The following is a 57,671-nucleotide window of genomic DNA, read 5'->3' as shown; positions in this document are numbered from 1 at the left end:
CATCATCCATGACCGCAATCGATCGCCGTAGCCTGCTCGCCGGAGCCGCCGCCACCGGAGCGCTGGCCGCTTCGGCCAAGGCCGCCGAACCTCTCGCCACAACGCTGCCCGATCTCAAGGGCAAGGCGATCCTGATCACCGGCAGCTCGTCGGGCTTCGGCCGCGCGGGCGCCGAACACTTCGCCCGCGCAGGAGCCAAGGTGTTCGCCACCATGCGCAATGTTCCGCGCGCGGAAGCCGAAGAGCTCGGCAAGCTCGCCCGCGATGAGAAGCTCGACCTCACAGTGCTGGAGCTGGACGTCACGGACGAGGACATGGTCAACCGCGCGGTGGCCGAGGCTGAGCGCTTGACCGGACGCGGACTCGATGTGCTGGTCAACAACGCCGGTGTCGGCATCACCGGGCCGGTGGAGGTGCAGGACATGGCGGCCACCCGACTCGCGTTCGACACCAATGTGTTCGGCTATCACCGGCTCGCGCGCGCCGTGCTGCCCGGCATGCGCGCCCGCAAGAGCGGTCAGATCTTTGCCATTTCGAGTCAGCTCGGGCGAGTGATCGCGCCGTTCGCCGGCCATTACTCCGCCACCAAGTTCGCCGTCGAGGCGATGTTCGAGCAGCTCGCCTATGAAGTCGCGCCGCACGGGATCGAGGTGACGATCATCCAGCCGGGCGGCTACCCGACCAAGGTGTGGGTCAACCGCAACGCCTATTCGGCCGCGCTCAAGGAGCGCACCCCTGCCCGTTACGCCGATGGCTACCCGCAGGTTGTCTCGCGGATGGGCACCGAAGACGGGTCGGGCCGCAGCGCAGACGTGATGGACGTGCCGCGCGCGATCGCGGCCATCATCGCGATGCCCGCCGGGACGCGCCCCTTGCGCAAGCCCGTCAGCCACGGCGCCATCCCCCAGACCGCCATCAACGAAGCGTCGGCCGCGGCGCAGCGGTCAATGCTCGGCCGTTCGCCGATGGCGGCCATCGTGGAGGGCGTACTCGACTAGGCTCCGGGCAAATAGCCGCCGTTCGCACGGTTCCCAATTGCCCGGCCACCCGCTAAGGGCCGCGCCTTCACCTCCCACCTTCCGGAGTTACCGATGGGTTTCCGTTGCGGAATCGTCGGCCTGCCCAATGTCGGCAAGTCCACGCTGTTCAATGCTCTCACCGAAACGCAGGCCGCTCAGGCCGCGAATTACCCGTTCTGCACGATCGAGCCGAATGTCGGCCAGGTCGCGGTGCCGGACGAACGGCTTGATCAGCTGGCGGCGATCGCCGGCAGCGCCAAGGTGATCCCGACGCAGCTCGGCTTCGTCGACATCGCCGGACTGGTGAAAGGCGCCAGCAAGGGTGAAGGCCTGGGCAACCAGTTTCTCGGCAACATCCGCGAAGTGGACGCAATCGTCCATGTCCTGCGCTGCTTTGAAGATGATGATATCCAGCACGTCGCGAACAAGGTCGATCCCATCGCGGATGCCGAAGTGGTCGAGACCGAACTGATGCTGTCCGACCTCGAAAGCCTGGAGAAGCGGGTGCCAGCGGCGCAGAAAAAGGCGACCGGAGGCGACAAGGAAGCCAAGATCATGGCGAGCGTACTGGGTCAGGCGCTCGAACTGCTGCGCGAAGGCAAGCCCGCCCGGCTGACGCAGCCCAATGGCGACGACGAGGAGCGCGTGTTCGCGCAGGCCCAGCTGCTCACCGCCAAACCGGTGCTCTACGTCTGCAACGTCGCGGAGGAAGACGCGGCAGAGGGCAACGACCTGTCCGCGCAAGTGTTCGCCAAGGCCGCGGCCGAGGGCGCGCAGGCGGTGGTGGTGTCCGCGGCGATCGAGAGCGAGCTGGTCGCGATGCCCGCCGAAGAGCGGGCCGAGTACCTGGAATCGCTCGGGCTCACCGAAAGCGGCCTCAGCCGCGTGATCCGCGCAGGCTACCGGCTGCTCGGCCTCAACACGTTCTTCACCGCCGGACCCAAGGAAGCGCGCGCGTGGACCTTTCCCGCCGGTGCCAAGGCACCTCAGGCCGCGGGCGAGATCCACTCCGACTTCGAGCGCGGCTTCATCCGCGCAGAAACGATCGCGTTTGACGACTACGTTTCACTGAACGGAGAAGCCGGGGCCCGCGAGGCGGGCAAGCTGCGCCAGGAAGGCAAGGAGTACCTGGTGCAGGACGGCGACGTCCTGTTGTTCAAATTCAACGTCTGAGGCACTAACCAGCCGCTCGTCCGTTGCAGCGCAGAACCAAGGGGAGAGCGCTGCAGTGGTCGATAAATCGGAAAAGTTCAGCTGGCTGGTGCGCCTCGGTTATGCGGCGCGCGGCGTCGTGTACCTGCTGCTCGGCTACCTCGCGCTGTCTACTGCCGGCAAGGCGCAAGACGGGCAGAGCGCGGTCTTCGATCTGATCCAGGACGTGCCGCTGGGCACCCCGATGCTGTATCTCGTGGCGATTGGATTGCTCGCCTATGCGGCGTTCAAGCTGATCGACGCGGCGACCGATGTCGAGCGCCACGGCGACGATACGAAGGGCAAGGCGAAGCGGGTCGGCTCGGCGGCCAGCGGCATCGCTCACCTGGTGCTCGCATACACCGCCTTCCAGTTCGCCAGTGGCGACAAGCAGCAGTCGGCGCAGGGCGGCGGCGGCAGCCAGGACACGGCGAGCAGCCTGCTGACCTGGGACATGGGGCCGTTCCTCCTCGGCCTGGTTGGGCTGGGCTTTCTGATCGGCGCGGCGATGCAGGCAAAGTCAGCCTACACCGCCGGCTTCATGAAGCACATCGGCGGCGGCGCGCCGCACTACGTGAAACCGATCGGCCAGGCCGGCCATGCGGCCCGCGCGGTGGTGTTCGCGCTGATCGGCTGGTCATTAATGAAAGCTGCCTGGTTCTCGCAGTCGAGCGAGGTCAAGGGGCTCGGCGAAGCGATCACCGCGCTGAGCGACAACGGGATCGTCTATCCGCTGGTGGCGCTCGGCCTGCTGCTGTTTGGCGTATTCAGCCTGATTACCGCGCGGTACCGGATCATTCCGGACATTCATCAGGGCGACTTGAAGCCCAAGCTTTAATCGAACGCAGCGAGGATCGGGCACGGCCCTGCCCGATCCATCGCGCAGTCCTTGGCCAGCTTGGCCAGCGAGCGGCGCGCCTCTTCCAACCGGGCGATCTCGGCATCCAGCGCGGCAATCCGTTCCTGCGCCATCGCGCGTGCGCGCGGACGGTCGTCGGTGTCATCGAGGGCGATCAGTTCGGCGATCTCGACGAGCGTGAAACCCGCAGCCTGTGCCCGGCGAATGTACCGTAGCCGTTTGACGTCATCTTTGCCGTAATGCCTCCCTGCCGCTGCGCTTGCGGAAGGAGCATCCAGCAGGCCCTTGCGCTGATAGAAGCGCACGGTCTCCACACCGACGCCGCCCGCCCGGGCGAGATCTGAAATCCGCAGCGCAGACATCGCTTGACTCCGTACTATGGTACGGAAGCTATAGGGGGGCGCATGACACCCGACAACCCTGCCCGGATCGCGCATCTGACCCGCATGGTCATGCCCGATCACACCTGCCCTTTCGGCACGAAATCGAAGTGGTTGCTGGAAAAAAACGGCTATCACGTGGAGGACCGGTGGCTCACCACCCGCGAGGAGGTTGACGCCTTCAAGCGCGAGCAGTCGGTGGAGACGACGCCCCAGACCGTCATCAATGGCAAGCGCATCGGCGGCTACAGTGACCTGCGCGCATTCTTCGGAAAGCCGCTCCCGGCGGTGGGAGCGACCAGCTACACCCCGGTCCTGGTGGTGTTCGCGGTGTGCGCGCTGCTGGCGATGGCGGTCAGCTTCCACTCCTTCGGCAGCGCGTTGACGGTGCAGGCCGGCGAGTGGTTCGTTGCGTTCGCGATGGTTATCCTGGCCATGCTCAAGCTGCAGGACATCGAGAAGTTCTCGAGCATGTTCCTGGGCTACGACCTCCTCGCGCAGAGATGGGTGCCGTACGCGTATGCTTATCCATTTCTGGAGGCCGGTGCAGGCGTCCTGATGGCTGCCCACGCGTTGGACTGGCTATCGATCCCGGTGGCGCTGTTCATCGGCACGATCGGTGCCGTCAGCGTGTTCTACGCTGTCTATGTGCAGAAACGCGAACTCAAGTGCGCTTGCGTCGGCGGGTCCAGCAATGTGCCGCTGGGCTTCGTCTCCCTTACCGAGAACCTGGCCATGATCGGCATGGCCGGGTGGATGCTGTTCAGACTTTAATGGAAAAGACCTTGTGATGACCTATCGACTTTTCGCAGGCGCGGCCCTCCTCGCCATCGCGGCGCCGGTGGCGGCGCAGCAACACGATCACGCGGATGCCGCTGGCACGTCTCACGCCGGTCAGCCTGCCCCCGCCCCCGCGGCCAATCCACCCGCCGATCACTCGAAGATGAATCACGGCGCCCCTGTTCAGGATGCGGATCCCGCCACCCCGCCCGGTCATCCGGTCGATCATTCGGCGATGGACCATTCCAGCATGGATCACTCGGCCATGGATCACTCCGGCATGGCGCACGGACCGGCGGAGATGAACCACGACATGGGCGGCGAGGGTTCCGGCACGGCCCGCCTGCCGCGTAACGAGACGATGAACCACGGCGCCATGGTGCCGCTGGGCGGCGATGCGAGCCTGATGCTCCACGGCTATCTTTGGCCGGTCTACACCAACCAGTCCGGGCCGCGGGGCGATGCCAAGTTCTATGTCCAGTCGATGGCCATGGCGACCGTCACCGGCTCCTTCGCCGGGGGCCGCTACATGGCGCGCACGATGCTGAGCGCGGAGCCGGCGATGCGGCATGATGGCTACCCCAACCTCTTCGCCACCGGCGAGGTCGCCTATGGCGAGCCACTGGTCGACCGCCAGCATCCGCACGATCTGGTGATGGAACTTGCCGGACGCATCGATCTGGACGTGGGCGAGGACACCAGCGCGTTCCTGTATGGCGGTCCCGTCGGCGAACCTGCGCTGGGTCCCAGCGCCTTCATGCACCGGGCCAGCGCTCGCTATAATCCCGAAGCACCGATCACGCATCACTGGTTCGATTCGACGCATATCGTCTATGGCGTCGTCACTGCGGGCTTTGCCGCGCCCGCATGGCAGGTCGAAGCCAGCGCGTTCCGGGGGCGTGAGCCTGACGAGTTTCGCTGGAACATCGAAACGCCCAAGCTCGATTCGTGGAGCGTGCGGGCGAGTTTCTCCCCTTCGCCCGCATGGTTGATCCAGGCAAGCTATGGTCAGATCGAGGAACCCGAGGCGCAACATCCGGGTGAAAACGAACACCGCACCACTGCATCCGCGCATTTCAACAATGGCAGCGGTCTATCGGCCATGGCCGCGTTTAGCGCCAAGGACCGGGTGCCCGGAAACACGCTGACCGCGTGGCTGGGCGAAGTGAACTGGGACATCGACCGCCACCACACGCTGTTCGGGCGTGTCGAGAACGTCGCGAACGACGAGCTTTTCCCCGACCACTCCGATCCGCTGCACGACCAGGCATTCCGAGTGACCAAGTTCCAGGCGGGTTACGCCTATCGCCTGCCGCTTGGGCCGGTGAACCTGGCGCTGGGCGGCACGGTCTCCGCTTTCGCCAAGCCCGACGTGCTCGATTCCGCTTACGGATCGAATCCGATGGGCTACACGGTGTTCGCCAGGTTCAGCTTCGGAGACTAGCGCAGCATGGATTATTTTGAGGACATCGAGCTGGGTCGTCGCGCCAGCTTCGGCTGCTACGAGGTTACGCGCGAAGAGGTGATGGAGTTCGCCTCCAAGTATGACCCCCAGCCCTTCCATCTCGATGACGACGCTGCGGCCAAGACCCACTTCGGGCGCCTGTCGGCCAGCGGCTGGCACACTTGCGCGATGATGATGTCGATGCTGGTGGAGAACATGAAGACGCACCGGCAGGCCGGGCTTGGCTCACCCGGAATGGACAGCCTGCGCTGGGTGAAGCCGGTCTATCCGGGCGACACCTTGCGGGTGGAAAGCGAAGTGATCTCCAAGCGGCGCAGCGCCTCGCGCCCGGAGATGGGACTGTTCAAATCAAACGTGCGCGTCCTCAATCAGAATGACGAGCCGGTGCTGGAGATGGTGTCCAACGGGCTGATCCAGGTGCGCGATCCGTCCGCGCCGATCGAGGGTTAACCTAGCTGCCGCACTGGGCGGTGCCATCGGCCTGATACACCACCTGGTCGCGGTCGTTGCGCAGCACCAGCCGCGCGGGGAAGTTGACCGTCTCGTATCCCGATTGGGTGCCCTCCTCGCTCGCGAGGTCGAGCACGAACGAGTACGCGCCGCCGGTGTACTTCCCCTTCGCGCCCAGCGGCAGGTCTCCGCTGCCGGCATCGGGCGCGAAGCGGACCACGCCGCCATCGATCTTCATGAACCCGCGCTCCGGCTGAAGCAGCGCGACGGCGGCGATTCCCTTGCCGGGCGCGAAGCTGCAACCGGCGCCGAACATGTCGTATTTTTCAATGTCCGGCATGCCGATCGTTTCCGGCTCGATCGGCACCGGGGGCGGCACCTGCGCCGCGTTCACCGCCGCAACATCGGCTTCGTCCTGTCGCGCCTGCTCTATAGGCGACAGTTCTTCCTTGCCGCAGGACGCTGCCAACAGCGCCGCGCAGATTACCAGGCCAGCGCGCATCAATGCCTCCCCAACAGCTTTCGACATCCAGAACGAACCGTCTGGTCCGGCGTTTCCGGCCTCAGGTCAACGTCTGGTTTTTCGGCCATGCAGAAGGAGGGGGCGGATCCATCCATGCGGCGGACCAAAAGTTCACGACTGTAGGAAACCACGCTACTTCCGTAGCCGTATCTGATCGTCCCGCTTTCAAAAAAGGCCCGACCCTCCGGAATGACCGATCCAGAAGTGGAATCCCTGCAAGACCTGCTCGATCAAATCGCTGCCTGCCGCGTCTGCGGCGACGCGCTTCCGCTGGGTCCGAGGCCGGTTCTTCAGCTTTCGTCCACGGCGCGCATTCTCGTGGCCAGCCAGGCGCCCGGGACCCGGGTGCACGAAAGCGGGGTACCGTTTGCCGACGCATCGGGGGACCGGCTGCGCGCGTGGATGGGTGTAACGAAGGACGAGTTCTATGACGCCGGCCGGATTGCGATTGTGCCGCTGGGTCTCTGCTATCCGGGCCGCGGCGCGGGCGGCGACGCTCCGCCGAGGCCCGAATGCGCGCCCTTGTGGAGAAACCGGATCATGGCGCAGTTGCGCGGGCTAAGGCTAACCCTGCTCGTCGGCGGACACGCTCAGGTCGATCGGCTCGGCCGGGCCCCGATGACCGAGCGCGTGCGCGCCTTTCGCGCCTATCTGCCGGACGTCGTGCCGTTGCCCCACCCATCGTGGCGCTCGCAGATGTGGATGGCGCGCAACCCGTGGTTCGAGGCTGATGTCCTGCCGGTTTTGCGAGCAGCGGTTCGCGATGCACTGGCATGACGCGGACCGGCCTTGATACGGTCGCAACGTTCGGACAATAAACCTGCACCCGCCAGGAATTCAGCCGAGAGCCAGTCCCCTGCCAATAGGGACGCCTGTAGTTTCGGTCGGCTTTGCCTCGTCCCGGAGAATTCGATGCGTACTGCTCTTTTGTTGATCGCCGCCACGTGGAGCCTGCCAGCGCTGGCCCAACCCGCTCCGGGTCCAACCGCGCCCTCGGGCCGCCCGCCAGTGAACGAAGGGTGGTCCGTCACGGTGGGCGCGGCGCCCGTGGTCAGCCCCGCATGGCAGGGATCGAAGGACTACGTCCTCTCGATCTACCCGGATCTGCGGATCAACTATGGCGAATTCTTCTTCGCCTCGATCCCGGATGGTGTCGGCGTCAATGCCGTCAACGCCAACGGGTGGCGCGCGGGTCCGATCGCCAAGGTGCGCTTCGGCCGGGACGAGGATGGCAGCGGCTCACCATTCGCGATCACCGGCGGCAGCGATGCGCTGATCGGCCTGGGCGATGTCGGTGCGACGGCCGAGGTTGGCGCGTTCATCGAAAAGCGCTTCGGGAACCGCGGGCAATGGCGCGGGCGGGTGGAAGCACGGCGAGGGTTCGGCGGGCACGAAGGTGCGATCGGCGATCTGTCGCTGTCCTACCAGGCTCGCGCAGGGCGCACGATCATCAACGTGGGCCCTCGGGCGACGGTGGCGACCAGGGATTTCACCCAGACCTTTTTCGGTATCGATGCGGCGCAGTCCCTTGCCTCCGGCCTTGCGCCCTACAGGCCAAAGGGTGGCCTGGTATCGTACGGGGTCGGCGGGTCGTTGATCCATCCGCTCGACCGGCACAGCGCGATCACCGCCTTCTCCAGCCTGGAACGTTTGGGAGGGGTCGCGAAGGATTCGCCGCTTGTCGTGGAGCGGGGTCGGCCCACGCAGTTCACCGCCGGGATCGGTTACGGCTACCGGTTCTAACTATGGGAGGCCCCCGTCCAGGTACCTGACGGCGCGCGCTTGAACCCGGCTATCGCACCGATCACAACCAGAATCGCAGACAATGCCGCGGCCCACGCGACTGCGTCAGCCTTCTGGCCGCCTGCTGCGTAGATCGCCGACAGGGCCCACAGGAACACGAGCGCGTATGGCGGATTGCCGCGCCCGCGCGCCAACGCGAGCGCGGCGACGACACCGCCGACGATGACGACCGCCGCACTGACCAGCGGGGCAGCATCGCCGGCCTCCACTCCGTGGAAGCGAAGCGACGCCGCGATGTTGACGATCGTCGCTGCCGTCAGCCACGCCGCCAGTGCGCTGAGCGGGAGCACGACCAGCCATCGCTGGCCGGTGGTGAAGCCTTCTTCCCGGTTCGCAAAGATCCGGTAGCAACGAAGCAGGCACACCAGCGTGAAAATGATGATCAGGGCCGAGATCGCCGACAGCCCGAACGACTGGGTGTAAAGCGCCCAGACCGCGTTGCCCATGAAAGCGCCGGTTGCAGGCCAGCGTAACTTGTCGAGAAGGTGATCGCCTGCATGGCGTGGCAGGAACTGATAAGCCGCGAACACGAACGCGCCGGTATACAACGGCCCCCATATCGCAAACGCCCAGCCCGCCGGGGTGACGAGCGTTCGCACATCGTCCGATTGCGACCCGATAGGTTCGCCAAACCCTAGGCTGGGAAGAACAGGCACCAGAACCTGCAAAATCGCGGTAGCGACCACCAGCCAGCGCACTGATCGGAATCGCGAGTCTTCGATGTTGGTTGCTGGCATGATCTTCGAACGGGCAGACGGACGTTTCGTGCCGACGAGGCATAGTCTGCCAGCATCGATTACGCGTCCGCCGGTCTGCAGAGCCAGCCCCCCGCCCCTCCGGCAAAATACTTAGGGGAGGTGCGGTAGGGACATCATCCAAATTCATCAGCCAGCCCTCGGGGCGTACACCCGGCAGACGATCTGGCGATCGCGCAGATTGGCAATGAAGGGGATCTGACATGCGCTACACACGGGATTTCGCCGCCGATGTGCGGGTTGTAACAACCGAAGAACTGGCCGCACTGGCATCACCCGGCCCCGCGCTGCCGGAACATTCCGATTTTGAATTCCCGCGCTGGATCTGGGCGATCATGCTGGGCGGCTATGCGACCTTCCTGGGTGGCCTGTTCGCCGCGACCGCGGGTGAAGCACGTGCCGCACTGGCAGTCATCGTCAGCTCGCTCTACGTCGCGATGTTCTTTGGCACGGCGCGTATCCTGGCAAACGTGGATGGCCGCCGCATCGGCGCATTCACCCGCACCGGCGGCAAGCTCAACACGTGGACGGGCCCGATGGACATCGGCGCGGTCGCCGGACAAGTGCTGGTCCTTCCCGTGCTGCTCGGCTTTTTCGGGGTGTCGATCGCGGTGATCAGCGCCATTGTGTTCTGACGTCAGTGAGCGACTGATACGATCGTCGCCATGCGCACGAGTTCCGACAAGGTCTTGGCGTGCATCTTCATCATCAGGTTGGCGCGGTAGACTTCCACCGTCCGCGCACTGATGTCGAGATCGAAGGCGATTGCCTTGTTGGCCTTTCCGGCGACGAGGCCTTCCATCACCTCTCGCTCGCGGTTGCTCAGGCTGGCGATGCGGTCGAGCACGATCTGGCGTTCGGCCGCCGCGCCCTGATCGCCGGCCTGTCGCGCAAGCGCCGCCCGGATCGCGGACAGCATCATTTCGTCATCAAAAGGCTTTTCGATGAAATCAGCGACGCCCGCTTTCATCGCCTGAATGGCCAGCGGGACATCCGCATGACCGGTGATGACGATGACTGGCGCCGGCGAGCCGCGCCGCTTCAGTTCCTCTGCCAGTTCGATCCCGTTGGTCCCCGGCATGCGCACGTCAGTGACCACGCAGGCGCCCGAAAGCGGCGGCGCGGCCTTGAGAAAGGCATCGGCCGACGCGAAGGAGCGCACTCTGACGCCCGCGACGTCGAGCAGGAATTCTAGGCTGTGGCGCGCGCTCTCATCGTCGTCGATCACATAGACGATCCCGTCGCTCGTTTCGGCCCCGACGTCCTCACTCGCCATCGTACAGTTCCTCTTTGCCAATGGCTTCCAGGGTAAAGCCGAACTCCGCCCCGCCGCCTTCGTTTGGCTTGCCCCAGATTCGTCCGCCGTGCGCCTCCACGATCGTGCGGCATATCGACAGGCCCACGCCCATACCCGCGCGCTTGGTGGTTATGAAGGGCTGGAACAGGCGATCGGCGACTTCGGGATCGATGCCTGGCCCCGTGTCGGTGACGCGCACACTCGCCATGTCATCCGGGTGTGGCTCGATGGCGATTACGAGTTCGCGCCGCGCAAGGGTGCCTTCGGCCATCGCATCCACGGCGTTGCGGACCAGGTTCAGCACCACCTGCTGGATCTGGACCTTGTCGGCGAGCACCAGGTCGATGTCCGGATTGAATGCGTATTGGACGCGAATCCCGTGCTCCTTGGCCCCCACCAGCGCGAGCGCGCTCGTTTCCTCGACCAGCTTGGGCAAGCTTTCGATCTTTCGTTCGCTTTCCCCGCGTGCGACGAAATCGCGGAGCCGGCGAATGATCTCTCCTGCACGCAATGCCTCGCCGGCGGCGCGGTCGACCGCGTCCGCGACCCGCTCGTGCGGGACCTCGTCCCGGGACAGCAGGATGCGGCTCCCCTTCAGGTAATTGGCGATCGCCGACAGCGGCTGGTTCAACTCATGCGCCAGCGCGGAGGCCATCTCGCCCAACGCGGTCAGGCGCGAGACGTGCACGAGCTCGCTCTGCAGCTCCTGCAGGCGCGCTTCGGCTTGCTGCCGTTCCGTCAGATCGCGAACGAAACCCGTGAAATATCGCTGCCCGTCGGCCCACATCTCACCCACCGCGAGTTCGAGCGGGAATGTCGAGCCGTCGCGCCGTTCTCCGACGACAACCCGGCCCTTGCCAATGATGCGCTGCTCGCCGGTGCGATAGTAGCGTTCGAGGTAGCCGTCGTGCGCACTGCGGTACGGGTCAGGCATCAGCATGCTGACGTTTCGGCCCGCTACATCATCGGCGCTCCACCCAAAGGTCCGCTCTGCCGCCGGGCTGAAGTCGCGGATCAATCCCGCCGCGTCGATCACCACGATCGCGTCGGGCACGGTATCGAGGATGGACCGCCAGTGAGCTTCGCGGCGCGCCAGCCCGGCCGCGGCAGCCTCGGTCTCGATCCGCGCGCGCTGAAACCATTCACCGCCGACCGCGACGGCCAGCCCAATCGCAGAGAACGCAGCCGCCGCGATAACGCTGCCGGCCTCCAGTCTGAGCCCCGACCAGTCGCACCACAGTCCGATGCCGGCCCCGGCGATCGTGGCCAGAGCGCCCGCTCGCAATCCGGACAGCGCGCTCGCCAGCACCACCCCCGGGATCAGGAACAGGAAGGTGACCCGGCTCCCAAGCTCCGCATCGAAGGCCAGCCGGATCGCCGCACCGGCACCGATCACCACCAGCGCGATCGCCACCGCCAGCGGCACCGACAGGCGCGGAAGGAAGCGGCTCGCGAAGGCGGCACGGCTCGCCTCCGTTAAAGCCCTTAGGGGCGGTGCAGTAGGGACATCATCCAAATTTCGCGGCCTCCCCCAGGCGGTTAATCGGCTTCATCAACGGCGCACAAGCAATTCCGCGCCGGCAATGGAGAACTTCAATGACCGCACCGTTTATCGATCTTAGCGTCCACCACCAGCCCAAGGGCGTTTCGGACCGGATCGCCTACGGTTTCACCAAAGTCCTGCGCTGGACCGCCGACACTTTCTTTGCCGAACGCTATGGTCACCGCGCCGTGGTGCTCGAAACCGTCGCGGCGGTGCCCGGGATGGTCGGCGCGACGATCAACCACCTCAGCGCGTTGCGCCGCATGTGTGACGACAAGGGCTGGATCAAGACCTTGATGGACGAGGCCGAGAACGAGCGGATGCACCTCATGACGTTCGTCGAAATCTCCAAGCCCACCTTGTTCGAACGCGCGGTGATCATCAGTGTGCAGTGGGTGTTCTACCTGTTCTTCTTCGCGCTCTACCTGATCAGCAGCAAGACCGCACACCGGGTCGTCGGCTACTTCGAAGAAGAGGCCGTGATCAGCTACACGCACTATCTCGCTGAGATCGACGAGGGCCGGAGCGAGAACGTCCCCGCCCCCGCCATCGCGAAGCGGTACTGGGGTCTGCCCGAGGATGCGACGTTGCGCGACGTGGTGCTGGTGGTGCGGGCCGACGAAGCGCACCACCGCGACGTCAATCACGGCTTCGCTAACGAACTTGCCGGATTGCCGGTCGGTCCCGTCGCGGATTGCGTGCCTCACGTGGAGCTCGCACCCAACTGGAAGAAAGCGGCCTGAGCGCAGGCTGCGGGAGAGGAGGACAGGACGTGCACGCCCCCATCGCATTGCTGGTGAGCGACCATGCGGTCCTGTCCTCGCTCCAGTTCGCCCTGTCGGTCGAGGGTTTCGCACTGGCGGCGGCCGGGGGTGACCTGGCCGCCGCTGGTGCGGTGGTGATCGATCAGGGCTATCGCGGCGATGGCCTTGCAGCGCTCGTGGCGCTCCGAAGCCGCGGTAATGCCGTTCCGGCGATCCTGCTGGCGACCAACCCCACGCCGTCCTATCGCGCCCGCGCGGCGGACGCAGGCGCCGTCGTGATTGAAAAGCCACTCCTGGGCGACGAGCTAAGCAGCGCCATCTCGCACGTCATCGAGCCAAGGAAGGCCGCCTGAGAATGACCGAAATCCCGATTACCGAGGAAGATATCGCCCGGCTCGTGCCGCGATTCTACGCCCGGGTGCGCCGTGACGCCGTGCTCGGTCCCATCTTCGACAACGCGATCGACGATTGGCCTCACCATCTTGGCAAGCTGCAAGCGTTCTGGTCCTCGGTCATGCTGACCAGCGGGCGGTACAAGGGCCAGCCGATGGTCGCGCACCTGAAACACGCCGGCCACATGACTCGGGAGAATTTCGACCGATGGCTGACGCTATGGACCGAAGTCACCGAAGAGGAGCTTGGGCCGCAAGCTGCCGCCGCGTTCCAGGAAAAGGCCGGTCGGATCGCCGAAAGCCTGCAACTCGGCGTCGAATTTCACCGAGTGCGCGAGGTCGCTGCATGACCGCCCGGCTCCCCGACGGTGTCCGGTCATACAAGCGCACCCCAACCTTCACCGAAGGAACGGTGCCTGCCGGTTTGATCGGCGAGCATTCGACCAAGGAAGGCACCTGGGGCCTGATCAAAGTCGAGGAAGGCGAGTTGCGCTACGTCGTCACCGATCCGCGCCGGCAGGGCACCAGCGCCGTTCTGTCTCCGGCCACCGACCCGGGCGTGGTCGAGCCAACGATTGTCCATCGCGTCGAAGTGGTCGGGCCGGTCCGCTTCCATGTCGAATTCTTCCGCCCGGGCTAACGAGCTCACTCTGGCGTAGGATCTGGAAAGCCAGCGCAACCGGTGCTACCCGGTTCTTCTGCTCTACTTCCGGCCGAAAAGGGCTTCGACGTTTTTCAGTGAGAGTTTCACCCACGTGGGCCGACCGTGGTTGCACTGGCCCGAACGCGGGGTGCGTTCCATTTCGCGCAGCAGGGCATTCATCTCGACCACCGACAGCGTGCGCCCGGCCCTGACGGACCCGTGGCAGGCCATGGTCGCCAAAACCAGGTCGAGTTTCTCCCCCAGCAACAGCGCTTCACCGTGATGTGCGATGTCGTCGGCAATATCGGCCAGCAGCTTGTGCGGATCGGCCTTGGCCAGCGCGTGGGGCAGGCTACGCACCAGCATAGCCGATGGCCCGAACCGCTCGATCGCCAAACCCATCTCGCCCAGCTTGCTTGCTGCCGATTCCAGCCGGTCGCAGTCGGTTTCATCGAGCTCGACCACTTCGGGGATCAGCAAGGCTTGAGGGCGTGCGGTCGCCTCCCCCGCGCCCGCGGCGCGCAGCCGCTCAAGCACCAGCCGCTCGTGCGCTGCATGGTGATCGACCAGGACCAAACCGTCGGCTGCTTCTGCAACGATATAGGTCCCCGCCACCTGGCCCCGCGCGACCCCAAGCGGGTACTGCGCGCTTTCTGGCGAGATCGGCGCGGCCTCTTCCGCCCTCCCGACCGGCGCGGGCATCACTTCGTCTTCATAGCTCCGCCACTCCCGCGAAGCTTCGCGGACAGAGGTAGAGGGCGCGCTCCAGTCGCGGTTGGCAAAGATCGAAGCCAGCGCCGGGGCGGGCTCGGCAGTCCACCGGCCCATCGCGGCAGCGTCGGGCGCCTGTGCACTACGGCGATCAGCGGAACCCAGTGACTGGCGCAGGCCTGAAACGATGAACCCGCGGACCGCTTGCGGATCGCGGAAGCGGACCTCGGTCTTGGCCGGGTGCACATTCACGTCCACCTCCTCAGGCGGCAGATCGAGGAACAGCGCCAGCACCGCGTGTCGGTCGCGGGCCAGCATGTCGGCATAGGCCCCTCGCACCGCGCCAACCAGCAGCCGGTCCTTCACCGGTCGCCCGTTCACGAACAGATACTGGTGATCGGCCACGCCTCGGTTGTACGTGGGCAGCCCGGCAATGCCGGACAGGCGCATCGGCCCCCGACGCAAGTCGATCTCGACGCCGTTGTCCTTGAGCTCACGCGCGACGATCTGCGCGACCCGCTCGGCCAGCTCCTGCTCGGGCTGCACGGCAAATACGCGCCGGTCTCCGTGGTCGAGCGTGAAACCGACGTCGGGACGCGCCATCGCCAGCCGCCTGACCACGTCGAGGCACGCGGCATATTCACCGCGGGCGGAGCGGAGGAATTTGCGCCGGGCGGGCACCTTGGCGAACAGTTGCTCCACCCGCACGCGCGTGCCGGGCGGCAGCGCCGCGGGAGTTTCCTCCAAGACTTCGCCATGATCCACCGTTCGCCGCCAGCCTTGTGCGGCACCTCGTGGCCGGCTTTCGAGAGTGAAGCGCGCCACGCTGGCGATCGATGGCAACGCCTCTCCGCGAAAGCCCAGAGTGGCTACCAGTTCGATGCTTTCGTCGGGCAGCTTTGAGGTCGCATGCCGTTCCAGCGCCAGCGCCATCTCGTCAGGCGCCATGCCGCAGCCGTCGTCAGTCACCTCAATCCGGTCCAGGCCCCCTTCCCCAAGCGCGACGGCGATCCGGGTGGCCCCGGCATCGATGGCGTTTTCGACCAGTTCCTTCAGCGCGGCGGCCGGCCGCTCGACCACTTCACCGGCGGCGATGCGGTTAACCAGGCTCTCGGGCAGGCGGCGAATTTCGGCCATCGGCCTCGCCTAGCGACCAAGCGCGAGAAATTCGAGGCGGCCCGAGAACTTTGCGGGGGACGGGGCCGCAATTTTTTTGGCCTTTTCCACCGCCTTTCGGTAAGGCGCCGGCATCCCCGTCACCCCCGGGTCAAAGTTGCCGCAGCATTGTGCGGCATAGGCCTGAATTGTATATGGAAACGCGCTCAACATGGGCTTCTTTTCGAATCTCCTGAAGTTCGGGTCGCAGAACATGGCGATCGACCTCGGAACCGCGAACACGCTGGTCTATGTCGAAGGTCAGGGCATCATCCTCAACGAGCCGTCTGTGGTGGCGATCGAAACGCTCAACGGGATCAAGCGCGTCAAGGCCGTGGGTGAAGACGCGAAGATGATGATGGGCAAGACGCCCGACAGCATCGAAGCGATCCGCCCGCTGCGTGACGGGGTCATCGCCGACATTGAAATCGCGGAAGAGATGATCAAGCACTTCATCCGCAAGGTGCACGGCAAGAAGAGCCTGCTGCGCTATCCTGAAATCGTGATTTGCGTGCCGTCGGGCTCCACCAGCGTCGAACGCCGCGCGATCCGCGATGCCGCCTCCAACGCCGGCGCCAGCCAGGTGTACCTGATCCTTGAACCCATGGCCGCTGCGATCGGCGCCGACATGCCGGTGACCGAACCGGTCGGCTCGATGGTGGTCGACATCGGCGGCGGGACCACCGAGGTCGCGGTGCTGAGCTTGCGTGGCCTTGCCTATACCACCAGCGTCCGCACCGGGGGCGACAAGATGGACGAGGCGATCGTGTCCTACGTCCGCCGACACCACAATCTGCTGATCGGTGAAGCCACGGCCGAGCGGATCAAGAAGGACTATGGCATCGCTCGCCCGCCCGAAGACGGGATTGGTGAGATCATCACCATCAAGGGCCGCGATCTGGTCAACGGCGTGCCCAAGGAAATCACCATCAACCAGGGCCACATCGCCGAGGCGCTGGCCGAACCGATTGGCGCCATCGTTGAAGGCGTGCGCATCGCGCTGGAAAACACCGCTCCTGAACTCGCCGCCGATATCGTCGACCAGGGCATCGTGCTCACCGGCGGCGGGGCGCTGATCAGCGGTCTCGACGATCACCTGCGTGAAGAAACCGGCCTGCCGGTTTCGATCGCGGAGGATCCGCTCAGCTGCGTCGCGATCGGCACCGGCCGGGCGATGGAAGATCCGATCTATCGCGGCGTGTTGATGACCGCCTGAGGAACTGAATTAGCATGGCGCCGACCTCCCAACGGCGCTCCGGGCATTCGCGCAGGGCGCAATTTGGACTTTTCACTGGCTACGTCCTCGCCACCATCGGCGCGGCCGTTGGCGCGGTGCTGCTCGGCATATCGCTGTGGCGGCCGAGCTCGTTCAATGGTTTCCGCACGGCGGCGAACGACACCGTCGCGCCGGCGGGCGAGGTCGCTGCTAAAGGCCGCGCCGAGGGACAGGGCCTGTTCGACAGCATCTCGGGGTATCTCGCCGCCGGCAGCCAGAACGCGGCGCTGAAGCAGGAAGTCGAACTTGCCCGCATCCGGCTCAAGGAAGCGCAGGCGGTGCGCACTGAGAACGCGCGCCTCAAGACGCTGCTCGGGTTCAGTGAAAGCGAGATCAAACCGGTCGCGATCACTCGGCTGGTCGGCTCCAGCGCCGCCAGCACCCGCCGTTTCGCCTACCTGGGTGCCGGCCGCAATCAGGGCGTTGGGATCGGCATGCCCGTGCGCAGCCCGCGCGGCGTAGTCGGGCGGGTGCTGGAAGTGGGCACCGACAGTTCGCGCGTGCTTCTTCTCGGCGATAGCGAAAGCGTCATCCCGGTGCGGCGGTCGCGGGACGAGGTCGTCGCATTTGCGGAAGGTCGCGGTGACGGACGCCTGCGTATCCGGCTGATCAATCTTGGCATCAATCCGCTGAAGAAGGGCGATGTGTTCGTCACCAGCGGCGCCGGCGGTTATTACCGACCCGGGATCGCGGTCGCTATCCTGCAGGAGGTGACCAACGACGGCGGGATAGCCGCGGTGATCAGCGACCCGGCCGCGACCGACTTTGTCGCGGTGGAGCCAATCTGGCAGGCGAACGCGGTAAGAGCGGCAGCACAGTGGTCTGCTCCCGACAAGGCCCCGCCGGAATGATCAGCGAATTATCACCCCGCGCGCGGCGCGACCGGTATGGCAGCAAGATCAACCGCACCCACTCGCCCGCGCTCGCCTATGCCGTGCCGTGGACTTCGGTGATGATCGGATCCCTGCTTCCGCAGCTGCTGATCGCCAGTGCCGTGCCGTTGCTCCCCCCGCTCGGCTTCGTGCTCCTGTTATCCTGGCGCCTCGTTCGCCCCGGCCTGTTTCCCGTGTGGGCGGGCTTCCCGCTGGGCATGTTCGACGATCTGTTCAGCGGCCAGCCATTCGGCAGCGCGGTATTGCTGTGGTCACTGACCATGCTCGGAATCGAGCTGCTGGAAACCCGCTTCCCCTGGCGAGGCTTTGTGCAAAACTGGATCGCAGCGAGCGTGATCGTGATCGCATATCTCTTCTTGGCCGCGCTCGCATCGGGCGCGGCGATCAGCGGGACGACGCTGCTCGCGCTTGTGCCGCAGCTTGTCGTCACGCTGGTGCTGATTCCGCTCATCTCGCGGTCGGTCGCCGCGCTCGACCGCTTCCGCCTGACGCGGGTCAGGATCCTGGGGTGAAGCTGCGCCGTCGGCGCCGCCGCGCCCGTCCCATCGTCAGCCCCGCCACGCTGTCGCACACGTTCGAGCGGCGCAGTTTCGTCATCGGCGCAGTTCAGGGCGGCCTCGGCGTGCTGCTGGCCAGCCGGTTGGCGTACCTGTCCATTTTCGAGAATGAGAAGTATCAGACGGAAGCGGAAAGCAACCGCGTCAATCTGTCCCTGATACCGCCACGGCGTGGATGGATCCTCGATCGCAACGGCGCCCCGTTGGCATCCAACAAGGCCGACTTCCGCGTCGACATCATTCCGGAACGGATGCGCAATCCCAACGCGACGCTGGCGACGCTGGCGCCGCTCCTGGGGCTGGATTCCGACAAACTGCGCGACTTGCGCGACAAGATTTCCGAGACCCGCGGGTTCGCGCCGATCGAGGTGGCGAGCGGCCTGAATTACGAACAGTTTGCCGCGGTCAGCGTGCGCCTGCCCGACCTGCCGGGAGTTGTGCCGCAACGCGGGTTCTCACGGTCCTACCCAACCGGTCCCGCCGTCGGTCACCTGATCGGGTACGTCGGCCCCGCCAGCGCCGAAGAGTACGAGAAGGACCGCAACCCGATCCTGATCACCCCCGGCTACAAGATCGGCAAGGACGGGATAGAAAAGCAGTTCGAGCAACGCTTGCGCGGCATCCCGGGGGCAAGGCGGGTCGAGGTCACCGCATCAGGACGCCTCGTGCGCGATCTGGAGACGCGCGAAGATATCCAGGGCAAGCCGATCCAGCTGACCATCGATGGACCGCTGCAGGACTATGCTGCCCGCCGCATCGGGCAGGAGTCCGGCTCGGTGGTGGTGATGGACTGCCAGTCGGGCGATCTGCTGTGCATGGCGTCGATGCCCAGCTTCGATCCCAACAGCTTTTCCGACGGCATCGGGCGCATCGAATATGCGATGCTCAGCCAGGACGAGCGCGTGCCGCTGCGCAACAAGGTTCTCAAGGGGCTGTATCCCCCCGGCTCCACTGTCAAGCCGATGGTCGCCATGGCCTTCCTCGAAGCCGGGCTCGATCCCAACGCAAGCGTCGGATGCAGCGGCGGCCTGCGGGTCGGCAACCGGGTGTTCCATTGCTGGCAGCGGCGCGGGCACGGCACGGTCGACATGGCCAAGGCGATCTACCAGTCGTGCGATGTCTATTTCTATCACTTCGCACAGAAGCTTGGGATGGACGTGATCGCGCCGATGGCCAGGCGCTGCGGCATGGGACAGGAGTTTCCGCTGCCGGTGGCCAGCCAGTTCTTCGGCACCGTGCCCGACCCGGCGTGGAAGCTCAAAAAGTACAAGCAGCCGTGGCAACCCTACGACACCGTGAACGCCACCATCGGACAAGGCTATATGCTGGCGAGCCCCCTGCAGCTGGCGGTTATGGCTGGGCGGCTGGCGACCGGCAGCAAGCTGATGCCGCGAATGATCCTTGATCCGAAGCAACCGCGCCCTGCTTCGATGAACTTCCACGGCGATCATGTGGAGGTAATTCAGAAGGCCATGAGCGACGTGGTCAACGGACCCGGCACGGCCGGTCGCGCCAAACTGCCGATCGACAACATTCTGTTGGCGGGGAAGACCGGCACCGCGCAGGTGGTCGGGTTGAACGTGTCCAGCGGCAAAGGCGGCCTCTGGAAGCATCGTGACCACGGGCTGTTCATCTTCTTCGCGCCGTTCGACAAACCCCGGTATGCAGGCGCGGTGGTCATCGAACACGGCGGAGGATCGGGCGCGGCCTATCCCATTGCGCGCGACGTCATGACTTTTCTGTTCGATCCGACCAAGGGCATGGAGGCGCTCCATGCGCTCGAGGCCCAATGGGGCGGCACCGCGCAGCAGCGGCTGGAGGCCAAGTATAACGCCTATGCCGCAGCCGCCGGTCAGGGCGTGGGCCGTGCGCCGCGGCGAGACGAGGATGTCTTCGCTCGCGTTGACGCAGAAGCGCGCGCCCGGGCCGCCCGGCCGCAACCGCTGGAAACCGGCGCCGTGACCCCGCCGCCCGAACCCGACGGCGTCGCCGCTCGAACCGAGCCCGAACCGCGATGAGTTCGATCGTTCCATCCGCAATCGCACGCCAGCCATGGGCAATGCTGCTCCCGCTGATCCTACTGGTGCTATTCGGGGCTGCGGTGCTGGATTCGGCCGCCGCCGGTAACTTCCAGACCTTTTCCCTGTCGCACCTGATCCGTTTCGGGGTGTTCATGACGATGGCGGCAGTCATGTCGCTGTTCGGCAAGGACTTTGTGCGGTTTGTCGCCTATCCCGCATACGGCGTAATCCTGCTGCTGCTGCTGGCCGTGGAAATCATTGGCTTTGCCGGCGGCGGCAGCCAGCGGTGGATCGATCTCGGCATCATCGTGCTGCAGCCGTCAGAACTGATGAAGCCCGCGATCGTGCTGGTTCTTGCGCGGTTCTATGCCGATCTACCCTCAGGCATGGTGCCCACGTGGCGCTCGCTGGTACCGGCCTGCGTGCTGATCGGCATGCCGGTGTTGCTGGTGTTGCTGCAGCCTGACCTGGGCACGGGCCTGGCGATCACGTTCGGCGGAGTGGTCGTCATGTTTCTGGCGGGTCTGCCGCTGCGCTGGTTCCTGATGGCCGGAGGGGCGGCGGCAGTGACCGCCCCGCTGGCGTTTTTTACCCTGCTGCACGATTACCAGCGCAACCGCGTCTTCACCTTCCTCGACCCGGAAAGCGACCCCCTGGGCACCGGGTATCACATCACCCAGTCGAAGATCGCGATCGGATCGGGCGGGTTGACCGGCAAGGGTTTTGGCAACGGGTCGCAAAGCCACCTCAACTATCTTCCAGAGCCCCACACCGATTTCGTGTTTTCGACGATGGCGGAGGAGTGGGGTTTGATCGGCGGGCTGTTCGTGCTCGGCGTGTTCTTCCTAGTGCTGCGCTGGGGCTGGCGCGTGGCGCTGGCGGCGGACGATCGGTTCTCCCGTCTTCTCGCCGGAGGCATGGTCGCCACTGTCTTCTTTTATGTGGCGATCAACCTTTCGATGGTGATGGGCCTGGCGCCCGTGGTCGGCATCCCGCTTCCGTTCATGAGCCATGGCGGCAGTTCCATGATGACCAACATGATCGCGCTGGGCACGCTGATGATGATCAACCGGTGGAACCGCAGCAGCGGCCGCCGATCGCTTTCGTAGAAACTTCGAGCCCACCCCTTGGCATCGGCGCGAGGGCCGCTATATGCGGCGCTCCCGGCGATTCGGGGCTGCCGGAAACGGCACGGCCTGACACGGTATGGACGCTTAGCTCAGTTGGTAGAGCAGCTGACTCTTAATCAGCGGGTCGTTGGTTCGAACCCAACAGCGTCCACCATTTAAACTAGTAAAAACATAGTGTTACGTTATCCTAGACGCTAGTCTACGCCGCGGACGCTCCTCAGGTAAGCACCCCGCACGCACGACTTCACAGCCCTCGCGAGCGGCCTCGTAAGCTATCTTGGGGTCCTAGATTGGGGCCATTGTTAGGGTGTTTTGGTTTTCGCCACCCAAGGGCGATTCCCACGACAGAACGGTCTCCGGAAAAAAACGCCAGGTCGATGCCGAGCGGTTAAGCTAAAGCGATTTGAAACAGGCATGAGCTGCCAGTTGCAGCGGACGTAAGCATTCAGCCAGCACCTAAATCGTCGCTTTTCAATGGCTAACGTTGAAGACTTGCTCGACGGATTCTCAGAGAATGCAGAGGTTCGAAAAACAAACTCAGCAATGACGCGCCTGATTGCGCTAGTGCGGACTAACCTTGGACAAAGAACGTGCCCTGACAGGTTCTTCTCGCAAGGCATTGGTCGTAGCTGCGCACAACAGCTAGCATCGGCGCCTTGCTTTGATCGTGGGCATCGGCGCGTGGCCCAGGTGCAACCCCTCAGATCAGACGGATGGCGCAAGTGGCTTGACCTGGACAGCGAGCTCATGATTTCACTTGCCGCACTAAAACACACCCACAGGGAAGAGGATCGCGGGATGAAGTGCAACTTGCTGGCAGCAGTGGCTGCCCTGGGGCTTGTCGCCTCTCCCGCGGCCGCCGATCCGCTTCGCGACGCGGTGTCAAAGGACATGCCGTCGTTGCTGGCCCTCTACCGCGACCTTCATGCTTCACCTGAGCTCAGCATGCAGGAAGTGAAGACCGCGGCAAAGCTGGCAGCCGAAGCGAAGAAGCTCGGCTTTGACGTCACTACCGGAGTCGGAAAAACCGGCGTCGTGGCGGTGATGAAGAATGGACCAGGCGCTGTCGTCCTGCTTCGCGCGGACATGGATGGCCTGCCGGTGGTTGAGCAGACGGCGCTTCCGTATGCGAGCAAGGTCTGGGTCACCAGCGCGAGCGGCGTGGAAACTGGAGCCATGCACGCGTGTGGGCATGACACCCACATGGCGGCTTGGGTTGGAACTGCGCGCCGCTTGGTCGCGATGAAGGATCAATGGTCCGGCACCCTGGTGATGATCCTTCAGCCCGGCGAGGAGACCGGCGAAGGCGCCAAGGCGATGCTGGACGACGGTCTATACACGCGTTTTCCGAAGCCGACTCATGCCCTCGCCTTCCACGACAGCGCGGGGCTTCCGGCCGGCACGATCGGCTACTCCAACGGCTACGCACTAGCGAACGTTGACAGCGTGGACATCGAGATCAAAGGGGTCGGCGGCCATGGTGCCTACCCGCACACCACTAAGGATCCGATCGTTCTGGGAAGCCGCATCGTCGGCACGCTCCAGACACTGGTCAGCCGCGAGAATGATCCGCAGAGTCCTGCTGTGGTCACGGTCGGAAGCTTCCATTCCGGCGCCAAGCACAACATCATTTCAGACGAAGCGACGCTGCTGCTGACAGTGCGCAGCTACAGCGACGAAACGCGGCGCCTCCTGCTGGACGGGATCAAGCGTATCGTGCGCGGAGAGGCAATCGCGGCCGGAATGCCGGAGGATCGTATGCCGGTGGTTACTGTGCGCGAAGGCGAAGGCACTCCGGCCACTTTCAACACGCCGAAGTTCACCAGCGAGACTGCAGCTCTACTGAATGAGCGGTTCGGTGCGGAGCGAGTGAAGGCCACGCCTCCTGTGATGGGTGGCGAAGACTTCGGCCGCTTCCACCTCGCGGACGAGTCGATCGAGAGCCTGATCTTCTGGGTCGGCGGGGTGCCTCACGCAAAGTGGGAGGCCGCAAGCGGCGATCCTCTCAAGCTTCCGTCGCTGCACAGCCCGTTCTGGGCGCCAGACCCCGAGCCGACGATCGCGACCGCCACGGAGGCGATGACTGCGGCTGCGTTACAGGTGCTGAAGAAGGCCTAAGGGAGGCCCGATGCGGTCGAGGATTTTTTCGCCGGCTGCCTTCTCAAGCAACCTGTGGATGCGCTCCCTGATCGCCTAGAAGGTGCGGACGGCCGCCGTGTCACCTTGTTCGAGCAGCTCGTCGCATCGCATCGCCGCCAACACCGGGGCGTCTTCCTGGAATCGTGCGACGTAGGAGTTGGCGCAGGCCCAGAGCTCCCAGTCGGTGATCATCATTTAAACTCAGGTCGGCGGGTCGCGCTTAGCCGGCATTACCGCAGCCAAGGCCCCCTGCACATCCGCATAGGTCATTGTCGCGGTGCTCCAATTTTCTGCTCCGTCGAAGGTCGAGCCTTCTGGCCAGGGCTGATGATTGGCTCCGTCTATCGCGACGATATGATCGCCGTCCTTGATCTCGATCCTGTAGTTCGGCGCCACACCAGTCCCCGTGGTGCCAATGCGCAGGACGATGTTGCCGTGCTCCCTGAGCTTACTCATCACACCCAACGTGCGACGCAGAAACCGCTCGGCTTCCGCCTTGGGCAGTTTCAAGTCGTTGAGTGTTGCGTCCTTCGGCAGTGAGACTGGCACCATCCATCTCCAAGCGTGTGAGATCGATAAGCTTTAGCGCACATAGCGTGCCGGTAGCCAGCCGCCCGTGCCGGGGCCTCGCAGTAGAACATGGCCTGCGACCGTGTCTGAGCGTAAGGTAAGGCGGGAGCGGTTAAGGGGAGTCGCCAAAGGGGTATGTCCCAGGAGCCACAGGAAAGAGACGGGGAAGAACTTGCGCGCCTCATGATCCGAACCAATGACACAACCTTGGCGTCTGCGCTGATAGGCTGCGAGTTCTATAAGGACGATCCGGAAGCGCTTTTTCGCATAACCCAGTGCGATCCAAGTAGCGGTGTACTTACAGTGACGGACTCTGGCCGTCCTCGGAAGATGAGTCTGTCTTCTGGCTACGTAACTTGCAGTGGCAACTTGCTCGATATCGCCATTAAGAAGGCGCTTAGGCCCCGTGATCGTCTAGTGATCCAGGCGCGCACAACAGCAGCCACTTACGGCCTTCAGAGGTTCATATCGGAAGACGATCTGCTCCTCTTTCATGAGCTTGTAACGCGCCAAACGGCTGGAGAGATGCCCCGGGAGAGCGAGAGGCGCACCATACTTGAGATTATGCAGCGGCACGCCCGGTCCGAACGGCAGGTACTTAAGGTGACTTCGTCATGGTTGGAGTCTTGCGAAGGCCACGTCCCAGCTGATGTTCTCATCGCTCACGCTACCTTGTTACGCGCGCTAGGCGACCTCGAGGCAGTTGTAGTCCAAACGAACTGCCTGACTGCAAGGCACAGCTACTCGAGGTCTCAGGAGGCAACGCTCCTCACCATTCGCGCTGCATCGATGGCTGACCTGTTTGAGCGTCATCAGCTGCAGGTCTATCTAGATAGGGCATTCGCCGGAGCCAAAAGAGCTTGGGGCTTCACGGGCGGCGGCAATGAGCATCTCAAAGCCCTTTTCGGCAGGCTCCGCAGCCTTGAGCGGCAGGGCATCAGTGAAGAGGAGGCAACTCAAAGGCTTCGCCATGAGGCTCGTCTCAAACAAGCTGAGGATGAGTATTGCAGAGAACTGTGAGAACGGTGTCTCAACCAACTTGCTTCCGACCCGCATTTCAGCATCGAAGAGTTTTTTCGCAAATACGACAAGGCGATCGCATCCACGCCAAATAATGTAACTCACATCGCTGCTGTGGTGGCTTCCCAGAGAACCGGTCCGATGCAGACGCAGGCGATAGCTATCTTTCGTCCGACGTTTTTGCCGGCCGCGCCGCAGAACATAGCTTCCTCTCAACGCCGCTCTTGCAGATCAGCTCGCTCTAAGGGTACCCTGCTTGAAAGAGTAGGGGAGCATGATGGCTGCGGAACGCGAGACAAAACTTTCGCGCACCGATGCAACTCGTCAGCGCCTGAAAGCGACGGAAAAAATGGCCCGTCTTGCTGTGTGGGCGTGCGCAGGAGCGGCGCTATTCGTTTCTTGGATGAAACTTACGGGTGGTCCCCCCGAAACCGGCCGAGATGTTGATGTCTATTTGGCTTTAGCCTGGCTGGCGCTGATCGGTGCAAGTGCCTTTTTGCGCTTCGCCACTATCCAATCGGTCTGCTTCCGGGACGTGGAGCAGGAGCTAGCGGGGGCACTTCGCCTTCCAACGTCAATTGGATTAGACAAGGCGATCACCGACCTAGAAGCGCGAACGCAAGGCAGCATCCAACTGCGGGCGGTCCTAGAGGATTCACTAGGGCAAATCATGCTTCGCCGCGTCTCATTGTTGGACGCCGAAAGTAGGCGCGACCACGAAGCCCGAGTGACACGGCTCTGCCGAGATGCTGATCAGCTAGTCAAAGCCTCCCTTCAGCGTCGCCATGAGGCGCAGCCTGAAGTGCAGGCTCGCTTGCAACTAGAGGAGGCCATCCCGCGCCTTCGCCACTTGGTGTCGGAAGCTGATCGACAGTTTGAGAAAGCCTTGGATACGAAGCTGCTAAAGTGGTGGAGAAGATGGACGCGAGATCGCGGGCCGATTAATGAAATCGAAAAGCAAATCGCCGCCCTGGAAACGGCGTTGGAGAGGCTGCGCGCTTCTCCCTCTCTAATCGCAACCGAAAATGATTTCTCCGCATTGCAGCGCCTGGTGGACCAGCGCCTAGAAGAGTCTCGGCAGGCTGCTTTAAATGCGATCCCGAGAAGTCATCTGGACACTTACGACCCACAGCATGCGCTGAGCGTCGGCATGATGGCCGCGGCCGTTTCCGTCCCTGTTTCTGTGGCGAGTGACCTTGATCGAGCTGGAGAGGTTTACGACGCGCTCCGAGAGGTGAACAGCAACTTCGCTGATCTGAGCGACTTCGAGATTTGGCAGGAAAGTCTGTCCATGCCTGCCGAGTCGCTCGTTGGCCTCGCCTCACTGACCAAAGGATCCTATTTCGAGAGATTGGTTGAAGACAGTTTTGGCGGTGAACGCTTCGCCAATTTCAATCACCCAGACACGGATATCGTGATCGATGGAGTGGCCTATCAGATCAAGGCCACTGACAGCGTGTCCTACGTAGAGAGTGTTGCCGTCCACATCCCTGTCATTGCGACCTCAGAGGTTGCCCCTCTGACGGGCGTTATTAATGGCGGCGTTTCCGATGCAGAGTTGTCGGAAGCGGTTGAGTTGGCCCTCGGCGGAGCAATTATTGATTTTGGCGATACCGTACTGGACGGACTTTCGATCGGCTTCGGAGGCGTCGGAATTGTCGCCATCCTACACGGAGCCCGCAGCGCGTGGGCAGCGTACAAAGCGAACGGCAATGCTGTCACAGCTTTAGGCGCCGGGATCGAAAGCACAGCCATTAGCGTCGTGCGGTCCATGGTGAACCTTACAGAAGCTGGTTATCGTGGGGCTGAAGCGCTCATCAATTCCAAAGCATTTAAGCGACTGGTCGGGTGGGTTTCCTCCATAGTAGCCCCATCCCGAGAAACCGCCTCTACAGGTCAGGAGGCTGCCCAACGCGGCCCTTTCCCAGCCCACAATCGCGCGCCAGTTGACACCCCTTCTCCCAACGTTTTTCAGCTACCGGCTAGGAGCTAGTTCAATCCGTCTGGCTCGCTACTCTGTGTTCGAAACCCCAAATTGCGTCCCGATCTGATGGTCATGCTTCCGCTTCCTGACCAGCCGCGAACCATGCGTGACCCTGCTGTCCGGGCGCAAAGGATTGCAGCAATTAACGACCCCCACGTCGCGCCTCTGACAGAACTGTCCACGCGTTCCGAGCGAGGGACGACAACCAGTACCCCTACTTCGAACCTGCCGACGGCGGCGTTAACGCAACAATCCTCTTCCTACTGGAGAAGCCGGGGCCGATGACGGTTCCGACCGGTAAGGGCCTGAGGCAGGGCTCGGGCTTCATCAGCCGTGACAACGACGACCCCACCGCTGAGGCGTCCTTCCGCTTCTACCGGGAGGCGGGCGTGGAGCGGGGGCAGCCTGTGGTTTGGAACGTGATCCCCGGCTGGAACGGCACTATCAAGGTCACTTCGGCCGAGTTGAGGACTGGCGTCGAAGACCTCGCCGAGCTTCTCGCCGTTCTGCCTCGGCTGCAGACGATCGTGCTTGTCGGCAGGAGGGCCGCGCGGGCTGAGCCTCTTATCCGCAGGTTGGGCGACCACGCGGTGTTCCACTCAGCCCACCCTTCGGGGCAGGTTCGCGCGGGGAACCCTCATGTCCGGGCAGACATACCGATGATCTGGAAAGCCGCTTGGGAGGAGACCCGCCGCCGGCTCGCGACAGGTTGGCTATAGGCGGACGATATATGCGCCATACCCGCAACAGGCGGCTTGCCAAGAGGCTAGCCCCTTTGACAAAACTTCGTCGGGGGGCTTGGATATGGGCTGACCCCCGCGTCGTGGGGCTGAAGTCGCAACTCAGGGGTGCTGCGATGCTATCAAATTTAGGTTCCGTCGCCCTCTTAATCATCGGCCTAGTGACAGTCTTTTTAGGCTGGATGACAGTGATGCAATTTAGGGTCGAGCCCGAGCATACGACAAAGGCTTCAGCGCGAGGCGGATGGGTTTGGATAATCGCAGGGTTGGCTCTTATGGGATGGCGCGTGTTTCGCTTTTTCTGACCGCGAGGCTATCGTGCAAAGCCAAGTTTCAGACCGAACAGACGCTCATAAAGTCAGCTTATTTGCAAGCGGGATAGCGTACGCAAGCTGGATTTCTACAGGCGAAAGGGGGCTCGCGTTTGCCCGGGATTGCTCAACGGGAGGTAAGAGGTGACTGCACAAACTCCGGAGCGTTTAGTTTTCGAAGGCCGGGAACACCCAATGTTCTCTGAGCCATTGAGCGATTTCCTTCGAAGCGGCAGTGGCCGTCCCGAGTTCCAGATGCAAAGCACCGCCTGCTGGAGAGGTTATATTGGCACCTGGGAGGTTATTGGCCGACGGCTCTACCTCGTAAAACTGGAAGGTCGGTTAAAAAGCGGAGAAAAGGCAAATCTTGCGGCAGTATTTCCGAGCTCCGAGGAACGGGTATTCGCTAGGTGGTTCAGCGGTATAATACAACTCCCGCAAGGTGATGAGATCGAATATTTGCACATTGGCTTCGCGAGTATTTACGAACGCGATCTTCTCCTTCGCTTCGAAGACGGTGAGTTAGTTGATCGAAGACTAAGAGTGAATGGGGAGACAGGTTCAGACGCGCCCGGTGACTGTGCACTGCTTCCTCGCCGCGAAGATGCAAAGTTAGCGGCGGGACCAGGGCATCAATTATGGGAACAGATAGAGCGTGCCGCTGAAGAGCTCTCAACGCAACCTAAGACGTTTGCCGCACTCGCCCTGAGAGAATTTTATTACACAGAGGGATCTGTCAGGATTGCCAGAAAAATACGTGCTCTCGCCTGCCCATCTGAACAGCTGAAAAAACTCCAGAGGAGCATACTGACATCTATCCTCGACGTCGCGGCCCCTCACAAACAGGCCACTGCTTTCTTCAGAGGGTGTAGTATAATCCAGAACGCGAGACAGCATCATAATAAGCATTATATGTTTAAGACCGATATTAGGTCATTCTTTGGATCTATAACGACCGAGGATATCACGACTACGCTTCGAAGGTTTATTCCGAACCTGTCTCAAAAGAATTTGGAAGCGCTGACAAAGGTGCTTTCATGCGATGGCACACTGCCACAGGGGGCGCCAACGAGTCCTCATGTCTCTAATCTTCATATGCGCGATTTCGATGAGCTAGTATCGTCCCAAGCAAAGAAACACAAATGTTCATATACACGGTACGCGGATGACATCGCTGTTTCATCGGATAACAAATTCGCAGTCCACCAAATGTCCGAAATAGTCGGAGATGCTCTTGGGAATGCAAGGTTTACTCAGAATACGAGAAAGACGCATCTGTTAGGCAAATTCGATCGCAAGATCGTCACGGGTCTGGATGTCTCCGGTGATCATATCCGACCAACGAAAAAGTTTCGCAAGACAACTAAGGCAATGGTCAGAGTGTTCATTGTTCATGATCGAAAGGCAATGCTGCCTAACATACAATCGCGACTTGCTTTTTGGCGTAGCATTCGACCTGACGATCCCGAAATGCTTCAGCTTCGCAAGAGCATAGCCAGCGCGTGATAATCGGCGATCCACGGGTCCTCCGCGATTAGTTCGGAGATGCTCTGTGGGTGGGGACGACTCCAACACAAGAGGCCGAAGGCCAAGAGAACCATTCGTACGCTGGCCGGTGAACCAGCATCGCTTGGAGCCGTCCCTCGTGTCACGCCTAGGAAAATAAGCTCTCCGGATCAACTGCCGGATGAGTAACCTGCTTCCTGACAGTTCGTACTGCTGCGATGTCCGCTTGCCACCCAACTTCGAATATTGAGGGCATTCGAAGGTTCGCCTGAAAGCCGACGGGCAAAGGCCATAACCCCTGGGCAAAGGAGGCTGGCCTGTCTTAGGTGGGTCTGACGTGGGCACGGGGCATTTCATTGGCAAACCGCCCCAAAAAGGACCCAAGCGGCCGACCCAGGCGAACGGCCTTTCCGCTCAACCTGCTGGACTTCCCTGCTGAAAGGCTGGCGCCGCCTACGGGTCGCCAAACTGGATATTGCCCTCGGTGGGGGGGGCTTTTGGCACTTAAAGGCCTGAATCGTCCTCGTCGTCGCTGCTGATGGGCAATTTGCCGGGGGCCTCGGGCTCGGTAGTTCGGCGAGTTGCCCAAGCCTTTCGCGCACCTGCCGATCGCTTGCGGGTCGCCGCCGCCCTCGCCCCGGCGTCTTTCATCCTCGCCGTGTGTGACGGGACTCCTTTGGTCATTTGCCAATGGGCTCGCAGCAGTCGGATCGCTTCCACTGGGTAGAGACAGGCGTCGAACATCCAGTGATGCGTGTGGCACAAGAAGACGAGGTTGTCGGGATCGTTGTTCCCCGGCTGGTGATCGAGGTGGGCCACCGTCAGTACCGCCCGCAGTTCCAACCCGCAGACCACGCAACACACATGTGGGTAGGCGGCCGCCGCCGCGAGGCGAGCCTTGCCTTGCTTGCGAACCAGCAGATCGGTCTTAACCTCAGCCGGTGTTATTTCCCAAACCCCTGTCGAATAGCCTGCTCCAACCTCACAGGCACCCACGCACGACCGACACCCCACCTTCATCTGTCGCCCCGTTCCGCAGCTCGGCCTGCGACCCGGCGTTCGACGGGAAGAAATCCCACCTCACTGCGGTCTTGATGCCGTCGCGCCGGGTCAGCGACCACGCCGGCCCTGCCTGCTCGAGCTTGAAGTCTGCCAGCGCCGCCGCTGCGCACCGGGCAACCTCGTCAGCGGACTTGGCGCTGTCGAACCGCGCAGCGACGTTCGGGTCGGTGATCTGGTGCTTCACGACGGTGCACCCGGGCAGCGCAATCGCCGCCAGCATCAATATCATTCGCATGCCAACTCCCCTCCATCGCGGACGGTCACCCGCGCAGATCAGAAAGTAGACCCGGCACGAGCCCCTAGCAACCGCGCAATCTCGGCGGGCCCTACGATGACGATAGGCTAGCGACCCAAAGATCTGCCGACGGCAATGGCTCGTCCGAATGTCCGCTCACCACCCAAGCTCGCACCTTGAGGGACTGGTCAGATTTACCTGAAAGCTGGCGGTCAAAGGTCAATTTAAGTGAAGCCGCTGAGCACATTTCAACTGGGTCTGACGCGGGCCGGAAGCAGTTTCCTACCCAGTGCGCCCCAAACAGGACCCAAGCGAGGATCCAGCCGAAAGGCCGTTCGCTCAACCCCGTGAATTTGCCTGCTGAAAGACTGGTGCCGCTTACAGGACTCACGTTTGCGCCGTAACTACTTGAAACAGAATGTAATTATTTCGAGCGCCTCGAATATGGCCCCCAATCTGGCCCCCGGCACGAATTTTATTTCCGTTCCGCCTTTGTCGGATGGCTACGGCTTGTCCCGGTCAGTGGTGGGCATCTTAAACCAGCAAGGCCCCCAAGGACCGGTGGCTTACTTAGGAATCTTTCGTTCAAACGGCGTCCACGGCTATCACAGTATCGTAGCCTCCAAGCTGAGTTAGCCCCTCATGGCTATCGATCCCAGTATAAGCGAGCGACGCGTTCTCGTAGCGACGGAAAGCGAAGACCGCAGCGTTCATGCGCTCTGTGTTGAAGACCTTCAGTCGCACCAACAGGTGAAAATCATCGACAGTTAAGCCGGTCACGGTGAGGAATAAGTCCGGCTCAAGTTTGGTGATCACGTCTTGAAGGGTGTTTTCCCGGAAATCGGTGAGATACATAAACGCAGGAATGCGCGTCGCAAATTTGATCAGCTTTTCCTGGACGAGCTTGCGCTTCGATTTGTATTCCTTCTCCTCGTCGCTTAGCTCTTTTTTCTCAGCGGTTGAGAGAGGGCGGTCCTTGCCCTTGTTCTTGATGTCCTTAACTTTCTCGCTCTTGTTGATGATCGTTTCGATCACGTTGTCGCCAAGAGTGCGCCATCCTTCGATCCTACCTACCGCCGCCATGGCCTCGTCGTTGTCGAGCACACGCCGAAGCGTGTCGTTATCGACATTGACCAAGAGTGCCGATTCCCATTTGCGCGCCAATAGCGTCGCCGATGTTCCAGCCATAGCAATGTCCAAGATACCGCCCGCATCGATCTGGGTCATGTTGGCGCCGTCATAGGCAAGCACCGGAAGGAACGAGACAAGGTCGCGGACGGCGTTTTCCGGATTTGGTTCGCCTGGCGACAGGCCGATCCCATACTCGGATAGTTGCCGCAAAGCTCGGGTCGGGGCGAAGTCAAAGACGAAGCAAACCGGTTTCAACACCTGCTCTGCATTAGGATCGTCACCTTCAGGGTTCTTGATCGACCACGGCGATTGCACGCGGAAAGCTGCCTGAAAGTAAGTCTCGGGTGATTTAAGATTGCGAAGCATTAAGATCGATGACCACTGCGGCACAGTAACGCCTGTGGTGAGCTTGCCACAGGACAACGTGATGGTCTTGCTATTGAATCCCCCGCCGATCGCATCGCGCACTGGCGGAAGAGCCTCCAAGCCGATCCCGGCCCCTGCTCCCGCCGCTACGATAACCTTGTAGTCGTGCCAGAAGACATTCTGCTTTTCCTCTAGGAGATTGGCCATGGCCCGACAGGCAGCTACGTTCGGCAAGAACCAAAGGGAATGTTGTAGATAAGGTAGCAGCCGCGCGTCTGAGTAGGGGAAAGGGGGGCGCGAGCCGGTTTTAAGAGCTTCGACGGTCTGGGGCGCATAGGCCCCCCGAATGATGCTCAGCCACTTCTGCACATCGTCAGTGTGTTTGAACGAGGCGAGCACGCCAGTCCCTGTCGCCGTGAAAAATTCGTTGAGGTCAAACTCATCGAACTCGCCCGCGCTTGCAATCGCCAGAAGCTCGTCTGGCATCTGATATGTCAGCAGCCGCATTTGCGGCAGCGCGGCATAAGGGTTTCGAGTGGCCGGGTCTGCGCCCTCCCACCTCAATTTGGCACGTTGCTCGTCAGTATAAGTCCAGTTAAAAATCTGCTCTTCGATGAACTCGCCGGTCGCCAGGGCCTTGAACGGCGTGCCGGAGAGATAAAGATAGGCTCGCGTAGTGATCGGTAGGAACTCGGCCTCGGCTTCGGATAAGACGCCCAGGTCCTCGTTGACCGTTTCGAGGTCACCCGCATATTCGAGCTTGGTCTCCGCCTTGGCTACAGCCGCGTCTTCACCTTCGAACAATTCCTTTGCCGTGTCCCGCCATGCCCCAAAGTGGTATTCATCGAAAATCACAAGATCCCAATTTATCGCGTGAAGCCATTCGTTGCGCGGCTTGATATTGCCCGTTGAATCGCGGCCCAGCACATCTTGGAATGACCCGAAATAGACAACGGGCTTGGCCTTATCGATTTGCGTCGGGTCCCGACCTGAGGACTTAGAGAGATACTGCCAGCCGTCGAAATCAACGTGGTTTTCGAGGTCGCTGCGCCAAGCATCTTCCACTGCGGGCTTGAAGGTAAGGACCAGCACGCGCTTCGCACTGAGCTTTCGCGCCAGTTGATAGCTGGTGAAGGTCTTCCCAAAACGCATCTTTGCGTTCCACAGGAAGCGCGGCACTGCTTGGGGGTCCTCGCCCCATCGTGATTGAAAATATGCGTAAGTCTGCTCGATTGCCGCGGCCTGCTCATCACGAGGCGGAAAGGTCTCGTGGTGGGTGCCCGTGAAAGCCTTTCGAGTGCGCAACTCGGTCAGCACGGTGTGGACGTCGGCTATCGTGCAGCGCATCCATTCAAGCTGGGGATTGGCGAAGCCCTTAGCGCGTAGCGCATCGCGCACGGCATGGTCTGTGATAACCGAGCCATCGTCCCGCGCGGCACTTTCGTCGAGTTCGATAGTGTAATTTGTGATCGCCGCAGTTTTAAGCTGCTCGGCAACCCGACGTTTCACATCGCGTGTGGTTTGGCCGATCTTGAGCAGTCCTGCATGTGCGGCGTCGGCAATGGTATACGCGTATATGCGGGGCTGAACGTCCGGCTTGGGAGTGAGGATTTCCCCAATTGTCGGCCTTATCACGCCTCAGGCACCACAGGACGAACCATCTTATCAATAAACTCCCGCTCTGCGGCTGACAGCTTGTACTTCTTGAATAGTTTCTCGTCAGTCCAATCCTCATTCCAATCTTGAATTGGAACGAAGGAATAAGCTGCCCGCATCGCGTCCTGCGTGTTCTTTCGGAGCATAATCAGGAACCGAAAGAACTTTGTTCTTATATATGCTTGAACGCTCTTGGCTTCAGATTCGGATTTGAACGGCCCGATCATCAAATAGGTTTGGGTGCAACAGCTACCTTTTTCCCCCAAAAAGGGCTTCGCTAGAAAAAGATACGGATAGCTTCCGCGTTCGCCGTAAGACTTGGAAATGTAGAGTTTATGCTTGTCTAGCCATTGAGAGTTTTTTGTTACCAACTTCCGATCAACATACCCGACTCCCCCGACCGTATGAATTTTGACAGAACCAGCGAATGGCTTATCCTTATAGTTCTTGAAGGAAGACAAAAATCCGAACGGAGTTTGAGGACTTACAAGCGACGAGAAACTCGGCTCATTCAGCTCTTTAACCTTCCGCACAATAGGAATGGCTTCATTGAATCGAACAAAAGTTGACTCGCCTGGCTCAAGCAAGGGCCTTGTCATTTCAGACACAACCTCCTGGCCCTGCATCGTTTGTATGGTACACTTGCCGGGATGGTCCCGGTCCCACAGAAAATAGCAAACCCCGCCCGAAATATCGACGCCTGGGAAACAATCAGCGGCATTCGGAAAGTCGACTATAGAAGTGAGACGCTTATCGTTGAGCATTTCCTCACGAAAATCATCTAGTCCCCTTCCACCAGCAAACCATCTAGAGGGAACCACCATCGACAGTAAACGAGGTTCAAGTTTTTTTGCTTGCTGGACGAAGTGCTGGTAGAGCGGGACTGCGTAATTTTCTTTTTCGACGCCCACGTTTAGCTGGTATGGTGGATTTCCGATGACCACGTCAAACTGCATGTTACCTCCAAACAGCGCCGAAATGCGTTCCTTGACATTGGCCCCGTGGGTCAACGCATAGGCATGGGTCTCAAGGTCACCGCCCCTTTTAAATAGGGCTTGAGGCGCACCGCAAAATTTGCATTTTTCGCCCACCCACGAATGCTCAGTACGTTCGAACCAGACGTTGCCGTCTTCGGTATTGAATCCTTTTACAATCGAATGCTCCCCGGTCGCGTGCTTCGAGCAATATAGGCTTCGGCGGGCAAGCAGACCCGTCAGACGGGTGATGCCGATTCCGAAGACCTGTTTCGTCAGAATATGATCGATGCGCGCTTGCAGATCAGGGATTTGCACTTCCAGCCCCTTGTTGAGCCGCGTTACAATCTCGCGCAGAAACACTCCGGATTTTGTGCAAGGATCGAGGAAGCGCACAGTGCTGTCCGCCCAAATGTTCGCCCTGCGATTTCCAGCCGACCAGGCATCCGCCACCGTATCGAGCATTCGATTGGCCAGCTCCGGCGGAGTAAAGACCTCGTCGTTCGACAGGTTGGCGATGCAGGTCAGCACATCAGGATTGCGTCCGCGCAGAGTGAAGCTCGCCTGTGCAGTCATGCGACCGGCTCTGCCGCTTGCGAAGCAAGATCGCGTACCGTCATCGGCGCGTAGCGGTCCGGGGTTGGTTGGAAAATCTCATGCCGCCCCAACGCCGCGAAAAGCGTTCCCTCTTCGCGAAAGGCTGCCATGCCAGTCAGCTTGTCTAGCCTGAAATCGCGGCGCTGAAACTTGCCCCTGCCCAGGTAGCCCCATTCGACAACTAGGATTGGATCACCCAGATCGTCTCGCATCGTCATTGCGTCACCATGAATTAAATTGAGCGAAAGCACGTGCGCGGCAGCGCAGTAGAGTTCATCCGTCTCTGCCAGCTTAAGGAAGGCAGCGAATACGCTGAGCATATTTGCGCGGCACTCAGCGATATTGTCCGCCAACACTTCAATCCCATAGCAGCAGGCCAGCGCTACCAGCGAGTAATGCCGCTTTTCAAACGTCGATTTCCCATAGACCAATTCGACCGCGGCCAGCTTTCGCCGGAGGATCGGCACGAGGAAATTGCCGCTGCCGCAAGCAGGCTCTAGAAAGCGGGCATCAATTCGCTCAGTCTCGCCCCGGACCAGATCAAGCATTTTTTCGACCAGCCAATCGGGGGTAAACACCTCGCCATGATCGGCTACTCGTTTCTTTGACTTAATTAGCGAAGCGTCGTCATTGGGGCATGTCCGGCTGGCCAGAAACGTCTGTCCCTTCTCGGTCGGCGGCGGTGGCGCTTTTGAGTTACCAGTATTGAGTTTTCTAATAGAATCTAACGACTCGATCACGCCGGGTGGCGGACTACCCAACCCGTCCTCCCAGTCGCGAACGGTATCGGGAGGGACGTTAAATTCTTGCGACACCTGTTCAATGGAAAGTCCCGCCGCAAATCGTGATCTTGCAAAACTCATACCGCTTCTTGAAGCTCACCGGGCGGGTGATCAAGCCCCGTACCGCTTGGATCAGTGCCCCGGCTGCCAAGACGCTCTCCGGAGCGCCTAAGCTTCACCTGTCCCCGATCGCGAGCGCCAGTCATCGGCGAGAACCCAACCTTCACGGCCCTTTAGTTCCCAGTCGTTCCACCCGTTCCGGTTAGTCCCGGTCACAGCCCAAGATGCGCCAGAAAACGACGTTTGTGGTGCATCGATACCTTGGATTTCCATCTTCCGGTTCTTGACCAACCCAGCGAATGTCTCCCCCCCATACTGGAACCGGCAAACCGTCCCTTCGGTTGGGAAGTTCCCGTTTTCACCCAGGCGACCAAACTCGGGAAAGGCCGTCTCAATAGCCATCGGGGGAATCCAGATTCTTCGAGCGATTTCGAACAAAGCCGTCCCCCGCAGCGTTACACAGTCTTCGTCCCAGTGGCCGAAGTCGCTCAGCTCGCGATTGAGGGCTAGGCTTGCGTGGGCGCGCAACGCCGGGAGTTTGGCTGAGAATGGCCCGTTCGACATTGTGGAATTGAGCGGCGAAGTGACCAGCGTCAGATTGCCTAGCTTGTTGATGCACTCGTCCCGTCCCACTTCCCTCACCAATTGATCCGTATTGATTTCCCCGTCTTCCAGATGCTCGAAGCCGGGGACCGGCCAGTTCTGACGCCACTTCTGCGGCATGATATGTTCGACAGTGAGGGCAGACTTGATGTCTATCTCTTCGCTGAGGGACGTGCGCTTCGCCTGCTCGATATGTTCGAAAATATAGCGAAGCCGGGGCTGCCTGGCCGACTTGTAATGATCGCGGCCAAGCCAACCTTGTCGAAACTCCGAGTCGTTCGGCCAGCGATCAGTGTCGTTCGGGCGAGTCGAAAGCCAGCGGCCCAAGGCTTCCACCTTGCAGCCTTCGCTTTCCCGCAAACGGTCAATCGTCCCGACAAAAAAGCGGTTATAGCTCTTGGTCGAAAGGCCCGCGATATCCCGCCGCAGAATGAAGCTTTCCAACATCGCCAAAGCTTCTGACAGTCTCTCGCCAACGTCGGCTTCAGTCGCGAGATAGACGACCAGTGGAAACGCGGTGCTTACGTCGAAAGCTTCGGCGAGAAGGCCGAATTTGCCGATCGGGTCGCGCTTGTCCTGCTCAAAAATCTTACGCTCGACGGACGCTGATGCGGTGATCGCTTCGAGTTCCGGCTCGACGCCCGCAAAAGGCCGCTCGTCCATGATCCATCGCCGGTAGCCTTCGAAGAGATTTTCCTTCGACACGATATCGGCCTTCACCATCGAAAGATGGTCGGTCAGCATCCAGTCCAGCCGGTTCGCCCCTTGCCGCCCGCGATACGCGTGGGTGCCCCAGAAAGGCCCGTCGAGCGGCAGCCAGTGCTTCTCGTAAAGCTCGTCAACCTTCAACGAGCCTTCCTCTTGTCCCATCCCCTTGGCCCGCTGGAAGATGAAATTGCGCATGAGGTCGCCCGGCGTAAGATCAACGCCCCGGCTGTTCAGGGTCTCAAAGATGGTCTGCGGATCGTCACCCCCTTCAAGCTCGATAGAGACGACGGCCAAGCCCTCTTTCATCGCTTCGAAGAGCTTTTCGAGCTTGGCCTCATCATAATGATCGCCGATCCCGACGTGACCGTTAATCTGTTCGCGGAACCATTCATGCGCTTGCGCAGCCTTACGCACGAACCCGTCCTCTTCGGCTGGCCTCTTCGCGATTGCCTCAAGGTTGGCTTGGGGATCGACGACTTGCGCGAACGCCCGGCGATCCATGAGCGAAGGCCAGACCTTGAAGCGCTCGACCAGCGGCGTCTCCATTATCCCCTCATTGAGCAGGTATTTCTGGATTTCAGCCGCGTAGGATGAACCGTTCGCAGCGGCGACATCGCGAAGCGCAGCCAGCAGAAGCTGGAACGTCGTCAACCGTTGCTGGCCATCGATAACTTCGTAGGCTTGGACTTCCTTGCCGAAGGTCTTGATCTGCGCGATCACCATCGCGCCCATGAAGTGCGGGACCATCGAGGCGCGGTCGGTCATTACGCGCTGGTATGCACGACCGATGTCTTCCCACAGAAGCCTTAGCTGGGGCTCGACCCTCCACGCATATTGGCGCTGGTAAAGGGGGATGAGGTATCGCTTCTTGCCGTCGAACAGATCGATAATCGACCGCGTGTAAGGCTTCATGGTGATCCCCCGTTCAAGACGTGGAACCTAGCCATGTAACCACGCAGCGCGCAATTGGTTCGACACGCAAGTCCCTGACTTTTCTAACCAGGAGTATTTGCGGGGCACGCGTCCAGCCGCATCGACCACGATGCCTAGCTGGTCGGAAGCGCACCGTTAGCTGGAACAAGCCGCTGGATCGTTGCGAGCGCGCGGGCGAGTTCGTCGCCGTCGGGCATTGCAGGCTTCGCCTTTCCCAGCGAGCGGATCAGTTCGGCCTGGCGGTGCGGCGCGACTGTCCCATAGCTGCCCAGCGTGGTCAGGACGCTCGAATGGCCGATGTTCTGCGACCAAGCTTTGAACGCCTCGATAGTGGGGCACACCTGCTGGCCAAACTGGCCCAGCGTGTGACGAAAGCTGTGCGGGTGGAAATAGGGCAGGCCCGCCGCTTCGAACGCGCGGCGGAACGCTGCTCGCACCGGCCCGGTCGAGCGCCAACCTTCGCGCAACAAGCCAGCAGGGGCGAACGCGCCATTGGCATCAGGTGCCATTGCCGTTGCCGGGAACAAGGCATCATTATCGCCCCTGTGCAGTTCGTCCCGCAGATAAGCGCACCACTCGATGAAGAACGTTAGCGCTTCGCCACCGACGGGAAGAAACCATGTCACGATGGTTTTCGAGTTCTTGGTGTCGACTTCACGCGGGTGCTGTTCGATCCGCTGCTCAGCGAGATTGACGTGCTTCAGTCGCAGCGAGCGCAGCGCACTGTCGCGTGCGCCGGTGAGGATCGCGCACGCAATCAGCGCCCGGTCGCGCTTCTCGATGGGCGTCGTCGCGGGCATCGTGGCCAGCACATGATGCACCTGGTCCAGCGTCGGGAACGGCTTGGGCACGCTCGCGTGGGCGATCCGCACGTCTTTGTCGCTCAGGTTGAAAAAGTCGGCATCATCATGGGTCAGCTTCGAGCGATAGCCCGGCTGGCCTGCCAACCAGTGAAAGAACGCGCGCAGCGCCTTCAGCGTCGTGTGCGCGGTCGCCTTGCTGAGCTTTTCGCCAGTGCGCGCGTTAACCTGTTCGCCCAGCTTGCGCTTGAACGCCATCGCCTGTTCGCGGTTGAAGGTGGCGAAATCCTTGTGCCGGTTCACTTCCTCGAACCGCGCCAGCGCCCGCGCGAGTACATCAATCGTTTTCTCGTCCGCGCGCATCGCCTCGCGCCGATAGCGGAAGTAATCGCGCTTGATCCGGGCGTTCTTTTCGCTGTGCTTAGCCATGGTGTTGGCGATCCTCTCGATTGTCACAATACAGGGGGGCAGGCGCGGAACCTGTTAGGCGTGGCTCCGCCTCCCTGTATTGAACGTCGACCCCGGGCATTTTGAGCGCGATCGCGGCGCGTGCGACCCGCTGGTGCATCACCGTGCCGCAGTCCTCGCACAGTGCCTTCAAATTACCCCCGGTGGCGCTGTGGGCCATGAAATCAACCATGCCCAGTGCCGGGCGACGCGGTTCGCGACACTTAAAGCAATAGATTGTGCCCTGTTGGCAGGGCCGCTTGAGCCGCTTGCGCCGCGCCACCAGAAATGCGCGCAATTCGCGCCCCAAGATCAACGTCGGGCGTTTCGAGGTAAGCGCGGGCAGTCCTTGGTCGATCCAGCGCCGCACGGTGTTCGCGTGAACGTCCAACGCCCGGGCAGCCTCCTCCACCGCATAGGGCCGGTCCTGCTTGATCCGCCGGGGATCGACCCGCCGTGCGGGCATCGCCCTAGCCCTCGCCCGCGACCAAACGCCGGATCGATTCCGCGCGGATCAAGGTGCGGCGGCCGAGCTTGAAGGCGTCCAGTCGCTTGTCGGCGATCATCGCATAAATCGACGTGCGTCCCAAGCTCAGCACGCGTGCCGTTTCGTTGATGGAGTAGGCAAATTTTTCCATGATCGAAGCTCCAATGCGGCTGGCGAGTGCCAGCGAACATCAGCAATCATGCATGGGGTTAGCGCTCGAAATCGTCCGGAAAGGTCCGGAAAGGTTCGGTAACTATTTGGTCGCTTCAATCTGAAGCCATAGGCGCCGAGCGCGTTCGGTCACCGCCGTGTCACCCACATCAATGTCCTGGGCGGAGAACCACGCTAACATCGCGCGAGTAATCTCGGCCTGTGTTTTTGGTTGAAGGTCGCCCGCCCAAAGCTGGATAGCGATAGCCGCCCACATTTCGTCCCAATGGGCGGCGAGTGGCTTGCCGCCCCTGTTCGGCGGCGAGGGTACCTTAGCCAATTTTCGCTCGTAAGAATCGGCGCGAAGGAAATTGTGTCGAGCAATTATGAGGTCGGCTTCGATGGTCTTCTTCACATCGAGATAGTGACCGTAAGCGGCGCTTGACGCAGAACTTCCTGGTACTTGGCCAGCCATCCGAACGACTTCGCCAACCTCGGGTCCTAAGGATTTGAAGATCCGCTGCACCGCACTTTCAATTTCAGCAAAAGCTTCGTCCGTCCGGGCAACGTTTCCCACATCCGCCAGCAGCGAGCTAAGGGCGGACCCCACTGCCCTTTCCATTTCCTTGAAGGCTGCCAAGATCGTTGACCCCGAGTGGAGGCGCCCCATTCCGGAATAACTGGCGTAAATAGCGGCAGCCTTCTCTAAGAAGTCTTCCTTCGCGCGGTCCACAGCACGGGCCGCTATCAGTTCCACTTGCCTACGGTCAGTCGCGTCCACCTATGAACGATCGATCAGCCCGATAGGTTTGTCTAGCTTATCTAAGCGAGCAAGCGTTCTCTCGATCCAAAAATCGAACAAGGAGTGGGCTGTGTTAGCTCAGCGCGAAGTCGGTAGCGTCGCCATCCTGGCGCGCATTGTCGGCTTCTAAGCTTTCAACAATGCGTTTCAGCGCCTCGTAGCGGTGTCGTTTGGCGTCGCCGCGGGCGACCATTACGCGAAAGCCGATACCTCCTACAGGCGCAAGCAGCCAAGCTCCCGTCGCCAGCATTAGTGCGGCCCCCGCTGCCCCTGATAGACCCGCCTTCCCTGCGCGCACGCCGAACTGCTCAGAGCGATCGCCGATGGCACCCTCCGGGTTCGAGAATGCTGAGTAGGCAATTAATGCAAGGCCAAACGCGGAAGGCACAAAGTCGGTCGCATCTAAGCCCGCTTCGAGACCGGCTGCCGCCTCCACTTTGCCTTGCAGGAATGCGTCAGTGAGACCGCCATCGGAGACCTGCTCGCCCAAACCCAACGCCAGCAACTGACCATGGACTTCCGACGTGGTGGTCACGTCAATGTTAGGATAGCGCTCTAGCGCTTCCTTCACGTAGGCGACCGAATCTGTGGCCTTGGCTTGCAGAAGGTCCACCGTGTGGCCGTCCGAATCTAGGATACAGATGTCGTGGCCGGGCTGAGTGGCGGAGGCTGCGATTTCCGCATGCAGCCCATCAGCAAGACCGCCCTCATTGAACTGTTCGACAAGCTCAAGTTCGAAGACCTTGCCTTTAACCCCGCTGACCAGCCCTATAAGATCATCGGTTGGCATTCGCCCGACGGCATCGGAAAAGGTTTCGCCCGTTGCAGCGAGACCGGGGTAGGCGAGCCTGAAAGCCTCCTCCACTACCTTCGGCACGTCAGCAGTATGGTCAAGAAAACCAGACAGCGAGACACCGCCAATCACCAGCAGGTCAAGCAGTTCACCGCGTCGCCCCTCGCGACGCGCTGCTTCGATACGCCCTAACTCGCGCTCTGAGTGCCGTCGCGCCTCCTGGTCTGCACGGACGAGGCGGCTTTGTAGCCCATCAAAGTCCGACTGCTGGATAGATACTGCATCCACGGCTCCCGAAACCGCGCCAATCGTTCCTGCAACTGCGCCTCCCGTCGCCGCGCCGATGACGGGTGAAGCTTTACGCGCGCTCCTCCCGGCTGAACCTAGCACGCGACCGATCAGTCCCCCTAAGCCAAGCGACCCGTCCGCCGCGCGATCGAGGAATGCATGAAGGCCCTCGCCTGATTTTGCCGGACGGGCGTCGCGAAGTTCCTGTCTAAGCTCCTGGCAGCGCTGTACCAGTCCGTGCCCGGCGCTTTCCGACACCCGCCCAACACCGTCGAGCGCGCCATGAGTGCTATCGGCAATAGTGTGCTTGTGGGTCTCGACAAAATTAGAGGCTGAGGCAAGGGCATCGCCACTGACCCGGCGCGTTCGCGCCCAGCCACCCCGAAGCCGGGAAGAAAGTTTCTCGGTCATGCCCCCCCAATACTCGGTTTATGACGCACAAGCGTTGTATGCTGTAGGAGTCAAACAATACCAAGGCGTGAAACGCTCGCCTTCGGTCGCACGCGTCACTTACCCATTGGCCGGACTGCTGTTTCAGCCTGTACGTCACATCCGATTGCGCGAATGTCTGAAGAAAGCGATCTCAGGCCAAGTGTTAGCTTCCAGTCGGCACCATGGGCACGCCGCCGCGGAGAGCGTCCAAATGATCGCTCCACCATTGCGCCATTTCCACTCGCTCCGCCCAATGCGTGCCGCGATGGTAGGCGGCGCGGACAATGTCCCTGTCCTTGTGTGCCAGCGCCCGTTCAATAGCGTCAGACGACCATTTGCCCGACTCGTTGAGCAACGTGCTGGCCATGGCGCGGAAGCCGTGCGCAGTCATTTCGTCGTTAGTAAAGCCTAGCCGCCGGAGGGCGCCGTTGATCGTGTTCTCCGACATGGGCCGTGCCGGGGTTCGGATCGACGGGAACACGAACCGCCCGTCTCCGGTCAAGCCTTGCACCTCGCGGAGAACGTCGATGGCTTGCCTGGACAACGGCACAACGTGTTCGATCCGACCTTTCATCCGCTCGGCACGGATACGCCACACCGCCGCTTCGAAGTCGATTTCCGGCCACTCGGCTTTGCGCAACTCGCCGGGGCGCACGAACAGCATCGCTGACAGCTGCAAGCCGTAGCGCGTTACCGGGTTCCCTTCGTAACCATGGATTGCGCGCAGCAGCTCGCCGACTTTCTTGGGTTCGAGGATCGCGGCATGATGCTTGACCTTAGGACTGGCCAGCGCGCCGCGCAGATCGCGGGTCGGGTCCGACATGGCCAGCTGGTTGGCGACCGCGAAACGATAGACCTGCCCGACGAAATTCAGCGCCCGCTGCGCCTTTTCCTCGTTCTTAGCGGCCTCGAAGGGGCGCACCGCGTCCAGAATAGCAAACGGCTCGATTTCGGCGATGGGCCGATGTCCGATGGACTTGAGTAAGGTCCTCAGCAGCCAACGTCGCTTGCGCACAGTGTTCTCCGCCAAGCCGTCGCGCTCGTTCTTGGCGATGTAGGCTTCCGCAACGGCGGCGAAGGTGTTGGCGGCTCCGACCTTGGCGGCTTGCTTGGCGCGGCGCTTTTGATCCGCCGGGTCCAATCCCGTGGCGAGCATCGCGCGAGCTTCGTCGCGCCGTTCGCGAGCATCTTTCAAGCCAACGTCGGGATAGGTGCCGAAACCCAGCTTCTTTTCGACCCGCTTAGGGTTGCCTGCATCGTCGCGCCCGTCCGTCCGGTATTTGAAGCGCCAAAGCATCCCGCCTGACGGCTGGACCAGCAGAAACAAGCCCTTTTCGTCAGCGAGCTTGTAGGGCTTTGCCCGTGGCTTGGTATTGCGAAGCGTCGTGATTGAAAGCGACATTTGGGGGCCACCCTTTTCAGCTGTTTTCAGCTGGCCCCCGCCGTGGCCCCCATTATCGCTCGATCAGAGCCAAGCATCGGCGAACACTAGCGGCTAAGCCAGTCTCGTTTTTGGCAGATTTCAGGGGTTTTCGCAACCATTCGCGGGCTTTGGCGAGCAGGGTGGTGGTGCCGCTTACAGGACTCGAACCTGTGACCCCATCATTACGAATGATCGGTCTTGTAGGGGCTACATTGGGGCACGGCCAAGCCTGAAGCCGCCCTCATGCAAAGCCGCTACGAGCGCGGTAGTAGGACTCGAAACTCAATTTCCGGCGGCGGGGGCGTCTGATGCCGTTGGTCGACATCGGACATGCCTAGCCGCTAACCTCACATTAGCGGCGATCGCTGCCAAAGCCACTCATCTGCAACCGCTTTTCCTGCGCAATACTCGACGAGCAAACACCACGGCATCACACCTAATCACGGGTCAGCATTCGCTGAGTCTGGACACGCCCGAGGCCCTTTCGGGTCTCTGCTGGCAACGTATGTGGCAGCCTTTTCGTCGCTCAAGAACTACAGCACCGTGCCTCCGCCGCTTCTGTAACGCGGCCGCTCGAACATCACCTAGAGACGGCTGAATGCATCATTCTCGATGAGGCGTTCGACTTGCCAGAATGCGGCGACCGGCAATAGCCATAGTCGAGCGCTGGGTTCACTCGAGCATCAGGTTGAGCAGCGGCAGCGTATTGACCCGAGGCCCCTTCCCCTGCGTCCGCAAGTGACTGTGCGCAGGCCATTGTCTCCGCCAATTCCTGTCCTGGATGGTCTACGAGCGTCGGGCTGATTAGCTCGGTACGTGCCACGAACTCTACCAGGGCCTCGTAACTTACAGGGTGACGATGATCTCGGTGTTCGGAGATGAAGCAGGATCGCTCGTGGTCCGCGACGAAGCCCCCTCAACAACGAGGGTCGGTGCCGCGCGCTTGCTTCCCGCCATGTCGCCATTTCTTGCAGCTGGACAGAAGTCTCAGCCCCCCCCGTCTCCGCCTCTTTCATTGTCCGAGGGCAAGTCGGCATCGGTGTATCCTCCGACTACCCAGATGAAACTCTGGACGTCGATGTTGTCAGCCGGCGCGAGATTGCGCAGCGCTTCGCGCGTATCGTCGGTGAGCTCAAGGAGCGCCTCGTAGACCGCGGAGGTCGCCACCGGATCGTACCGATACTGAAACGAGTGCCCCACTCGCTCAGCGAAATCTCGTGTAACAGTGGGCTTCAAGAACATGTGGTATCCGGGCTCCCACAGATACGGGAAGTAGGTCAGGATCGGCCAAGTAAAGGCACCATGCCCCCTCATCGCCTTGCGCATCCCAATAATGCCAGCGTCCCGCTCCCCCAGGGCGAAGCGCGCCGCCGCGGCGAGGAAAGAGGGACCTTGTGGCCCTTCGATTGTCTCCTTCAGGTGCATGCTTTCATACGGCGAGAGGATGTTGATCCATGCCGGGGCTTTGCGCACTGCGTCGGCATTCGCGCGAGTTGCGCTCAGCGCCTGGTCTGCTGGCAGGATCGCGTTCAGCGCCTGGCTAGCCTTGACCTTGTAAACACGTTCTTTCTGGATCCGCTGCCCAGCGAAACCGCCGGGCATGAACTTCAGGAACCGCTCGATCGCTGCGCTCATGCCAAAGTAGCCAGGCTCCAACTTGCCCGCCTCGTTGCGCAATCTCGTCAGCAGCCGATCGCGGTTGTCATCCTGGAGGATCTCCCCCGCCTTCGCATCGCGGATCGTCGTACCAAACCAGCCACTGCCATTTTTGGCGGGTTGTACACGTAGCTTTGTTTTTCCGATCCACTCTTCGTGCGACTTCATCGTCTTCGTCCCCACCCTTCGCAACTGGACCCGTAGATCCTTGGTCGCCGCATTCGAGCTGCGCTCGACCGATCGTCACCAGGACATGAGAAGCACTGGTTCAAGCGCTGAGCTCAATCCGCCGCTTCCCCCTTCAGCAACAGAATGGGCTCGTCAGTTTCCCCTCTAGCCGTTTCGAGCCACTGCCGACCATGTAGACCCAGCTCCCGCACTCGCTTGAGCGTCAGAGGGGTAGACGAAGCCGCCGCTTCACGCTCGCGATACAGACTTGCCTGCGCCTCCGCGAAGGGGCGCAATCTCTCGAGAGCAGTGACGTAGCCGGGGTCTGCAGCTGAAACTTTGTCGGTCTGAAGTCGGCTCGATGCGATCTGGTGAGCGCCGACTGGCTCGAGCAAGTCTGACAGCTCGGCCGCAAATCTCTCCGCAGCATCGATCGCCGCGGGCAATTCGCCGGTCGCGACCCGGCAAGTAATACGTGTAGCCGCAGCCATGGACAGCGCATCGATGAAGGGCTCGACCAGATTCACATCGTTGCTTACGGACATCAGCTGTCGAGCACGGCTGAAGAACACATTCTGGATCTCGAGTAACTCTCGCGCCGCTGAATTCCATTGCGGCTCGGGATCAGACAGCTTCCAAGCTTCGTCGGCGAGTTCCGACGCTGTCCTTAGTCTAACGAAATCTCGTTGAATGGCGTCCGCTCGCAATTGTTCGACGCTTCGTGCGATACGGTCGAGCTTGCTGTCCATCTGCTCAACCTGCTTGCTGACGCGGTCCACTTTTACGCTGATCAGAGCCGCGCTCACGATTGAAACTCCAATGCCGATCCCGCTCAGCGCCAGCCCACCAATCTGCAGCGTTTGTAGCGTGGTTAGCGCTGTCTTGATCTGCTCGTTCTGAACACCGGTGATGATCTGGCCAACCGCCTGAACGCCTAGGTTAACCAGCATCCCAGCAGGAGATGCTGCGCTTAGAGCTTGTACGGCGGTGTCCAGCCCTCGGGTCTCGATCAGGTGGCCAGCAATGCCTGGCACCCCTTGCCGAAACAACAGCATTCCCACCCGGTAAATTTTCCCTGCGGCGAACTCGGATTGGAGAGCCGCTGGTACCGCTGCAAGGATAGTTGTGGGATCAAGCATGTAGGCGCTCCATGGCAGATTGGGCTGCGGCCTCGATGCCAATAGTAAAACGGCGCATGACCGAAATATCCGACTGAGGAGAGAGGATCGCGGCCTCGACGTATTTGCGGATGCGCGCGCGGATTCGCGCATTCCGCGCATCCCGAATTTGACTGGTCTTGATCACGCCCGTCGCGAGAGCGCCGCCGGCCAGTAATAGTCCTGAAACTAGGACCGGGGCGCTAACGGCCGATGTGGCAATCAGCCCGAATGCCGCCGTGCCGGAAACCACCGCCATGCCAGGCAACGCCGCTCCGAGTGCCAGACCACCGGCAACCGGCACCAGCCCTGATAAAACATCCGTAACCTGTTGGAGTGACTCAGGTTCGTCAGGAATTCCTCCGACGGACGTTTCGACGTCCAGCTGGTGCTCAAAGATCGCACTTAGCTCAAGCTGAGCATCCGAAATCAGCCGCTGCACCACCTCTTCGACGCGTTTAGTAACAATAGGGTCAATCTCGCGCGCGATATAGGCCGCGGGTTCGGTAAGTGCCGAACTCCAGGTAATCTGATCCAGCTTCTCGTCCACAATCGGCCGCAGATCTTGCCACGTGCGTGACAAGGCCAAAGCCGCATTTTGCAAATGGCGGTCGCGCCACTCAAGAATCTGCCGCCGGCTGTCGATCGACGTCGCCGCCAGTGCAGCCGCACTCCCCTGGCCCATGCTCGAATTCCCCAAATGCTGAGGTATAGATATGAAGCATTGATCGGATTAAACCAGTTTTCGTTGAACCTCCCACTGCGGAACGGTTGTCGCTCCAATCATCGACGTTGCAGGTCCAGAACTGACGTAACCTCTAACGGTTGGAGTGGGAGCGACCTGATGGCGATTTTGTCCGGGCTGTTTCTGCTCGTTGCGGTAGGCGTAGCGATTGCCCTGCTCCGCCCGCTCCTGGAATTCGTAGCGAAGCTGCTGGCCGGCATGTTCATTGCCACAGCCGGCGGTATCGCCCTCGGTCTTGCTGCCGAGAACCAGTGGTCCGGCGCGGGGCCACTTGTCGGGCTCATCGCTGGCACGATTTGTCTTGTGCCCAGCATACGGCTGGTCTGGGCGCTGTACGATACTGCGTCCTCGCCGATGCCCAAGACCCAGGAGCGGCAGGAGTCACCGGTACCCCCCCTAAGGTCTGCTACTCACCGCATCGAGCCAGCAGGAGACGAACCGGTAGCGCAGCAGCCTGGGAGCGCGCGATATTTTTGGTTCCGCACGAAGACAGGAAGCTACGCGATGCCCGTAGGTCTTGCGCAGCCCTTCTCGAGTTCCACAACGCTGCTGCGCCTCCGGACTTTGACGTGATTGACGCAGCGATCTTGATCCGACGCCACTTACCCCTGCTGATTAGCGACACTGAAAACGTCTGCCGCGGAGCCGCGCCGGCCGAGCGGGCGCAGTTTCTGGCGCAGCTCGTCACGCAGTTGCAAGCCTTTGCGGTCCGGGCCGACGCCCTGACCGAGCGGGGTCGGCAGCAAGCCCGTGAAGAACTGGCGCTGAGGCATACGCACTTGCGCGCCCGCCTGTCCGAGATGAGCGACGCTCCCGGCGCCGGAGAGCTACAGTCGTTGTCTGAGGTGAAGCATCAGGATGTCGCCGGCGTAAGGACCGACGGCGCCAATCCGACTTGGTGGGCGTGGATCAGCCGACCGTTCACTCTTTGGCGCTAGGCCCTCTCGGGAGGGTGGGTGCATCCGTCGTGCTTACGCGGCCCTAGGATCGACCGTCCGAGCTCCTCGGTGCCGCAACGAAACTGCCGCAGCCGAACCACTAATCAGATGTTAGCGGTCCCTCCCCTAGCCAGTTCGGGCAACGTCCGCTTCGCGCCCAATCTCGGTCGTTCGCGGCCTGCGTCTGGATGCCTAGAAGCCGACGTTTGACACACGAAGCTCGAGCACCGCTAGTACGTCCGGGATTGCGAGCTGCCGTTGCAGCGAATCCCTCAAAGAGGCTTCTAGGCAGTCTGCCTGCAGAGCTCTGTTGCCATCCACGAGGTTGCACAATCGGATCTAGCGGTACAGCTCAAGTCGCAGACTGTGCTTGGCGACTTTCTCGTAGAAGGTCTGCCGTGAAATTCCCAGTAGCCGGCAAGCCTGGGACACCCGCCCTTCGGTTTGTTGAATTGCTTCAACCATGAGGCTGCGCTCGTAAGCGGCGACTCGAGCGGCGAGGCCAGCCGAACCTTCATCTGCCACTCCGGCGACGCGAGGCAGTCCCAGCACGGCATTGTACGCGTAGCTGCGCAGTTCTCGGGCGTTACCGGGCCAGTCGTGTTCGAGCAGTCTGCGTCGGTCGGCGGCAGAAATCGCAAAGCGTTTGCGCCGTGTGCGAGCGAGCGCCTCGCTCACGAACTGGGCAAATAGTACGGGAATATCCTCTCGTCGCTCGCGCAGCGGCGGTATGCGGAGACGGAGAAGGGCGAGCCGGTAGAACAGGTCCTCGCGAAACCGGCCTGCTTCCACTTCTGCGTCGAGTGCCACCCGGGTTGCTGCGATGACCCGCACACCGCTACTTGCCCCTTGGTGCTGCTCGCGGGCCTCGAGATGGGCTAAAAGACCAGCCTGAAGAGGGGATGAGAGGGCATCGATTTCGTCGAGGAACAGGACGCCCCCTTCGAGTTCACCCAGCAGCCCGCCGCCGGAGTCGATGGTGCCGAAGCGGTCGCCTAGCCCGCTATCGCCCAGCGACGAACAGCGTATGGCCCTAAACGGCATCAGCGCGCGCGCCGACCGCCGGTGGAGCGCGCGTGCGACGATCTCCTTGCCTGTGCCCGTCTCCCCCTCGATCAGCACGTCAAGATCGATCATCGCCATTTGCCCGACCATGGTGCGCAGGCCGGCCATTGCTTCAGAGGTGCCCGCCAGCTCGCCGGTGCCGGCTTGCTCGGCCACTTCGCGCAGGGTGCGGTTGTCGAGTACAAGTGCCCGCGCCTGCAACGCGCGGCGCACCGCTGCAGTCAGTTGATCGGTCGAGAAGGGCTTGGCGAGGAAGTCGAACGCGCCTTCCTTGAGCGCAGCCACGGCCATTGGCACGTCACCATGGCCGGTAACGAGAATAACCGGTATCTCGGGATCGATGGCGTGGGCCGCTCGCATCAACTCAAGCCCGTCCATGCCCTCCAGTCGGATGTCGGTTACAATGCAGCCCGCGAAGCGAGCGTCGATTTTCTTTCGCGCGGGCTCCGCGGCAGCGAACGGCTTCGGCTCGAACCCGGCGAGCTCGAGCGCTTGGCCGGTCGCCAGCCGCAATGGCGCGTCATCCTCGACGAGGATAACAGTGCGCAGGTCCTCCAGCTGGTTCATGCCGGCACCAGCGATGCTGTGAACACGGTGCCCTTCGCACCAGTAGAGGTGAGCGACAGGTCGCCACCGAATTCGCGCAAGATGTCGCGCGCGATCGCCAGGCCCCGTCCGAGGCCGTCATCCCGACCCGTGACGAAGGGGGTGAACAGCTTGCGCCGCACCGCGGCGGAAACACCTCCGCCGTTATCGGCAAAGGATACCGCGACGAGGTCGCCTTCTGCCTCGATCTGGATATCGAGGCGGCCGTGGGGGCGGTCACCGATCGCATCGAGTGCGTTCTGAATCAGGTTGACGAACACCTGCTCCAATCGCACCCGGTCTGCGGAGACAGTCTGGTCCGCAGCCGCCGCATCCCAAGAAACGCGCACGCTCGATCCCGCGATCCGATGATGCACCAGTAGCAGCGCGGCATCGATGGCCTCGTCCAGTCGCACGGGGCCGACGCTGGGCGTCTTGCGGCGGGCGAAATTGCGCAGTTCGCCGGTGATCTGCGAGATGCGTTCGGTCAGCTCGACGACCTTGGCGAGGTTGTCGCCGACATTGTCGGCCATCCCGCGCCCGAGAAACGCGACCGCGTTCTCGGAGAACGTGCGGATGGCGGCGACCGGCTGGTTGATCTCGTGCGCAACGCCCGCGGCGACTTGGCCGAGCGTGGCGAGCCGGTTGGCCTGGGCAAGTTCCTCGCGCGAACGACGGTATCGTTCCTCCGACCGCTGGCGCTTGACACCTTCCGTAACAAGCTGCGCATTGACCTCGCGGAGCTCGGCGGTGCGCTCCAGGACCTTGACCTCGAGCTCGCGCTGCGCAGCTCGCTGGAGTTGCAGCCGCTCGCGCTGCCTGACGAGCCAGAGCAGAATACTGCCGAGAACTATCACGATGCCTAGCAAGGCCTGCCGCGCTCGGGCCCGCGCTCCGGCGAGCGCCGGCTCGAGTCGAAGAAGCGCGGTCAGCTTGGCGCCGGCGAGCGCCACCTGGGTATCTGCCCGCCGGAAGACGTCGCCCTCGAAGCGGGCATCGCGGCCGGAAAATGAGACAGGCAGCGGTGCGAGCGGCAGGTCATCAAACTGGCGCGTGCGGGCGATCTCGGCCTTTTCTGCCTGGCGCAAAGGGCGCAGCCGATGGAACCGCCATTCGGGAAGCGAGCTGACTATCACCACATCGTGCGCGTCGGAAACGAACGTCGTCCCCGCTTGCGCCCGCCAGGACGCTTCGAGGCGATCGAATTCGATCTTCACGACGACCGCCCCGAGCGGCGCTTGCGTTGGGCCGATCCGCCTCGCGATGAACAGACCCGGGCGCCCGCTCACCGTGCCCAGTGCGAATAGCTCGGATGCCCCGCGCGCAAGGGCATCCGTGAAATAGGGTCGAAAACCATAGTTCTGGCCGACGAAGCTTGTGGGTAGCCGGTGGTTGCTGGCCGCCAACGTGCGCCCGTCGGCTCCGATGACGTAGATGATCGCCCCGGTGCGCGCGGCGAGAACCTCGAGCCGACGATTGAGCGGGAGGGGATCGCTCGCTGGCGCGCGCAGGAGCGTTGACACGTCGGGGTACTCGGCGAGCACCGCGGGCAAGAGGCGAAACTTCTGCAGTTCGCTGTCGAACAGTAGAGCGTTAGAGCGGGCTAGCTGGAGCGCCTCGGCATCGGCGACCTCGTTCGCTGACGTACGGGCCCAGCGTTCGCTTATCCAGCCTGCGAGAGCGAGCAGAACGAGCGCCGCAATCCCGGCGATTAGGCGCGAATCGCGCCAGATCGATCTGCGCCCCGACGAAGCCTGTGTCACCGTTTCCGGACGATCCGGCAATTGCCTGTCTGGATTTCCTGACATTTCTCTCGCCAGTTGAGGACCAGCTCGACATCAAAGCTAGATAAAACAATGCTTTACCATCGAGTCCGTCAGCCGTTGACAGTTTACGGTAACGCGCTTCACAGCCAAGTCAAAGCAATGGTCCGCATGGAATGGAGAGAGGACATGGCGGCGACCGCTGCGAAGACCGCCGTTGCGCCAGGCGATCGCAGCCTCTGGCGTCGCGCATTCAGCTCGCTGTACCTGCAGGTCATCGTCGCCATCGTCGCCGGCGTAGCAATCGGCGCCCTCTGGCCCGAGGCTGGGGTCGCCCTCCAGCCGCTCGGCGAGGGCTTCATCAAGCTGGTCAAGATGATCATCGCCCCGGTGATTTTCCTCACCATCGTAACCGGGATCGGCAACGTGCGCAGCGCGGGCAAGCTCGGCCGGGTCGCGGGCAAGGCGTTCATCTATTTCCTCGCTTTCTCGACGCTCGCCCTCATCATCGGCCTGATCGTTGCCAATGTTGTCCAACCCGGCGCGGGCATGGGGGTGGACCCAGCGACGCTCGATGCTAGCGCGATTGAAGAGTACCGGGCCAAGGCCGAAGAATCTTCGATCACCAACTTCCTGCTTAGCATCATCCCAACGACGGCCGTGTCCGCGCTGACCGAAGGTTCAATCCTCCAGGCGCTATTCGTCGCGGTGCTATTCGGCCTCGCCCTCATGGGGGCGGGCGAGGCTGGAGAGCGCGTGACCCGCTCGCTCGAAGGCGTGGCCGAGGTCGTCTTCCGCCTCGTCGCGATGCTGATGCGCTTCGCGCCGATCGGCGCGTTCGGGGCCATGGCGTTCACCATCGGCAAGTACGGGGTCGGAGCGCTGGTCGATCTCGGCGCCTTGATCGCGACGTTCTACGCCACCTCGATCCTCTTCGTGGTTGTCGTCCTCGGTGCAGTCGCCCGTTACAACGGCTTTTCGATCTTCCGTCTTATCGCTTATCTCAAGGAAGAGCTGCTGCTCGTCCTCGGCACCTCATCGAGCGAGGCCGCGCTGCCGCGCCTGCTTCAGAAGATGGAAGGTGCCGGCTGCCCCAAAGCGATCGTCGGGCTGGTCATACCCACTGGCTACTCATTCAACCTCGACGGCACCAACATCTACATGACCCTCGCCGCGCTGTTCATCGCGCAGGCGACAGGGGTGGAGTTGACGCTCACCGAGCAGGTAACGTTGCTGCTGGTGGCGATGATCAGCTCGAAGGGTGCGGCCGGCGTGACCGGAGCGGGCTTCATCACGCTGGCGGCGACGCTGTCGATCGTGCCCTCGATACCGCTCGCCGGAATGGCGCTGATCCTCGGAATCGATCGTTTCATGAGCGAGTGCCGCGCGCTAACCAACTTCATCGGCAATGCGGTGGCGACAATTGTGGTTACCCGTTGGGAAGGGCAGCTCGACCGCAGTGCACTCAACGCGGCGCTGCACGGTGCACCTCTAGCGCCGGCGAGTGAGCCGACTTTCGCTATCACCCCGCCCGCCGGCGTGCGGGTTGGCGAGCGCGACGAGGACTGAGATGGTTGATCGGCGCCTCTTGCTAAAATCCGCGGCCGGACTCGCCGTCGCTACTTCGCTTGGCATCACCGGAATCGCGCGGGCACACGAATGGGAGGAGATCCCCCTGTGGCCCGGGCCGCCCCCGGGGCGGGGCGGCGTCACCGGCCCTGAGAAAATCGGTAGCGAGGGTGCCGGCTTCGGCGCGGTCTCGAACGTGTCCACGCCGCGGATGCGCGTCTATCGGCCGAACCACCCCAACGGCCGTGCGGTGCTGATCTGTGGCGGCGGCGGCTATTTCCGTATCCAGCTGTGGAAGGAGAGCACGCCCGCCGCCCAGTGGCTGCAGAACCGCGGCTACACTGTGTTCGAGCTGATTTATCGATTGCCGAACGATGGCTGGGAAGCCGCCGCCCCGTTTGCCGACGCCCAGCGCGCGATGAAGATCGTCCGAACTCGCGCGGCCGAGTTCAGCGTGCGGCCCGACGCCATCGGCATCCTCGGCCACTCCGCCGGCGGCCACCTCGCCGGTTTCACCGCCCTGCAGCCCGGCCGCAAGCTCTACGACGGAACCGATCACTTCGAGGCTGCAAGTGCGCGGCCCGACTTCGCGGCGTTGCTCTTTCCGGTCGTTTCGTTGCGAAAGCCGTTCAACACGCGCACCCGCAAGGAGATCATCGGCGAAAACGCGGACCGCGCGGCGGAGGATGCCTGGTCGCTTGATACCTATGCGGCGAAGGGTGCGCCGCCGATGATCCTGTTCTCCTCGGTCGACGATCCGACCACTCCGCCCGCACACAATCTCGCGCTGTTCGAAGCGCTTCGGCGCGCGGGCGCGAGCGTGGAAATGCACATTTTCGCCGACGGTGGCCACGGCTGGGGCCTTGGCGCGCCGGACCAGACCCTGAGCCAGTGGCCCGAACTGTTCGCCACCTGGCTCGACACTCGAATGACCGACAAGAAATGATCGGGAGGACCAAGACCATGCGTATCACCAAACTCGCCCGCCTCGCGCTGCTCGGCAGCACCAGCTTGTTCGCCGCGACGGCTGCGGCCGCACAAGATCAGCCGATCGATCCCCCGGCAACCGACACGTCCGAGCCGGCCCAGTCGGCGGTCGGCAACGACACCGAGATCGTGGTTACCGGCACGCAGATCCAGGGCGCGCAGATCAACGACGTGCTCCCCGTGACGGTCGTCGATGAAAGGGACATTGAGAACTCCGGCGCCTCCTCGGGCGACGAAATCTTTCGCTCGATCCCTCAGGCGGGCACGGTCGCCTTCAACGAGCAGAACGCCACCACCCAGAACAACGTCCGCGGCGACGTCTCGTCGGTCAATTTGCGCGACCTCGGTACCGGCAACACGCTGCTCTTGATCAACGGCCGGCGGATGAACCTCCACCCCGGCTTCCAGACCGAGCTGCTCGTGCCCGTCGTCTCCCCCGACGCCAACGAGATCGCGCCCGGCAGCGTCCGGCGGATCGAGGTCTTGCGCGACGGCGCCTCGGCGATCTACGGCGCGGACGCGGTCGCCGGCGTGATCAACACCCATCTCAAGGGCAACCTCACCGGCGGTTTCGTCGAGGGTGATTACCGCATGTCCGACGGGACCGGCCTCTACAACTTCACCCTCAGCGGCGGGGTCGGCTTCGACTTTGGCGGCGGGCGCGGCAACCTCACGGTCTATGGCAGCCATTTCCACGAAAATGGTTTGCGGGCCGACGAGCGCGATTATGCCGTCAGCGGCGACTTGCGCCCATTGGTCACCGATCCAGACTTCATCGACGACGCCTCGTTCAACAATCTCAACACCTTCAGCCCATTCGGCCAGTTCGACATCCAGCGGCCCGCGAACAATACGCCGATCGGCGACGACGACTTTTTTCTCCAGCCCAGGACCTTCCCGGGCTGCGATTTCCAGTTCGGCAACGGCATCTGCGCGAACGCCGGGACGACCCCGGTCGCCGCGGTCCGCTTTAACGAGAACTTCGGCACCACCCTGATCAGCCGGAAGAACCGTTACAATGCCCTCGCGCTCCTCAACTACGAGCTGTCGAACAGCGTCGAGGCGTACTTCGAGGGGAGCTACTACCGTTCGGAGAGCAGCCGCCGGACCGAGCCTTCGGCGATCCTCACCGCGGTGCCCGTCGGCATCTCGCGCAACGCCTATTACAACCCCTTCGGGCCGACGACACGCAACGGTCAGCCCAATTCCTTCCGCCTCCCGGGGACGACCATCCCCGCCGCCGGCGCAGACCTCATCATGGAGCGGTATCGCCTGGCCGACGTCGGCAACCGCGTCGTCGATGTCACCAAGGACTCGTACCGTTTCGTCGGCGGTCTGCGCGGCGACTTCGGGGCGTGGGACTTCGACTCCGGCTTCCTTTACTCGGAAGCCGACACGGTCGATCTCGAGCGCAACCGCGTTTCGATCACCAAACTGCAGGAGGCGATCAACCGGACGACGCCCGATGCCTACAACCCGTTCAACGGGGGCTGCCTCGACAACCCGGCGAACGGCGATTGCACCCCCAACCCGCAGTCGGTGATAGATTCGATCCGCATCGATGTCCCCCGCAAGGGCGGCACCAGCCTCGCGCTCGCCGACTTCAAAATCAGCCGCGACGATCTGATCGTCCTGCCCGGCGGCAACCTGGGCATCGCGGCCGGCGTGGAGTGGCGTCGCGAGACGTTCTACGACGACCGCGACCCGCGCCTCGATGGTACGATCACGTTCACCGATACGGTGACGGGCGTGTTCAATGGCAGCGATGTGGTCGGCACCAGCGAGTCGCCCGACACCAACGGCAAGCGCGAAGTCTATTCCGCCTTCGCCGAAATGTTCGTGCCGATCGTCAATCGCGACATGGATATCCCGCTGGTCGAGGAGCTCAACCTCCAGCTCGCGGGCCGGGTCGAGCGCTTCACCGACATCGACCAGACCGCGATGGTGCCGCGCGTCGCCGCCTCGTGGACCACCGTGCCCGGCGTGACTTTCCGCGGCGCCTGGTCGCAGGGCTTCCGCGCGCCGAACCTGGTACAGGTCAACGACGAGGGGACCACCCGCTCGAACACCCGCGACGACTTCGTCACCTGCCAGGCCCAGGTCGAGAAGGGCGTTCTGGCCAACCTCGGCGCCTGCCCGGGCGGCGGCGTCGTCAGCTTCCGCTCAGGTTCGCAGGATCTCGAACCCGAGGATAGCGAGAGCATCAACCTCGGCGTGGTTCTGGAGCCTGCGTTCATGCGCGGCCTGACGCTGACCGCGGATTACTGGCGCGTAAAGCAGACCGGCCTCGTCGGCACTTTCAGCGACGACAACCAGATCGCCCTCGACCTGGTGCGCCGCCTTGCGGGCGGCTCGAACCCGAGCGTGATCCGCGCCGATCCCACCGCCGAGGAGATTGCGCTGTTCACCGGCACCAGCCTCGCGCCGGCGGG

The 57,671-nt window shown here is 62.0% G+C and carries 53 protein-coding genes and 2 tRNA genes (1 of these 55 cut by a window edge); 28 read left to right on the top strand and 27 right to left on the bottom strand.

Annotation, left to right across the window (positions count from 1 at the left end):
- Positions 1–8 precede the first annotated feature (8 nt).
- From E0504_RS20485 to E0504_RS20475, 3 genes are all read left to right on the top strand, one after another.
- Entirely contained in the window at positions 9–998 is a 990-nt protein-coding gene (locus tag E0504_RS20485; protein ID WP_131625568.1) for an SDR family oxidoreductase, read from the top strand.
- 93 nt (positions 999–1,091) lie between these two features.
- Entirely contained in the window at positions 1,092–2,192 is a 1,101-nt protein-coding gene (ychF, locus tag E0504_RS20480) for a redox-regulated ATPase YchF (RefSeq protein ID WP_131625567.1), read from the top strand.
- 55 nt (positions 2,193–2,247) lie between these two features.
- Entirely contained in the window at positions 2,248–3,048 is an 801-nt protein-coding gene (locus E0504_RS20475; protein WP_131625566.1) for a DUF1206 domain-containing protein, read from the top strand.
- Here the strand turns inward: E0504_RS20475 and E0504_RS20470 are convergent.
- Positions 3,045–3,431, bottom strand: a complete 387-nt coding sequence (locus E0504_RS20470; protein ID WP_131625565.1) for a MerR family transcriptional regulator — start codon at positions 3,429–3,431, stop codon at positions 3,045–3,047. The two genes, E0504_RS20475 and E0504_RS20470, sit on opposite strands and share 4 nt — an antisense overlap.
- Before the next feature lie 42 nt (positions 3,432–3,473).
- Between E0504_RS20470 and E0504_RS20465 the strand changes: the two genes are divergently transcribed.
- Genes E0504_RS20465 through E0504_RS20455 form a run of 3 tightly spaced genes read left to right on the top strand, consistent with a single transcriptional unit; the run spans position 3,474 to position 6,144 of the window.
- Positions 3,474–4,223 (top strand): MauE/DoxX family redox-associated membrane protein, encoded by a 750-nt coding sequence (locus E0504_RS20465; RefSeq protein ID WP_131625564.1) that lies wholly within the window; start codon positions 3,474–3,476, stop codon positions 4,221–4,223.
- A 16-nt stretch (positions 4,224–4,239) separates the two neighbouring features.
- A complete protein-coding gene (locus E0504_RS20460; RefSeq protein WP_207974541.1) occupies positions 4,240–5,673 on the top strand; it encodes a hypothetical protein in 1,434 nt (477 codons plus the stop codon).
- Between the two features lie 6 nt (positions 5,674–5,679).
- Positions 5,680–6,144 carry a MaoC family dehydratase gene (locus tag E0504_RS20455; protein WP_131625563.1) on the top strand — a complete coding sequence of 155 codons (465 nt, stop codon included), beginning with the start codon at positions 5,680–5,682 and terminating at the stop codon, positions 6,142–6,144.
- 1 nt (position 6,145) lies between these two features.
- On the opposite strand, the gene E0504_RS20450 is transcribed toward E0504_RS20455, so the two are convergent.
- Positions 6,146–6,646 carry a hypothetical protein gene (locus E0504_RS20450; RefSeq protein WP_131625562.1) on the bottom strand — a complete coding sequence of 167 codons (501 nt, stop codon included), beginning with the start codon at positions 6,644–6,646 and terminating at the stop codon, positions 6,146–6,148.
- A 210-nt stretch (positions 6,647–6,856) separates the two neighbouring features.
- Here E0504_RS20450 and E0504_RS20445 point away from each other — a divergent pair, with 210 nt between their 5' ends.
- Together E0504_RS20445 and E0504_RS20440 are read left to right on the top strand one after the other, a co-directional pair.
- A complete protein-coding gene (locus E0504_RS20445; protein WP_131625561.1) occupies positions 6,857–7,444 on the top strand; it encodes a uracil-DNA glycosylase family protein in 588 nt (195 codons plus the stop codon).
- 255 nt (positions 7,445–7,699) lie between these two features.
- A complete protein-coding gene (locus tag E0504_RS20440; RefSeq protein WP_207974540.1) occupies positions 7,700–8,410 on the top strand; it encodes a MipA/OmpV family protein in 711 nt (236 codons plus the stop codon).
- Here E0504_RS20440 and E0504_RS20435 read toward each other — a convergent pair.
- Positions 8,407–9,168, bottom strand: a complete 762-nt coding sequence (locus tag E0504_RS20435) for a hypothetical protein (RefSeq protein WP_207974539.1) — start codon at positions 9,166–9,168, stop codon at positions 8,407–8,409. The two genes, E0504_RS20440 and E0504_RS20435, sit on opposite strands and share 4 nt — an antisense overlap.
- Before the next feature lie 260 nt (positions 9,169–9,428).
- Here E0504_RS20435 and E0504_RS20430 point away from each other — a divergent pair, with 260 nt between their 5' ends.
- On the top strand, positions 9,429–9,860 hold the full coding sequence (locus tag E0504_RS20430; RefSeq protein ID WP_131625559.1) for a hypothetical protein: 432 nt from the start codon (positions 9,429–9,431) through the stop codon (positions 9,858–9,860).
- Between the two features lie 2 nt (positions 9,861–9,862).
- On the opposite strand, the gene fixJ is transcribed toward E0504_RS20430, so the two are convergent.
- Together fixJ and E0504_RS20420 are read right to left on the bottom strand one after the other, a co-directional pair.
- Positions 9,863–10,501: a response regulator FixJ gene (gene fixJ / locus E0504_RS20425; protein WP_131625558.1), complete on the bottom strand. Its 639-nt coding sequence runs from the start codon at positions 10,499–10,501 to the stop codon at positions 9,863–9,865.
- A complete protein-coding gene (locus tag E0504_RS20420) occupies positions 10,491–11,936 on the bottom strand; it encodes a PAS domain S-box protein (RefSeq protein WP_207974538.1) in 1,446 nt (481 codons plus the stop codon). Before E0504_RS20420 ends, fixJ begins: the two co-directional genes overlap by 11 nt.
- Positions 11,937–12,118: 182 nt before the next feature.
- Between E0504_RS20420 and E0504_RS20415 the strand changes: the two genes are divergently transcribed.
- The 4 genes from E0504_RS20415 to E0504_RS20400 are packed head-to-tail and all read left to right on the top strand — an operon-like array spanning position 12,119 to position 13,861.
- The gene (locus tag E0504_RS20415) at positions 12,119–12,808 is read left to right on the top strand and encodes an alternative oxidase (protein WP_131625556.1); all 690 of its coding nucleotides are present in this window, start codon (positions 12,119–12,121) and stop codon (positions 12,806–12,808) included.
- Positions 12,809–12,837: 29 nt separating this feature from the next.
- Complete coding sequence (locus tag E0504_RS20410) at positions 12,838–13,182, top strand: response regulator (RefSeq protein WP_131625555.1); 345 nt, start codon at positions 12,838–12,840, stop codon at positions 13,180–13,182.
- A gap of 2 nt (positions 13,183–13,184) precedes the next feature.
- Positions 13,185–13,571: a group III truncated hemoglobin gene (locus E0504_RS20405; RefSeq protein ID WP_131625554.1), complete on the top strand. Its 387-nt coding sequence runs from the start codon at positions 13,185–13,187 to the stop codon at positions 13,569–13,571.
- Positions 13,568–13,861 carry a DUF1971 domain-containing protein gene (locus E0504_RS20400; RefSeq protein WP_131625553.1) on the top strand — a complete coding sequence of 98 codons (294 nt, stop codon included), beginning with the start codon at positions 13,568–13,570 and terminating at the stop codon, positions 13,859–13,861. The genes E0504_RS20405 and E0504_RS20400 overlap by 4 nt, the downstream gene beginning before the upstream one ends.
- Before the next feature lie 63 nt (positions 13,862–13,924).
- Here the strand turns inward: E0504_RS20400 and mutL are convergent, their stop codons facing one another.
- A complete protein-coding gene (gene mutL / locus E0504_RS20395; RefSeq protein ID WP_131625552.1) occupies positions 13,925–15,712 on the bottom strand; it encodes a DNA mismatch repair endonuclease MutL in 1,788 nt (595 codons plus the stop codon).
- Positions 15,713–15,902: 190 nt separating this feature from the next.
- Between mutL and E0504_RS20390 the strand changes: the two genes are divergently transcribed.
- The 7 genes from E0504_RS20390 to E0504_RS20360 all read left to right on the top strand — a co-directional run bounded on the left by E0504_RS20390 (position 15,903) and on the right by E0504_RS20360 (position 23,725).
- A complete protein-coding gene (locus E0504_RS20390; RefSeq protein WP_131625551.1) occupies positions 15,903–16,946 on the top strand; it encodes a rod shape-determining protein in 1,044 nt (347 codons plus the stop codon).
- Between the two features lie 14 nt (positions 16,947–16,960).
- Positions 16,961–17,857 (top strand): rod shape-determining protein MreC, encoded by an 897-nt coding sequence (gene mreC / locus E0504_RS20385; RefSeq protein ID WP_131625550.1) that lies wholly within the window; start codon positions 16,961–16,963, stop codon positions 17,855–17,857.
- A complete protein-coding gene (locus E0504_RS20380; RefSeq protein WP_207974537.1) occupies positions 17,854–18,411 on the top strand; it encodes a rod shape-determining protein MreD in 558 nt (185 codons plus the stop codon). The genes mreC and E0504_RS20380 overlap by 4 nt, the downstream gene beginning before the upstream one ends.
- Positions 18,408–20,474, top strand: a complete 2,067-nt coding sequence (mrdA, locus tag E0504_RS20375) for a penicillin-binding protein 2 (RefSeq protein ID WP_131625549.1) — start codon at positions 18,408–18,410, stop codon at positions 20,472–20,474. The genes E0504_RS20380 and mrdA overlap by 4 nt, the downstream gene beginning before the upstream one ends.
- Complete coding sequence (gene rodA, locus E0504_RS20370) at positions 20,471–21,586, top strand: rod shape-determining protein RodA (RefSeq protein ID WP_131625548.1); 1,116 nt, start codon at positions 20,471–20,473, stop codon at positions 21,584–21,586. Before mrdA ends, rodA begins: the two co-directional genes overlap by 4 nt.
- A 99-nt stretch (positions 21,587–21,685) precedes the next feature.
- A tRNA-Lys gene (locus E0504_RS20365) sits at positions 21,686–21,761 on the top strand.
- Between the two features lie 644 nt (positions 21,762–22,405).
- Positions 22,406–23,725, top strand: a complete 1,320-nt coding sequence (locus E0504_RS20360; protein ID WP_131625547.1) for an amidohydrolase — start codon at positions 22,406–22,408, stop codon at positions 23,723–23,725.
- Between the two features lie 75 nt (positions 23,726–23,800).
- On the opposite strand, the gene E0504_RS50445 is transcribed toward E0504_RS20360, so the two are convergent.
- The 3 genes from E0504_RS50445 to E0504_RS20350 all read right to left on the bottom strand — a co-directional run bounded on the left by E0504_RS50445 (position 23,801) and on the right by E0504_RS20350 (position 25,552).
- Complete coding sequence (locus E0504_RS50445) at positions 23,801–23,941, bottom strand: hypothetical protein (RefSeq protein WP_165938565.1); 141 nt, start codon at positions 23,939–23,941, stop codon at positions 23,801–23,803.
- A 6-nt stretch (positions 23,942–23,947) separates the two neighbouring features.
- Positions 23,948–24,298: a hypothetical protein gene (locus tag E0504_RS20355; RefSeq protein ID WP_131625546.1), complete on the bottom strand. Its 351-nt coding sequence runs from the start codon at positions 24,296–24,298 to the stop codon at positions 23,948–23,950.
- Positions 24,299–25,144: 846 nt separating this feature from the next.
- Positions 25,145–25,552 carry a hypothetical protein gene (locus tag E0504_RS20350; RefSeq protein ID WP_131625545.1) on the bottom strand — a complete coding sequence of 136 codons (408 nt, stop codon included), beginning with the start codon at positions 25,550–25,552 and terminating at the stop codon, positions 25,145–25,147.
- Positions 25,553–25,610: 58 nt separating this feature from the next.
- On the opposite strand from E0504_RS20350, the gene E0504_RS20345 reads away from it, so the two are divergent.
- The 3 genes from E0504_RS20345 to E0504_RS20335 all read left to right on the top strand — a co-directional run bounded on the left by E0504_RS20345 (position 25,611) and on the right by E0504_RS20335 (position 29,877).
- The gene (locus E0504_RS20345) at positions 25,611–27,329 is read left to right on the top strand and encodes a hypothetical protein (protein WP_131625544.1); all 1,719 of its coding nucleotides are present in this window, start codon (positions 25,611–25,613) and stop codon (positions 27,327–27,329) included.
- Between the two features lie 272 nt (positions 27,330–27,601).
- Complete coding sequence (locus E0504_RS20340) at positions 27,602–28,039, top strand: uracil-DNA glycosylase (RefSeq protein WP_207974536.1); 438 nt, start codon at positions 27,602–27,604, stop codon at positions 28,037–28,039.
- 476 nt (positions 28,040–28,515) lie between these two features.
- Complete coding sequence (locus E0504_RS20335; RefSeq protein WP_131625543.1) at positions 28,516–29,877, top strand: reverse transcriptase family protein; 1,362 nt, start codon at positions 28,516–28,518, stop codon at positions 29,875–29,877.
- A 504-nt stretch (positions 29,878–30,381) separates the two neighbouring features.
- Here E0504_RS20335 and E0504_RS54285 read toward each other — a convergent pair.
- The 16 genes from E0504_RS54285 to E0504_RS20265 form a co-directional block, all read right to left on the bottom strand.
- A complete protein-coding gene (locus E0504_RS54285; RefSeq protein ID WP_373693914.1) occupies positions 30,382–30,897 on the bottom strand; it encodes an HNH endonuclease in 516 nt (171 codons plus the stop codon).
- Positions 30,860–31,174, bottom strand: coding sequence for a hypothetical protein (locus E0504_RS20330; protein ID WP_131625542.1), 315 nt, complete (start codon positions 31,172–31,174; stop codon positions 30,860–30,862). The genes E0504_RS54285 and E0504_RS20330 overlap by 38 nt, the downstream gene beginning before the upstream one ends.
- A gap of 585 nt (positions 31,175–31,759) precedes the next feature.
- Entirely contained in the window at positions 31,760–34,306 is a 2,547-nt protein-coding gene (locus E0504_RS20325) for a DEAD/DEAH box helicase family protein (protein WP_131625541.1), read from the bottom strand.
- On the bottom strand, positions 34,303–35,877 hold the full coding sequence (locus tag E0504_RS20320; protein WP_131625540.1) for an Eco57I restriction-modification methylase domain-containing protein: 1,575 nt from the start codon (positions 35,875–35,877) through the stop codon (positions 34,303–34,305). Before E0504_RS20320 ends, E0504_RS20325 begins: the two co-directional genes overlap by 4 nt.
- Complete coding sequence (locus E0504_RS20315; protein WP_131625722.1) at positions 35,874–36,551, bottom strand: N-6 DNA methylase; 678 nt, start codon at positions 36,549–36,551, stop codon at positions 35,874–35,876. Before E0504_RS20315 ends, E0504_RS20320 begins: the two co-directional genes overlap by 4 nt.
- Positions 36,552–36,848: 297 nt before the next feature.
- Positions 36,849–38,963 (bottom strand): DUF262 domain-containing protein, encoded by a 2,115-nt coding sequence (locus E0504_RS20310; RefSeq protein WP_131625539.1) that lies wholly within the window; start codon positions 38,961–38,963, stop codon positions 36,849–36,851.
- A gap of 134 nt (positions 38,964–39,097) precedes the next feature.
- Positions 39,098–40,213, bottom strand: coding sequence for a tyrosine recombinase XerC (gene xerC, locus E0504_RS20305; RefSeq protein ID WP_131625538.1), 1,116 nt, complete (start codon positions 40,211–40,213; stop codon positions 39,098–39,100).
- The gene (locus E0504_RS20300; RefSeq protein WP_131625537.1) at positions 40,206–40,697 is read right to left on the bottom strand and encodes a helix-turn-helix domain-containing protein; all 492 of its coding nucleotides are present in this window, start codon (positions 40,695–40,697) and stop codon (positions 40,206–40,208) included. Before E0504_RS20300 ends, xerC begins: the two co-directional genes overlap by 8 nt.
- A 4-nt stretch (positions 40,698–40,701) precedes the next feature.
- Positions 40,702–40,869, bottom strand: coding sequence for a helix-turn-helix domain-containing protein (locus tag E0504_RS20295; protein ID WP_131625536.1), 168 nt, complete (start codon positions 40,867–40,869; stop codon positions 40,702–40,704).
- 102 nt (positions 40,870–40,971) lie between these two features.
- Complete coding sequence (locus tag E0504_RS20290; RefSeq protein WP_165938564.1) at positions 40,972–41,625, bottom strand: hypothetical protein; 654 nt, start codon at positions 41,623–41,625, stop codon at positions 40,972–40,974.
- A 118-nt stretch (positions 41,626–41,743) separates the two neighbouring features.
- Complete coding sequence (locus E0504_RS20285; protein WP_131625534.1) at positions 41,744–43,162, bottom strand: hypothetical protein; 1,419 nt, start codon at positions 43,160–43,162, stop codon at positions 41,744–41,746.
- Between the two features lie 184 nt (positions 43,163–43,346).
- Entirely contained in the window at positions 43,347–44,585 is a 1,239-nt protein-coding gene (locus tag E0504_RS20280) for an integrase arm-type DNA-binding domain-containing protein (RefSeq protein WP_131625533.1), read from the bottom strand.
- A gap of 165 nt (positions 44,586–44,750) precedes the next feature.
- Positions 44,751–44,861: transfer RNA gene (locus E0504_RS50440), tRNA-Ser, on the bottom strand.
- Between the two features lie 732 nt (positions 44,862–45,593).
- Positions 45,594–46,430, bottom strand: coding sequence for a hypothetical protein (locus E0504_RS20275; RefSeq protein ID WP_131625532.1), 837 nt, complete (start codon positions 46,428–46,430; stop codon positions 45,594–45,596).
- Between the two features lie 113 nt (positions 46,431–46,543).
- A complete protein-coding gene (locus E0504_RS20270) occupies positions 46,544–47,569 on the bottom strand; it encodes a hypothetical protein (RefSeq protein ID WP_131625531.1) in 1,026 nt (341 codons plus the stop codon).
- Positions 47,562–48,272: a hypothetical protein gene (locus E0504_RS20265; protein WP_131625530.1), complete on the bottom strand. Its 711-nt coding sequence runs from the start codon at positions 48,270–48,272 to the stop codon at positions 47,562–47,564. The genes E0504_RS20270 and E0504_RS20265 overlap by 8 nt, the downstream gene beginning before the upstream one ends.
- A 159-nt stretch (positions 48,273–48,431) precedes the next feature.
- Here E0504_RS20265 and E0504_RS20260 point away from each other — a divergent pair, with 159 nt between their 5' ends.
- Entirely contained in the window at positions 48,432–48,905 is a 474-nt protein-coding gene (locus E0504_RS20260) for a hypothetical protein (RefSeq protein WP_131625529.1), read from the top strand.
- Positions 48,902–49,270: a hypothetical protein gene (locus E0504_RS20255; protein WP_131625528.1), complete on the top strand. Its 369-nt coding sequence runs from the start codon at positions 48,902–48,904 to the stop codon at positions 49,268–49,270. Before E0504_RS20260 ends, E0504_RS20255 begins: the two co-directional genes overlap by 4 nt.
- 339 nt (positions 49,271–49,609) lie before the next feature.
- On the opposite strand, the gene E0504_RS20250 is transcribed toward E0504_RS20255, so the two are convergent.
- Together E0504_RS20250 and E0504_RS20245 are read right to left on the bottom strand one after the other, a co-directional pair.
- Positions 49,610–50,902 carry a sigma-54 dependent transcriptional regulator gene (locus E0504_RS20250; RefSeq protein ID WP_131625527.1) on the bottom strand — a complete coding sequence of 431 codons (1,293 nt, stop codon included), beginning with the start codon at positions 50,900–50,902 and terminating at the stop codon, positions 49,610–49,612.
- Complete coding sequence (locus tag E0504_RS20245) at positions 50,899–52,683, bottom strand: ATP-binding protein (protein WP_165938563.1); 1,785 nt, start codon at positions 52,681–52,683, stop codon at positions 50,899–50,901. Before E0504_RS20245 ends, E0504_RS20250 begins: the two co-directional genes overlap by 4 nt.
- A gap of 189 nt (positions 52,684–52,872) precedes the next feature.
- Between E0504_RS20245 and E0504_RS20240 the strand changes: the two genes are divergently transcribed.
- The 3 genes in view from E0504_RS20240 to E0504_RS20230 are tightly spaced (at most 17 nt apart) and all read left to right on the top strand, a layout consistent with a single transcriptional unit that may run on beyond the window.
- Positions 52,873–54,252 (top strand): dicarboxylate/amino acid:cation symporter, encoded by a 1,380-nt coding sequence (locus tag E0504_RS20240; RefSeq protein ID WP_131625525.1) that lies wholly within the window; start codon positions 52,873–52,875, stop codon positions 54,250–54,252.
- 1 nt (position 54,253) lies between these two features.
- Positions 54,254–55,198, top strand: coding sequence for an alpha/beta hydrolase (locus E0504_RS20235; protein WP_131625524.1), 945 nt, complete (start codon positions 54,254–54,256; stop codon positions 55,196–55,198).
- Positions 55,199–55,215: 17 nt separating this feature from the next.
- Positions 55,216–57,671: the 5' portion of a TonB-dependent siderophore receptor gene (locus E0504_RS20230; protein ID WP_131625523.1), read on the top strand. Its footprint extends 613 nt past the window's final position; 2,456 of the gene's 3,069 nt are visible here — the first part of the coding sequence; its start codon is at positions 55,216–55,218; the stop codon falls past the right edge of the window.

It is taken from the genome of Parafrankia sp. BMG5.11, assembly GCF_004337455.1.
Note: the sequence above shows the minus strand (reverse complement) of the source record. Positions and strands in the feature narration are given on the sequence as shown.

Bases quoted from the DNA above. Each gene is read 5' to 3' on its own strand.
- E0504_RS20295 (WP_131625536.1), bottom strand. From the start codon at position 40,869: ATGGAAAAATTTGCCTACTCCATCAACGAAACGGCACGCGTGCTGAGC.
- E0504_RS20465 (WP_131625564.1), top strand. From the start codon at position 3,474: ATGACACCCGACAACCCTGCCCGGATCGCGCATCTGACCCGCATGGTC.
- E0504_RS20240 (WP_131625525.1), top strand. From the start codon at position 52,873: ATGGCGGCGACCGCTGCGAAGACCGCCGTTGCGCCAGGCGATCGCAGC.
- E0504_RS20360 (WP_131625547.1), top strand. From the start codon at position 22,406: ATGAAGTGCAACTTGCTGGCAGCAGTGGCTGCCCTGGGGCTTGTCGCC.
- E0504_RS20285 (WP_131625534.1), bottom strand. From the start codon at position 43,162: ATGACCGAGAAACTTTCTTCCCGGCTTCGGGGTGGCTGGGCGCGAACG.
- E0504_RS20280 (WP_131625533.1), bottom strand. From the start codon at position 44,585: ATGTCGCTTTCAATCACGACGCTTCGCAATACCAAGCCACGGGCAAAG.
- rodA (WP_131625548.1), top strand. From the start codon at position 20,471: ATGAGTTCGATCGTTCCATCCGCAATCGCACGCCAGCCATGGGCAATG.
- E0504_RS20470 (WP_131625565.1), bottom strand. From the start codon at position 3,431: ATGTCTGCGCTGCGGATTTCAGATCTCGCCCGGGCGGGCGGCGTCGGT.
- E0504_RS20430 (WP_131625559.1), top strand. From the start codon at position 9,429: ATGCGCTACACACGGGATTTCGCCGCCGATGTGCGGGTTGTAACAACC.
- E0504_RS20235 (WP_131625524.1), top strand. From the start codon at position 54,254: ATGGTTGATCGGCGCCTCTTGCTAAAATCCGCGGCCGGACTCGCCGTC.
- ychF (WP_131625567.1), top strand. From the start codon at position 1,092: ATGGGTTTCCGTTGCGGAATCGTCGGCCTGCCCAATGTCGGCAAGTCC.
- E0504_RS20415 (WP_131625556.1), top strand. From the start codon at position 12,119: ATGACCGCACCGTTTATCGATCTTAGCGTCCACCACCAGCCCAAGGGC.
- E0504_RS20300 (WP_131625537.1), bottom strand. From the start codon at position 40,697: ATGCCCGCACGGCGGGTCGATCCCCGGCGGATCAAGCAGGACCGGCCC.
- E0504_RS20405 (WP_131625554.1), top strand. From the start codon at position 13,185: ATGACCGAAATCCCGATTACCGAGGAAGATATCGCCCGGCTCGTGCCG.
- E0504_RS20450 (WP_131625562.1), bottom strand. From the start codon at position 6,646: ATGCGCGCTGGCCTGGTAATCTGCGCGGCGCTGTTGGCAGCGTCCTGC.
- E0504_RS20260 (WP_131625529.1), top strand. From the start codon at position 48,432: ATGGCGATTTTGTCCGGGCTGTTTCTGCTCGTTGCGGTAGGCGTAGCG.
- E0504_RS20445 (WP_131625561.1), top strand. From the start codon at position 6,857: ATGACCGATCCAGAAGTGGAATCCCTGCAAGACCTGCTCGATCAAATC.
- E0504_RS20400 (WP_131625553.1), top strand. From the start codon at position 13,568: ATGACCGCCCGGCTCCCCGACGGTGTCCGGTCATACAAGCGCACCCCA.
- xerC (WP_131625538.1), bottom strand. From the start codon at position 40,213: ATGGCTAAGCACAGCGAAAAGAACGCCCGGATCAAGCGCGATTACTTC.
- E0504_RS20355 (WP_131625546.1), bottom strand. From the start codon at position 24,298: ATGGTGCCAGTCTCACTGCCGAAGGACGCAACACTCAACGACTTGAAA.
- E0504_RS20270 (WP_131625531.1), bottom strand. From the start codon at position 47,569: ATGCTTGATCCCACAACTATCCTTGCAGCGGTACCAGCGGCTCTCCAA.
- E0504_RS20345 (WP_131625544.1), top strand. From the start codon at position 25,611: ATGATGGCTGCGGAACGCGAGACAAAACTTTCGCGCACCGATGCAACT.
- E0504_RS20485 (WP_131625568.1), top strand. From the start codon at position 9: ATGACCGCAATCGATCGCCGTAGCCTGCTCGCCGGAGCCGCCGCCACC.
- E0504_RS20340 (WP_207974536.1), top strand. From the start codon at position 27,602: ATGACGGTTCCGACCGGTAAGGGCCTGAGGCAGGGCTCGGGCTTCATC.
- E0504_RS20455 (WP_131625563.1), top strand. From the start codon at position 5,680: ATGGATTATTTTGAGGACATCGAGCTGGGTCGTCGCGCCAGCTTCGGC.
- E0504_RS20320 (WP_131625540.1), bottom strand. From the start codon at position 35,877: ATGACTGCACAGGCGAGCTTCACTCTGCGCGGACGCAATCCTGATGTG.
- E0504_RS20460 (WP_207974541.1), top strand. From the start codon at position 4,240: ATGACCTATCGACTTTTCGCAGGCGCGGCCCTCCTCGCCATCGCGGCG.
- E0504_RS20310 (WP_131625539.1), bottom strand. From the start codon at position 38,963: ATGAAGCCTTACACGCGGTCGATTATCGATCTGTTCGACGGCAAGAAG.
- fixJ (WP_131625558.1), bottom strand. From the start codon at position 10,501: ATGGCGAGTGAGGACGTCGGGGCCGAAACGAGCGACGGGATCGTCTAT.
- E0504_RS20265 (WP_131625530.1), bottom strand. From the start codon at position 48,272: ATGGGCCAGGGGAGTGCGGCTGCACTGGCGGCGACGTCGATCGACAGC.
- E0504_RS20330 (WP_131625542.1), bottom strand. From the start codon at position 31,174: ATGCGAATGATATTGATGCTGGCGGCGATTGCGCTGCCCGGGTGCACC.
- E0504_RS20250 (WP_131625527.1), bottom strand. From the start codon at position 50,902: ATGAACCAGCTGGAGGACCTGCGCACTGTTATCCTCGTCGAGGATGAC.
- E0504_RS50445 (WP_165938565.1), bottom strand. From the start codon at position 23,941: ATGATGATCACCGACTGGGAGCTCTGGGCCTGCGCCAACTCCTACGTC.
- mutL (WP_131625552.1), bottom strand. From the start codon at position 15,712: ATGGCCGAAATTCGCCGCCTGCCCGAGAGCCTGGTTAACCGCATCGCC.
- mreC (WP_131625550.1), top strand. From the start codon at position 16,961: ATGGCGCCGACCTCCCAACGGCGCTCCGGGCATTCGCGCAGGGCGCAA.
- E0504_RS20390 (WP_131625551.1), top strand. From the start codon at position 15,903: ATGGGCTTCTTTTCGAATCTCCTGAAGTTCGGGTCGCAGAACATGGCG.
- E0504_RS54285 (WP_373693914.1), bottom strand. From the start codon at position 30,897: ATGAAGGTGGGGTGTCGGTCGTGCGTGGGTGCCTGTGAGGTTGGAGCA.
- E0504_RS20380 (WP_207974537.1), top strand. From the start codon at position 17,854: ATGATCAGCGAATTATCACCCCGCGCGCGGCGCGACCGGTATGGCAGC.
- E0504_RS20275 (WP_131625532.1), bottom strand. From the start codon at position 46,430: ATGAAGTCGCACGAAGAGTGGATCGGAAAAACAAAGCTACGTGTACAA.